Below are 56,608 nucleotides of genomic sequence, written 5' to 3'. Positions count from 1 at the left end.
TGCGTCCTCTCGACGAGGACGACGTGCCCGCCCTGGCCGAGATGATGAACGACGAGCAGGTCGCCGCCTGGACGGACGTCCCGCAGCCCTTCACCGAGGACGGCGCGCGCACCTGGATCACCGAACACGCGCCCACCGAACGGGAATCGGGCCGCGGCCTGGACCTCGCCGTCGCCGAGTTCCTCACCCAGCGCCTGGTCGGAGTCGTCCAACTCTCCAAGACCAACTGGCACATCCGCTCCACCGAGCTGTCCTACATCATCGCCCCCTGGGCCCGCGGCGAGGGCTACGCCTCCGAGGCCGCCCTCGCCACCGCCCAATGGCTCTTCGGCGACCAGAAGTTCGAGCGCATCGAACTGCGCACCGCGGCCGACAACACCGCCTCCCAGCAGGTCGCCCAGAAGATCGGCTGCATCAGCGAGGGCGTCCTGCGCAACGCCTGCATAGCGCACATCCGCACCGACGACGGCACCTGGGCCGACGTACGCACCGACTTCATCGTCTGGAGCCTGCTCCCGGAGGACCTGGAGGGCACCGCCGAGCAGCTCTCCGACTCGGGCGGCTTCCCCACCTATTCCCACTGGAACTGATCCCGGCCGGACGGGTTACCCTCGGGCTGCCCCGTCCACCTGCGCAAACCCCTGGAGACTGACGACAATGGCCGACCGGGTCACGGTGATCGGCTGGGACGGCTCGCCGCTGACCGACGCGGCACGCTCCGCGCTGGGTGCCGCCACTTTGGTGGCCGGTGCCGCCCACCACCTGGCGCTGCCCGAGGTGCCGCCCGCTGCCGAGCGCATCCGGCTCGGCAGCGTCGCCCTGGCCGCCCGCCGGATCGCCGGCCACCGCGGCACCGCCGTGGTGCTCGCCGACGGCGACCCCGGCTTCTTCGGCGTCGTACGGACCCTGCGCGCGCCCGAGTTCGGCCTGGAGGTCGAGGTCGTGCCCGCCGTCTCCTCGGTCGCCGCCGCCTTCGCCCGCGCCGGGATGCCCTGGGACGACGCACAGGTGGTCGTCGCACACCGGCGCACCCTGCGACGCGCGGTGAATGTGTGCCGTGCCCACACCAAGGTCGCCGTCCTCACCTCACCCGGCGCGGGCCCCGCCGAGCTCGGACTGCTCCTGGAGGGCGTCCACCGCACCTTCGTGATCTGCGAGGAGCTGGGCACCGAGCGCGAGCAGGTCACCGTCGTCACCTCCGACAAGGCCGCCGACCACAGCTGGCGCGACCCCAATGTGGTGATCGTCATCGGGGGCCCCGCCGGGGGCACCGAGGGCGGCGGCTGGATCGCGGGCCGCGACCCGGCGGCCGGCCCGCGCGGCTGGACCCTGCCCGCCCAGACCTACGGCGGCCTCATGGGCGAGGGCGAGCTGGAACCGCTGCGCGCCGCCCAACTCGCCCGGCTCGGACCGCGCGTCGGCGACCTGGTGTGGGACATCGGCTGCGGCAGCGGCGCCTTCGCCGCCGAGGCCGCCCGCGCCGGGGCCGCCGTCATCGCCGTGGACCGCGACCCGCGCGCCTGCGAACGCACCGAGGCCAACGCCCGCGCCCTCGGCGTCCAGCTCCAGACCGTCCAGGGCACCGCGCCGCACGTCCTGGAGAACCTCCCCGAACCGGACGTCGTCCGCGTCGGCGGCGGGGGAGCGGCCGTCGTCTCGGCGGTCGCCGACCGCCGTCCGCAGCGCATCGTCACCCACGCGGCCACCCGCGACGAGGCCGAACTCATCGGCCGCGATCTGACCGAGCACGGCTACCGCGTCCAGTGCGCCCTCCTCCAGTCCGTCGAACTCGACACGCGTGCCTGGACCGAACGCGAACGGAGCGTCGCGTTCCTGCTCAGCGGCCTGTTGCCGGACCGGACGGGCTGACGCGGAAACCGTCCCCGTGATCCTGTTGTCGTACCGCGCGCGGTAGGCTGGCCGATCGTTGCACCGCACGCGGATACCCGACGCTTCGTCGGTCAATGTCCGGAAAACCCGCCCGGTTTGGGGGGAGTGTGGTACGGCAGAACCGGAGGACGCGCAACGTGGCGCAGTCCACAGCGGGATCGTCGCGGATCATGCTGTCGTGACGGGGGAACGGCCGCGACAATGCCAGTAAATGGCTTTGTCGTCTTTGTGGACGGGTCGTTCGTGCCGCTGGGCACACACGCTCGTTCTTCACTACGGAGCGGGTCGGTGCGCCGCTCCGGGTGAGCAGGTCGCAGAAGCACTAAACCGATGGGCGAGGGGTACGCATGACCGACACCGGCCAGGTCCCGGGCGAGGGACTGCCGGAGAACGCAGGCATGGTGGAGCAGCCGGGCGTCGCCGCGCCCGGTGCGTACACCTACCTCTCCGAGACCACCGCCGAGGACGAAGACCTGTTGCTGCTGCCGGGCGCCCAGAGCGCCTGGGGCAACGAGGTCGCCCCGCCCGCGCCGGAACCGGTCGTGGAGGCCCTGCACGAACCCGGTGCGCACGAGATGTCCGGCCGCGACAGCGGCTCCGTCGACCTCAGCGCGGTCCGCACGCCGAACCCGGCGCCGGTACCGCCGGTCACCCCGCCGCGCCCGCTGCACCTCGGCCCGCCGATCCCGGACGCCTCCGCCAGCCCGGTCCGCTCCCTCGCGGACCGCGGCGCCGTGGGCACGCCGGTACGGCAGCCGGGGCCGCCGACCGCCGGCCCCGAGTACCTGGACGTCGCCCAGCCGCAGCCCGCGGCGCCCTGGGGCGCGCCCGCGCCCGCGCAGACTGCGGTGCCCGCGCCCGTCGGCGCGCCTGTCGCTCCCGCCACGCCCGTGGCGGCGCCCGCCCCGGCGCCGGTCGCTGCTGAGGTGTCGGCTGCCGAAACGGTTGTTCCGCAGCAGGCGGCGGCCCCCGAGCCCGTGGACCCGGCGCAGGCCGCCGTGGCCCGCCTCACCGGCGAGGCGGTCGCCGCGCCGGCGGAGCAGCCCGCGGAGGAGCCCTCCGCGCCGGGTGCCGCTGAGGCCGTCGCACCTGCCGGGGAGCCTGGCGCGCAGCCCGGTGCGGAGACCGGTGCGCCGGTAGCGGGGAAGCCCGTCGAGGAGCCCGCCGCCGTCGGGGAGCCCGTTCCGCAGCCCGCCGACGGACCCGAGGCCGGGGCCGCCCCCACCCAGGCGGAGCCGCGGGGTGACGAGCCCACGTCGGGGCCCGCTCCGCAGGAGACGTCCGCGCCGGGTCCGGTGGCCGAAGACGGACCGGGTGCCCAGCCCGGCCTCGCAGAGGAGCCGGCAGTCGACCCTGCCGCCGCGCCCGAGGCCGCCGCCGAGCCCGTTCCGGTGGCCGAACCCGCCCAGGACGCCGAGGCCGCCGCGCCGACCGAGGCCGGGGCGCAGGGCGGCGACACCGCTCCGGCGCCCGCCGAGGAGGCGACCCCGGAGGCCGCCGAGGTCGTGGAGGTCCCCAACCCCGAGACCGCTCCGATCCCCGAGGCCGCTCCGGCCGCCGAGGCGGTCGTACCCGAGGCCGCGAAGCCCGCTCAGCCTGCCGAGCAGGTGACCCAGGCCCCCGCCGAGGCCGGTGCCGAACCTGTCACCGCCGCCGAGCCCGCCGCTGAGCCCGCGGCCGAGCCTGCCCCCGAGCACGTCGCCGCCGACCCGGCGCGGACCGTGTCCGAGGAGCCGGACGCCGTGCAGGCCGCACCGGCGGAGCCGCACTCCGCGCCCGAGGCCCAGGACGCCCCGGGGGCCCCGGCCCCCGTTGCCGCCCAGGCCGACGCTCCCGCCGTAGCAGAGGAACCCGCCGTGGCCCCCGAGCACGCGGTCGCCGCGGAACAGCAGCCCGAGCCCCAGCCGTACGTCGCCGAGCCCGCCGGGCCGCAGATGCAGCCGTCGGACGGCGGCAGCGTCGGCGGGGGAGTCCCGCTCGCGCCCCACCCCGACCAGCCGCTCGGCCAGTTCGTGCCGGTGGAGGGCCAGGTGCCGACCACCCCGCACCTCGCGCCCACCCCGCCGCAGCCGATCGTGCTGCCCGCCGAGGAGGAGGCGCCCGCCGTGCCCGCCCCCCGCGCCGGTGAGCCCGAGGCCGCCGAGCCCGAGACCGCGCAGAACGCGGAGGACCTGGACACCCAGGCCGCCGCCGACCAGGACCAGGCCGAAGGCACGGCCCCGGCCGCGGAACCCCGCCGGCCCACCGGACCGGCCGCGCCCGGCTACGACGACGCCGAGCGCGAGGCCGTACTGAAGGTCATGCGCGAGCGCCGTGACATCCGCAACGGCTTCCGCAGCGACCCCATCCCGCACGAGGTGCTGCTGAGGGTCCTGGAGGCCGCCCACACGGCCCCGTCCGTCGGCCACTCGCAGCCCTGGGACTTCGTCGTCATCCGCTCCGCCGAGACCCGGCGCGCCATGCACGAGCTGGCGATGCGGCAGCGCGACGCCTACGCCAAGTCGCTGCCCAAGGGCCGGGCGAAGCAGTTCAAGGAACTGAAGATCGAGGCCATCCTCGACACCCCGGTCAACATCGTGGTCACCGCCGACCCGACCCGAGGCGGTCGCCACACCCTGGGCCGTCACACGCAGCCGCAGATGGCGCCGTACTCCTCCGCGCTCGCCGTGGAGAACCTCTGGCTCGCCGCCCGCGCCGAGGGCCTGGGCGTCGGCTGGGTCAGCTTCTTCGACGAGCGCGAGATGGTCCGCGCCCTCGGCCTGCCCGAGCACCTGGAGGTCGTGGCCTACCTGTGCGTCGGGTACGTCGACGAGTTCCCGGACGAGCCCGAGCTGCTGCAGGCCGGGTGGTCCAAGCGGCGCCCGCTGTCGTGGGTGGTCCACGAGGAGACGTACGGCCGACGCGCGCTGCCCGGCGAGGAGCCGCACGACCTGCTCGCCGAGACCGTCGCCCAGATCCGCCCGCTGGACGCCAAGGCGCTCGGCGAGGCCTGGGAGCGGCAGAAGCGCATGACCAAGCCGGCCGGCGCGCTGGGCATGCTGGAGATCATCTCCGCACAGCTGTCGGGTCTGTCCCGGCAGTGCCCGCCGCCGATCCCGGAGCCCGCGGCCGTCGCGATCTTCGCGGGCGACCACGGCGTGCACGCCCAGGGCGTCACCCCCTGGCCGCAGGAGGTGACGGCCCAGATGGTCGCCAACTTCCTCGGCGGGGGAGCGGTCTGCAACGCGTTCGCCGGTCAGGTGGGCGCGGAGGTGTGCGTGGTGGACGTCGGCGTCGCCGCCGACCTCCCGGCCACGCCGGGTCTGCTGCCCCGCAAGGTCCGCGCGGGCACGTCCGACATGACCACCGGGCCCGCGATGACCCGCGAGGAGTGCAAGCAGGCCATCGAGGTCGGCATCGAAACCGCCCGCGACCTGGTGGCGGCCGGCAACAAGGCGCTGCTGACGGGCGAGATGGGCATCGCCAACACCACCGCCTCGGCGGCCCTGATCTCCGTCTTCACCGGCGCCGACCCGGCCGAGGTGACGGGCCGCGGCACGGGCATCAACGACGAGACCCTGGCCCGCAAGACCGAGGTCGTACGCCGGGCCCTGGAAGTCCACCAGCCCGACCCGGCCGACCCGATCGGCGTGCTCGCGGCGATCGGCGGCTTCGAGCACGCGGCGATGGTCGGCCTGCTGCTCGGCGGCGCGTCCCTGCGTACGCCGGTCATCCTGGACGGCGTCAGCGCGGGCGCGGCGGCCCTGGTCGCCCGCGCCATCGCCCCCGAGGTCCTCGCGGCCTGCATCGCGGGCCACCGCAGCGCGGAACCGGGTCACGTCGCCGCCCTCAACAAGCTGGGCCTGCGCCCCCTGGTCGACCTCGACCTCCGCCTCGGCGAGGGCACCGGCGCCCTTCTGGCCCTCCCCCTGGTCCAGAGCACGGCCCGCGCCATGCACGAGGTAGCGACGTTCGACTCAGCGGGCGTCACCGAGAAGTAGCACGGGGCAACCCCGGCCAGGACTGCGCATCGGCAGCCCCGGCCGGGGTTCCCTGTGCGCAGAGGCAGGAAGAGGGCGGCGGGTCAGATGTCCCTCCGCAGGTGCCGGCTGCCGTAGGCCCCGTGGTCTGTGGGCAGTCGTTCCGCAGGGCGATGGGGGCACCTCCCGTTCGGGCGAAGCCGAGAACGGGGGAGGGTGGGCGCAGACCCACGCAGCCGCACCCGGCCGACCTGCCCAGCCACCGGACACCGACGCCGCCCCACCCCCACGCCCCGTAAAATCCGCACGTCAGGGCATCGCACCGCCGCCGCAGACAGGGAGCCGTACCCTCATGGCCGAACACCCCGCCTACCCCGTAGGCCTCCGCCTCACCGGCCGCAGGGTCGTCGTCCTCGGCGGCGGACACGTCGCCCAGCGCCGCCTCCCCGCCCTCATCGCGGCCGGCGCCGACATCCACCTGGTCTCCCCGACCGTGACCCCGTCCGTCCAGGCCATGGCGGAGGCGGGCGAATTCACCTGGCACCAGCGCCCGTACGAGGAAGGCGACCTGGCAGACGCCTGGTACGCCCTCATCGCCACCGGCGACACCGAGGCCAACACCCGCGCATCCGCCGAAGCGGAGCGCCACCGCGTCTGGTGCGTCCGCTCCGACGACGCCGACGCAGCCACCGCCTGGACCCCCGCCACCGGCACCAGCGAGGGCGTCACCGTAGCGATCCTCACCACCGACACCAAGTCCCGGGACCCCCGCCACACCGCCGCCGTCCGCGACGCGGTCGTCGAGGGCCTGCGCGACGGCACCCTCGTCGCCCCACACCACCGCACCCGCACCCCCGGCGTCGCCCTGGTCGGCGGCGGACCCGGCGACCCGGACCTGATCACCGTCCGCGGCCGCCGCCTCCTCGCCGAGGCCGACGTCGTCATCACCGACCACCTCGGCCCCCGCGACCTCCTCGCCGAGCTGCCCCCCAGCGTCGAGGTCATCGACGCCGCCAAGCTGCCGTACGGCCGTTTCATGGCGCAGGAGGCCATCAACAACGCCCTGATCGAGCACGCCAAGCAGGGCAAGTCCGTCGTCCGCCTCAAGGGCGGCGACCCCTACGTCTACGGCCGCGGAATGGAGGAGGTCCTGGCCCTCACCGAGGCCGGCATCCCCTGCACCGTCGTGCCCGGAATCTCCAGCTCCATCTCGGTGCCGGGCGCCGCGGGCATCCCGGTCACCCACCGCGGCGTCGCCCACGAGTTCACGGTCGTCAGCGGCCACGTCGCCCCCGACGACGAGCGTTCCCTGGTCGACTGGCCGTCGCTGGCCAAGCTGCGCGGCACCCTCGTGATCCTCATGGGCGTCGGCACCATCGGAAAGGTCGCCGAGACCCTGATCGCGCACGGCAAGTCCCCGGACACCCCGGTCGCCCTGGTCCAGGAGGGCACCACGGCCGCCCAGCGCCGCGTCGACGCCACCCTGGCCACCGTCGCCGAGACGGTCGTCGCCGAGGAGGTCAAGCCGCCCGCGGTGATCGTCATCGGCGAGGTCGTGAGGGTCGGCCCGACGACCACGGCGTAACCCGAGGTAACTCCCCGCTCCCGCACCGTTGGCACCGCACGCACGACAAGGCAGTATCACCCTGTGGCCGATCTCATCACCGTCGAGGATCCGGACGACCCCCGCCTGCGCGACTACACGGGCCTGACCGACGTGGAACTGCGCCGCAAGCGCGAACCCGCCGAGGGCCTGTTCATCGCCGAGGGCGAGAAAGTGATCCGCCGGGCGAAGGAGGCGGGCTTCGAGATGCGCTCCATGCTGCTGTCCGCCAAGTGGGTCGACGTCATGCGTGACGTCATCGACGAACTCCCCGCCCCCGTCTACGCGGTCAGCCCGGAGCTCGCCGAACGGGTCACCGGCTACCACGTGCACCGCGGCGCCCTCGCCTCCATGCAGCGCAAGCCCCTGCCCACCGCCGCCGAACTCCTCCAGACCGCCCGCCGCGTGGTGATCATGGAGGCGGTCAACGACCACACCAACATCGGCGCCATCTTCCGCTCGGCGGCGGCGCTCGGCATGGACGCGGTCCTGCTCTCCCCGGACTGTGCGGACCCGCTCTACCGCCGCAGCGTCAAGGTCTCCATGGGCGCGGTCTTCTCCGTCCCCTACGCCCGGCTCGACACCTGGCCCAAGGGCCTGGACTCGGTCCGCGAGGCCGGCTTCACCCTCCTCGCCCTGACCCCGGACGAGAAGGCCAAGACCCTTGACGAGGCCGCCCCGCACAAGATGGACCGCGTCGCCCTGATGCTCGGCGCCGAGGGCGACGGCCTCTCCCGCCAGGCCCTGGTCGCCGCCGACGAATGGGTGCGCATCCCCATGGCCCACGGCGTGGACTCCCTCAATGTGGGCGCGGCGGCGGCGGTCGCCTTCTACGCGGTGGCGACGGGCCGCCCGGAGGCGTAGCGCTACGCGCCCGCCGCGTGCCGCACGACGCCGGGCTCGCCACCGAGGCCGTTGCTCGGCCCCTGGCAGCCCTGGGCCGCGGCGATACCGAGCGCGACCAGCAGCGTCACGACCACGAACACGAACAACCGCTGCCGCAGCAACTGCGGATTGGCGGGCCGACGCCCCGTACCGGTGTTCCGCGGCGCCGGACGCCCCGTCCCGCTGCGCGGCCCCGGCCTGCCACCCGCACCCGTCCGCCCGGTGTTCCGCGACGCGGGCGTGGGCCGCGCCCCGGTCCGACCACCCGACGACGGGACCGCACCACCACGAGAGGCGCTGCCACCCCGCGACGGCACGGGCCGGGACGGTCCGCCACCGCGCGACGGCGTCCCCTGCGTGCCGCCCTGCGGACGGCGCTGCCGCTCCGGGTAGGTGTCGGCGAGCCGACCCGTCGGCCGGTCCGCCTCGCCGGTACGCGGCGCGGGCGGACGCAGCTCGGCCAGGCCCTGCGCCTCACGCGCGGCGATCTCCTTCAGCCGCAGCGACAACTGGAGCGTGGTCGGCCGTTCCTCGGGGTCCTTGGCGAGACAGGCCCGCACCAGCGGCGCCAACGCGTCGGGCACACCGTGCAGCTGCGGCTCCTCGTGCACCACGCGGTACAGCATCACCTCGGAACTGCCGTGCCCGAAGGGCGAGTCACCCATCGACGCGTACGCCAGGGTCGCGCCGAGCGAGAACACGTCCGTGGCCGGGGTGACCGCCGCGCCGCGCACCTGCTCCGGTGCGAGGAAGCCGGGCGAGCCCACCGCCGTGCCGACGTGGGTGAGCGTGGAGGCGCCGGTGGCCCAGGCGATGCCGAAGTCGATGATCCGCGGCCCCTTCGGGGACAGCAGGATGTTGGACGGCTTCAGGTCCCGGTGCACGACCCCGGCCTCGTGGACCGCGACCAGCCCCTCCGACAGCGCGGCTCCGATCGCGGCGACCTCGGCCGCGCCGAGGGCCCCCTCGTCGACGACCTTGTCGTGCAGGGAGGGGCCGGGTACGTACTGGGTGGCGAACCAGGGACGGTCGGCGTCGAGATCGGCGGCGACGAGCCGCGCGGTGCAGCCCCCTCGGATCCTGCGCGCGGCGGACACCTCGCGCTCGAACCGGGAACGGAACTCCTGGTCCTCGGCCAGATCCGGCCGGATGACCTTCAGCGCGACCCGCTGGCCCTTCTTGTCGGAGCCCAGGTAGACCACGCCCATTCCGCCCGCGCCCAGCCGCCTGTGAAGCCTGAACGAGCCGACGACGCGCGGGTCCTCGCGCCTCAGGCGCATCATCGCCATGTTCATCCCCGCTGCCCGGTCCCTGTGACGTGCCACAGCTTACGTTTCCCGGGCCGCCCGCGCGCAGAGGCCGCGCCCTCTCGGGGCGGCGGATTGTGCGGACGCCGCAAGGAGAACTTGAGGGTCGGTCAGCCCCCCGAAGAACAAACCGACTTGCCCCTACCCGTGCCCCCAACCACCTTCCGCGCAAGGCAGGTTGATCGCGACGGCCGCACACGCCGGACAACCGCCCCGAACCCCCGCCCGCTCACCGAACCCCATGGCCCCCAGAACGATCACGACCCCCAACCGCCCCGCAACGGAAGTGATCGAAGTCACCCCGGAGGCTTCCCGGGACGAGAGGGGCGCCGCGAAACCGGGACACAGTGGGCGCCCCCTCAGGGAAGACCCCGAGACCTAGGACTCCGTCTCCACCCAGGGGAGTACTCCCCTGGGTGCGGCTCATCCTCTCGGAGGCCAGGCAATCGGTACGAGGGCATGACGTGCGAAGACGGCCACGCCCGTAGATTTGAGGTCAAGCGGCGGGTGCAGCACTCGTCCCCCGAGGTCAGACACCCGCCGCTGCCAGGAGCAACACACAGACGGTCAGGAGAGGGACCATGGCCCAGACGGCACCGCGGACACTGCTCCGCACACAGACGCGCCGCCAGGGCCGTCGCCACCCACTGGTGGCGACGCTGATGGCCCTTCCCCTGGCGGCCCTGCTCCTCGTCGTCTTCGACGGCTGGGAGACGGTGGCCACACAGGCGTCGTCCGTGGGCGTGATGCTGGGGCGCTGAGCGGCGACCCCAGGCCCGGAAGAGCGGTCCGGGCGGGGACATCCACCCATGAAACCCCGTGGGGACGGGGGTGCGGCGGACGGCAACAATGCCGGCGCAGCTGGGGAGCTGCGCCGGCATTACCTTTCCCACCCGGCCGGTACGCCTGGCGCGCGGGCTGCCGTACAACTCCGCCCGCTGCGGCGCAGCCAAGCCGCGGGCATTCGTGCCGCCAAGGGCGGCACGGGTGGGCGCGGGCGGCACCCCGTCAGCGCGGGCGAGCGTTCCCACCCCCGCAGCAACTACGGCCGGGGCCACCGCAGTATCCACGGCCGGGGGCATCGCAGTATCCACGGCCGGGGGCACCGCAACAACGCCCCCCTGCGTACGCTCACCCCAGACAATCCCCCGCAGGAAGCGGAGCGCCCCGTGCCCCCCACCCTCGCCGCGCAGCTGACCCGCACCGCCGCGGAAGCCGCCCACGCCCACCGCCCCGCCGCCTGCCCCTGCCGCGACACCGGAACACTCGCCGACCGCCCGGACGCCACCGTCGTACGGCATGCCGACACCGTCGCCAAGGCCCACCCCCGAGGCACCGACCCCACCGAACTCACCCTCCGCCTGGCCACCGCCACCACCTGCCCCGACGTACTCCTGCCCCCGCTCCAGGAGACCCCCACCGTGGTGCACGAGCGCCTGGTCACCTTCTGGCCGTACGGCGAACCCGTGGACCCGCGCACCCCCGACACCGCCCCCTGGGCAGCCGCGGCCACCCTCCTCGCCCGTCTCCACCGCCACCCACCCCTCCCGCGCACACCCCCCATGCGCGGCCCCGCCAAGGCCGCACGAGCCGTCGAACGACTCAAAGCCACGGAACCCACCAGCACCGCCGCCACCCCCGTCCTCCAGGCCTGGCACACACTCCCCGCCTGGGCCAGGGGCGAGGCCGCACCCCCAGGAGACGGCACCCTCTGCCACGGCGACTTCCACCTCGGCCAACTCGTCCGACACCCCACCACCCACGACGGCTGGCGGCTCATCGACGTGGACGACCTCGGCACCGGCACCCCCACCTGGGACCTGGCCCGCCCGGCGGCCTGGTACGCCTGCGGACTCCTCCCCCCGGAGGACTGGACCCGATTCCTCACGGCGTACCGGGACGCGGGCGGCCCCGCTGTACCCCCGCACGGCGACCCCTGGCCCGCCCTGGACATCCCCGCCCGCGCCCTCACCGTCCAGACCGCGGCCACCGCGATCACCAAGGCGGCGCGCGCCGCACGCCCCCTCGACGAGGTCGAGCAGTCCTTGATCGACGCCTGCGCGCGCATGGCCGCGACCCCGCCCGAGTTGACGTGCGAATCCGCCCCGTAGGGTGCAACCGACCGCGGCCCGGACAGAGTCTGTCCAGGCGACAGCCGAAGCAGCACCGACCGGCAGGAGTTGAGCCGACATGCAGTGTCCGAAATGCCGTGCAGCGATGCACACCTACAACCGCAACGGCGTCCAGATCGAGCAGTGCAGCGGCTGCCGGGGGATATTCCTCGACTACGGCGAGCTGGAGGCCCTGACCCGCCTGGAGTCCCAGTGGTCCCAGCCGGCCCCGCCCCCGGCGGCTCCTCCCGCCCCGCAGGCCTACCCGGCGGCGCCCGCGGCCCCCGCCTGGGGCGCCCCGCACCCCGGCGGCCACTACGGCCACAAGCGTCACAAGAGCTTCGGCCACATGCTCTTCTCCAGCTGAACCGGATGAGCCGGAGCAACCGGCACACGACGAAGCCCCGGCCGCTAGCAGCGACCGGGGCTTCTCGGTGTGTGGACGATACTGGGATTGAACCAGTGACCTCTTCCGTGTCAGGGAAGCGCTCTCCCGCTGAGCTAATCGTCCTCGGGACCACGACCCGAGAGCCGTGGATCTTGCGTGCGCGATACTGGGATTGAACCAGTGACCTCTTCCGTGTCAGGGAAGCGCTCTCCCGCTGAGCTAATCGCGCGGGGTTCGGATCTTCGAGGAAGACCCAGGATCCGAAGATCCAGTGGACGATACTGGGATTGAACCAGTGACCTCTTCCGTGTCAGGGAAGCGCTCTCCCGCTGAGCTAATCGTCCTTGGAGGTGGAGACGGGATTTGAACCCGTGTAGACGGCTTTGCAGGCCGTTGCCTCGCCTCTCGGCCACTCCACCAGGAGTGCGGGGGTTCGGGATGATCCCCCTTGCTCTTTCGAGCGAACGACGAGGTTCGAACTCGCGACCTCAACCTTGGCAAGGTTGCGCTCTACCAACTGAGCTACGTTCGCCTGTCTTTCCGGTCCGCTTGCGCGTCCCGGCGACGTGTTGAACTCTAGCGGATTCCTGGGCCAGTACAAAAACGCGTTTGTGCAGCGTGCTGCCCCGCGCCCCCGCCCGGCCCGCCTCCGCACATGGTCAGAGCCCTCGGGGGGACAGGCCCGGGTCACCCGGACGGCACCGGTCATAGACTCGACAGCGTGCTCGACCTCCCTCCCCTGGCCCGCTTCGGCAACCGTCTCGCCACCGGCCTGCTCGACGTCACCCACGACCCCGAGGCCCTCGACTCCACCGGCTTCTGGGCCGTCGCCGCGGACTTCGAGGGCCGTCTGACCTGCGCCCGCTTCCAGGACGTACGGGAATCTCCCGTGCCCGACCCGGTGCCCGGGGCCTGGCGCGGCCCCGCCGCGAGCGACTGGACCTCCTCCCTCGACCACGCCGCCTACACCGCGGGAGTCCGCCGTATCCGCGAGCACATCGCGGCCGGCGAGGTCTACCAGGCCAACCTCTGCCGGGTGCTCTCCGCGCCCGTCGCGCCCGACGCCGACGTGGACGCCCTCACCTCGCTGCTGGCCCGCGGTAACCCGGCGCCGTATGCAGGAACGATCCGGCTGCCGGCGCACGGCGTGGAGATCGCCACCGCGTCGCCGGAGCTGTTCCTGCGCCGGGACGGCAGAATCGTGGAGTCCGGGCCGATCAAGGGCACCGGGCGCACCGAGGCGGACCTGCTGGAGAAGGACTTCGCCGAGAACGTGATGATCGTGGACCTGGTCCGCAACGACATCGGCCGCGTCTGCGCCACCGGCACGGTCGGCGTCCCCGACCTGTGCGCCGTGGAGAAGCACCCCGGCCTCGTCCACCTCGTCTCCACCGTCCGCGGCGAACTGCGCCCCGACGCCGGCTGGCCCGAGCTGCTCGACGCCGCCTTCCCGCCCGGCTCGGTCACCGGCGCCCCCAAGTCCAGCGCGCTGCGGATCATCGACGCGCTGGAGACGGCGCCCCGCGGCCCGTACTGCGGCGGCGTCGGCTGGGTCGACGCGGACCGGGGCACCGGAGAGCTGGCGGTCGGCATCCGCACGTTCTGGATCGACCGCGCCGAGGGCCTCCTGCGCTTCGGCACCGGCGCCGGGATCACCTGGGGCTCGGACCCCGAGGGGGAGTGGCGGGAGACCGAGCTGAAGGCGTCCCGGCTGCTCGCGGTAGCGTCGGGCGAGTACGAGGTCAGTGGAGAGGGGCTCTAGGAAGTGAAGATCTGGCTCGACGGCGGGCTGCAGGACATCGAGTCCGCCCGCGTCTCCGTCTTCGACCACGGTCTGACCGTGGGCGACGGCATCTTCGAGACGGTGAAGGTCACGGACGGCCGTGCCTTCGCGCTCACCCGCCACCTGGCCCGCCTGACCCGTTCGGCCCGGGGCCTCGGCCTGCCCGACCCCGACCTCGACGAGGTCCGCCGCGCCTGCGCCGCCGTGATCGAGGCCAACCCCATGCCGCTGGGCCGCCTGCGCATCACCTACACCGGCGGCCACGGCCCCCTGGGCTCCGACCGCGGCGAGCACGGCCCGACCCTCGTCGTCGCCCTCGGCGAGACCACTCGCCGCCCGGACTCCACGGCCGTGATCACGGTCCCCTGGACCCGCAACGAACGCGGCGCCCTCACCGGCCTGAAGACCACCTCCTACGCGGAGAACGTGGTCGCCCTGGCCCGCGCCCACCAACAGGGCGGCTCCGAGGCGCTGTTCGCCAACACCGTCGGACAGCTCTGCGAGGGCACCGGCTCCAACGTCTTCGTCGTCCTGGACGGCGAGATCCACACCCCGCCGCTCGCTTCCGGCTGCCTGGCCGGCATCACCCGTGAGCTGGTCGTGGAATGGACCGGCGCCAAGGAGACCGACCTGCCGCTGGACGTCCTCCAGCGGGCCGACGAGGTGTTCCTGACGTCCACGCTGCGCGACGTCCAGGCCGTCCACCGCGTCGACGAGCGGGAACTGCCCGGTACCCCCGGCCCGGTCACCGCCAAGGCCATGCGCGTCTTCGACGAGCGCTCCGGCCAGGACCAAGATCCGTGAGCTGTCGGAAAAGAGGCTGACGCAGGGCGCCTGCGCGGGTAGAACACCCCTGATGACCACGACCCTGCGGCCGACCGAGCCGCTCCAGCGAGCCGCCGACGGGATGCTGTCCCGCCACTTCCAGGTGTGCGTCAACAGCCGTCCCGTCGGGGCGATACGCGTGTCCACGGACCCGGTCTTCGGGCCCGAGGTCGCGCGCATCAGCGATCTGCGCATCGAGGAACCCGACCGCGGACGCGGGCGCGGCACCGTGGCCGCCCTCGCCGCGGAGGAAGTGGCCCGCGGCTGGGGCTGCCGCCGGATCGAGATCCGGGTGCCCGGCGCCGCCGGACCGGCGCTGCGCCTGGCCACCGCGCTCGGCTACGTCCACCGCAACCGCGGCCTGGAGAAGCAGCTCCCCGTCCTGGCGCCCGCCCTGCCCGCCGGCAGTCACGGCCGGCCCATGACGGAGGACGAGTACGGGCACTGGCTGGAGGCCGGCACCGCGCACTACGCGCAGAGCTGGATCGACCGCGGCGTCCCCGAGGAACAGGCGCGGACCAAGGCCCGCACCGACATGGCCACCCTGCTCCCGACGGGCCTCGCCACCGAGCACACGCTGATCAGCGTCCTGGAGCACGAGGGCACCCCCGTCGGCACCCTGTGGCTGTCGGTGGCGAAGGAGGCGGCGTTCGTCTACGACGTCGAGACCCACGAGGGGTTCCGCGGCCGGGGCCACGGCCGCACCCTGATGCTGCTGGCCGAGATCCAGTCACTGGCCGCCGGGAAGCGGGCCATCGGCCTCAATGTCTTCGCCGGGAACGAGGCTGCCGAGCGGCTGTACGAGTCGCTGGGCTATGTGCCGGTGGGCTGGTCGATGTACAAGAACCTGATCTGAGAGCCGGAGGGGCGCCGGGTCAGCCCTGCCCGGCCTCCGCCAGCAGCCGGTCCACGATCTCCTCGATGCGCTCACGCAGCCCTTCCTGGCTCTTGCCGCCGTCCAGACGTTCGCCGCCGATCACATACGTCGGGGTGCCGGTGACACCGATGGCCTTGCCCTCGGCGTGGTCGGCGTCGACGATCAGGATGTGCCGGCCGTCGATCAGCGCGGTGTCGAACTCCTCGGCGTCCATGCCGAGTTCCTTGGCCACCTCGACCAGGAAGGGTTCCCCCTTACGGTCCAGTTCCTCCACCCGGCCCAGCACCGCCTCGGCGTACGCCCAGCCCTGACCCTGCTCCAGCGCCTCCTCGGCGGCCTGCGCGGCGGCGAAGGCGTGCTTGTGCTTCTCCAGCGGGAAGTGCCGCAGCCGCAGTTCCAGCCGGTCGCCGTAGCGGGCCCGCAGGGCGCGCAGGTCGTCGAGGGCGGTACGGCAGTCCGGGCACTGGAGTTCGCACCAGACGTCCAGGACGGGGGCGGCGGGACGGACGGGGGAGGAGTCGCTCATGCGCACAGTCTCCCAGCCGACCGCCCGCCGGACCCAATCCGGTCGTCGTGACCGCCGTGGTCCGGTCGTCCTGATCGCCGTGGTCCGGTCGTCGTGACCGCCGTAGGGGAGGAGTCCGGACCGGCACCTTCGGACGAGCCGACCCGGAGATGTCCCTGATGTCCGCCGGGAGCATGGCCCGGCGGGGTGTCGTAGGTGCAGGATGGAAGGGACGAACCACCCGTGGGCCCGTGCCCGGACCGAATCCTGCTCTGGAGGACCGGATGATTGCCGAGACCGTCTGTTCCGCCGTAGCCGCGGCCGGCCTGGGCATCGCCGCGGTCACGGCGTACCGCAAGCGATTCCTCTCCGCCGCCCGGATCGCCGCCTACTCCCTGGTCCCGCTCGGACTGGTGATGACCGGCGTCGTCGAGTGGCTGGCGGACACCGCGTTCAGCCCGGTGGCGTGGGCGGGCTTCGGTGTGCTCGGCGCGGCCTGGCTGCTGTTCGCGAGCACCCGGGCCGTGGAGCGCCGCAGGGGTCTCGGCACCCGCAAGGAGCGCAAGGAGGCCAGGGCCGCCCAGCGCGGAGCGGTCGCCCCGGCCGCGTCGGCGCCGTCCCTCGGCAGCGGCGCCCGGCCGTCGGCGGCCAAGCCCGCCGCCGCGCCTCAGGAGGACTTCAGCGACATCGAGGCGATCCTCAAGAAGCACGGCATATGACGACCGCATGAGGGTTGAAACGACACAGTGGATCGCCGTCCGTCCCTAAGCGATCAAGACCTGGAACGGACATTGCGGAATATGGCGAACTCCCGCTTGTTCCGGGCGTGTTGATCGCGCGGGGTGGCCCGACTGCGTCATCATCGCCCGCGAGATGCTGGACACGACACAGAGCGAGACCGCGCCCCCTCAGGACGAGCCGCGCGGATGCCTCTTCGCCCTTTCCCAGCCACCGCTGATGATCTTCCTAGCGGTGATCGGGTGTCTGCTGCTCATGGCTGCGCTGCACGACCTGCTGCTGCTCTGAGCCGTACCCGCGGCCCCCCGGCGCCACCCGCCGGGGCCCGCGCGCACGCCGATGACAGTTCTGCCCGGGACCACCGGTTCTGGCGTGCACGCCGCTGACCAGGGGCCGTGGACCGCCGGGGTCGGCCGTGTACGCCGGCGACTGAGGTCGGCCCGGGACTGCCGGGTCTCGCGCGTACGCCGATGACCGAGGGCCGTGGACCGCCGGGGTCGGCCGTGACGCCGGCGACTGAGGTCGGCCCGGGTTCGCCGGGTCTCGCGGGCACCCGGACGACTGAGGGCGGTCCTTGATCGCCGAGCCGCGCGCACGCGGGCGACCGGCACAGGCCCCAACCCTTTGCTTCGGGAGGCAGGCCGGCGCACCACCGACCGAAGAGCCACCGGCACGGGCCGCGTCGGTGCGAGCGTCACGCGTCAGTGTGCGCTCCTGGATCTTTCGTCCGGATCAGCCCGCCCACGGTCGACGGCGCCTCGGCGGCACCTCGACGGCGACAACGCGGCCGAGGGTGCCCCCGCCGTTCCGGCAGGAGGCGAGTCACGGGCCGCGCACCACACCGCCCCGTGCCGGACCGGGGCCCTACCCCGCCGCTTCCTTGCGCCGTGCCCGGTACGCCGCCACGTGCAGGCGGTTGCCGCAGGTGCGGCTGTCGCAGTAGCGGCGGGAGCGGTTGCGGGAGAGGTCGACGAAGGCGCGCCGGCAGTCGGGGGCCTCGCAGCGCCGCAGCCGCTCCTGCTCCCCGGCGACCACGAAGAACGCCAGCGCCATGCCGCAGTCGGCCGCCAGGTGGTCGGCGACCGAGGCGCCGGGCGCGAAGTAGTGCACGTGCCAGTCGTAGCCGTCGTGGTCGGTGAGCCGGGGGGTGGTGCCGGCGGCGGCGATCAGTTCGTTGATCAGGCCCGCGGCGCCCCGGGCGTCCGGTGCCTCGAAGACACGCGTGAACTTCTCCCGGATCTTGCGCACCGCGGACAGATCGAGCTCCGAGAGCACACCGACATCGCTGATCTCGTGCTTGCGCACGAAATCGGCGAGCGCCGCGACGTCCGGCAGGGTGTCCTGCGCCGGATCGTCCTCCGGCGCGGTGTTCACCAGATCCACGACGGCGTCGAGGGCACACCGGGTGTCGTGGGTGATCAGCACATCTCGCTCCCTGGCCTGAGGGTCGGGCGCACCGCGCCCGCCGATGCTGGCCGATGGTAATAGCTTCGCCGACGCCGGGACGGATGCACCAGGGGGCCGGTGGCCGAGGGCTACCGAAAGCGGCCCGGCCGAGGGGCGTGATCCGGCCGTGGGGGAGCGGGGTCCACGCATGCCGACGCCGTCCCCGCGAGTGACTCACGGTGACGGCGTCGGCGCATACCGTATGCGATTGTTTGTCCTGGCCCGAGCCGTCACCCCGAGTCGACGGCGCCGGGCTGCTTCGTGGCGGCCCTCCTCAGCTCTCCGCCAGGATGTGCGACAGCTCCTGATCGAGATCGAAGTGCCGGTGTTCCGTGCCGGGCGGCACGGCGGCGTCCGTTCGCTTCAGGAAGGACTCCAGGGCGCGGGCGGGGGCCTCAAGAAGGGCCTCGCCCTCCGGGGAGCTCAGGGCGATGCACACGACGCCCTGGCCGTGACTGCGCGACGGCCAGACTCGGACGTCGCCGGTACCGGTGGGCCGGTGCAGGCCCTCTGCCAGGAGGTCGCGGGCGAACACCCACTCGACGGTCTCCTCGGCTCCGGTGTGGAAGGTGGCGTGCACGGCGTAGGGGTCGGCCGTGTCGTACCGCAGGCCCGCGGGGACGGGCAGGGAGGACTCGCTCGACACAACGAGGCGCAGGTGCAGCTCGCAGCTGACCGTGGTGTTCATAAGCGCCAGGGCCTTTCGCTCAGTGTGCGCTCGGGGATTCGCACGTCGGCGAAATCGACATGCCACCTACGGTGCCGTTGTAAACCCCTCTGAGTGTTTTGCGTGTCTTTACGTAACTCTTCCGGCCGATGAACCGTTCGCGCGGTACGACCATTTCGGTGACCGGTTTCGCTCCGGTAGGGTTTGGCCGTATGAATACGGGGAGTAGCGAGCCTGGCGAGGTGGCCATGGCTTCCGACAGGACCGAAGTGGATGGTGCGAAGGGCGAGCGGGCGCTCGGCTCAAGAGCTCCGGAGTTCATCAAGGCGCGCCGCCTGCTCCACCTGAGCTGGCAGGTCGGCGTCTTCATCATCGGCCTGGCGGTCGTGGTGGTCGGCATCATCATGCTGCCGCTGCCGGGACCCGGCTGGGTGGTGATCTTCGGCGGTATGGCGATCTGGGCGACCGAGTTCGTCTGGGCCCAACTGGTACTGCGCTGGACCAAGCGCAAGGTCACGGAGGCCGCGCAGCGCGCCCTCGACCCCAAGGTGCGCCGCCGCAACATCATCCTGACCTCGATCGGGCTGGTGATCATCGGTGTGCTGGCCGGCATCTACCTGTGGAAGTTCGGGCTCGTGATGCCCTGGAAGATCAAGGACCAGTGATCCGCCGAGGGGGTGCCGGTGCCGGGCGGACGGCGTTCGCGCTGGTCACAAGCACCCCCTGACATGGGGTAATGTTCTTCCTGCGCCCGGGCGATTAGCTCAGTGGGAGAGCGCTTCGTTCACACCGAAGAGGTCACTGGTTCGAACCCAGTATCGCCCACCCGGAACCGCGGCCCGTCTGCCTCGCAGCAGACGGGCCGCGGTCGTTTCCGGGGACTCGCGCCCCGGACGAGTTTCGGCCGCGGCCAGTCCGGGTCCGGGCCCCGCATTCTGTCCGACGGGTCGACCCCGCCGTACGCCACCTGCGGGAACGCGCCACGGTGAGCCGACGCGATCCGCCGGGCCCGGCCGTCGCGCCCGCGCACCCCGCAAGAAAATCCTGTCCGAATCATTGACGCACCCGAAGCCCCTCCGTAACTTGTGCCAGCAAGCGCTTACTTGAAACGATTCATGCAGGCGGCGATGACGCTGCGGGGAGGTGGCCCAACCATGGGAACCAGCAGGAATGTTGAGAGGCGAACGATCCTGAAGGTGGCCGGCGCTTCGGCGGCCGCGCTCGGGCTGGGGGCGACCACCGCGTGCGGCGGTGACAGTGGATCGGGCGACGGAACGGTCACGCTCCGTTACGCCTGGTGGGGTGGCGAGCCGCGGACCATCGCCATCAAGAAGACGATCGATCTCTTCGAGAAGAAGTACCCGAAGATCAGGATCAAGCCGGAATTCACGGACTACGAGGCGTTCTGGGAGAAGTTCCAGACCCAGGCCTCCGGTGGAAATCCGCCGGACGTTTTCCAGAATGCCGTCGGCTTCCTGCGCAAGTACGACAAGCGCGGTGTTCTGATGGACCTCAAGCCCCAGGCGGACGCCGGGAATTTGAGCCTGGACAACTTCCGCAACGGCGTTCTGGCGAACGGTCAGGTCGACGGCAAGCAGATCGCCGTCCCCGTCGGCGCCAACACCATGGCCCTCGTCATCGACCTCAAGGCCTTCAAAAAGGCGGGCGTGGCACCGGAGTTCGGCTGGACCTGGGACGAGTACTTCGGGGCGCTGCAGACCATCCAGGACAAGCTGAAGATCGCCGGTGACACCGGCTACTTCGCCATCATGTACCTCTACGACCTGTACCTGCGTCAGAACGGCAAGGCGTTCTTCACGGACTCCGATCTCGGCTTCACCGAGGACGACCTGACGCAGTGGTGGGAGGACGGCTACAAGCGCGTGCGCTCCGGACTGGTCGCCGACCCGAAGAAGGTCGAGCAGGTCAAGCCCAAGTCCGCGCTCTCCGCGGGCCTTGCCGCCTCCGAGTTCACCTGGGACAACTTCTCCATCCGCTACGAGGGCGAGGGCGAGTCCGACTACGGACTCGCGCCGATCCCCACCACCGACGGCAAGGCCACCGGCCAGTACCTGGGCTCCCTGATGCTCAGCGCCTTCTCCGGCACCAAGCACCCCAAGGAGGTCGCGCAGTTCATCGACTTCATGGTCCACGACCCCGAGGTCGGCACGATCATGGGCTACGACCGCGGCATCCTCGCCACCAGCGAGCAGTACGACGCCTTCACCCCCACCGACGACAACAACAAGGGCGTGAAGGCGTACGAGGAGGAGGTCGCCGAGGCCGGCGTGCTGGGCAAGATCACCCCGCACCCGTCCGGCGCCGATGTCGTCGAGTCGGCCTTCCTGCGGCTCGGCGGTGAGGTCGCCCAGGGCAAGACCAAGCCGGCCGACGCCGCCAAGGCGCTGTTCAGCGAGGCCAAGGCCGCGTTCGCGGGCTGAGGGGACGTACCACCATGACGCTCGTCAAGGAAGCGCCCGCGCGCCCGGCCCGGAAGCGGCCCGCCGCTCCCGCCGCCGGGCGGCGCGGGCGGCGCCGCGAGAACCTCGCCGGCTATCTCTTCATGTCGCCGTGGATCGCGGGGTTCCTGCTGCTCACGGCGGGGCCGATGATCGCGTCGCTGTACTACGCGTTCACCAGCTACAACCTGTTCACGCCGCCGAAGTGGGTGGGCCTGGACAACTTCACCACGATGCTCCAGGACCCCCGCTGGCAGAAGTCGGTCGAGGTCACCCTGAAGTACGTCGTCGTGGCCACACCGCTGAAGCTGCTGCTCGCCCTCGGCGTCGCGCTGCTGCTTGCGCAGAGCAGGCGCGGACAGGGCCTGTACCGGGCCGCGTTCTACATGCCTTCGCTCATCGGCGCCAGCGTCTCGGTGGGCTTCGTCTGGCGGGCGCTGTTCTCCGACGACGCGGTCGTGGACCGTACCCAGAAGGTCTTCGGCATCGACGTGGGCGGCTGGATCGGCAACCCGGACTACATCCTCTACGCCCTGGTCGCCCTCAGCATCTGGCAGTTCGGCGCGCCCATGGTGATCTTCCTCGCCGGGCTCAAGCAGGTCCCGCGGGAGCTGTACGAGGCCGCCGAGGTGGACGGCGCCGGACCCTTCCGGCGGTTCTGGAACATCACCCTGCCGATGATTTCCCCCGTCCTGTTCTTCAACGTGCTGCTGGAGTCCATCCACGCGTTCCAGGTGTTCGGCTCCGCCTACGTCGTCTCCGACACCCGGTGCGGTCCCGCCGACGCCACCCTCGTCTACACCTGCTACCTCTACCAGAAGGGCTTCAAGGAGGCCCAGATGGGCTTCGCCTCCGCGATGGCCTGGACCCTGGTGGTCGCGGTGGGCCTGGTCACGGCGGTGCTGTTCTGGTCGCAGAAGAAGTGGGTGCACTACGAGGAGGCCGCCAAGTGACCAGCGCAACCACTCCCGCCGTGCGCACCGCCAAGGAGCGCAGGCGCCTGGGCTCCCTCGCCTGGCACGCGGGCGCCCTCGCCGTCCTCGCGGTCGTGCTCTACCCCGTCCTCTGGGTGATCGGCGCCTCCTTCAAGCCCAGCAAGGACATCATCGCCAGCCTCGACCTGCTGCCCACCGAGCCGGTCTGGTCCAACTTCTCCGGACTCGCGGACGGCATCTCCGGCATCTCCATCGGCAGCTTCTTCTGGAACTCGCTGATGTACGCCGTGCTCGCCGTGGTCGGCGTCGTGGTCTCCAGCTCGCTCACCGCGTACGCCTTCGCCAAGATCGGCTTCGCCGGGCGGAACCTGCTGTTCACCCTGATGATCGGCACCCTGCTGCTGCCGTACCACGTGCTGCTCATCCCGCAGTACGTGCTCTTCCGGAACCTGGAGCTCACCGACACCCTGGTGCCGCTGGTCGCGGGCAAGTTCCTGGCCACGGAGGCGTTCTTCGTCTTCCTGATGGTGCAGTTCATGCGCGGGCTGCCGCGCGAGCTGGACGAGGCCGCCAAGCTCGACGGCTGCGGACACCTGCGCACCTACTGGTCGATCGTGCTGCCGCTGAGCCGGCCCGCGATCATCACCAGCGCCATCTTCACCTTCATCAACGCCTGGAACGACTTCATGGGGCCGCTGATCTACCTCAACACCCCCGAGAAGTACACCGTCTCGCTCGGCCTGATGATGTTCCGCGACCAGGAGGGCGTCTCCAACTACGGAAGCATGATCGCGATGTCGCTGGTGGCGCTGGTGCCGGTCATCGCCTTCTTCATGGCCTTCCAGCGCTATCTCATCGACGGCATGGCGACCTCCGGACTGAAGGGATGACCATGGCCGAGGCCCGCACCAAGGCCCGCAGGGAGTCCCTGTTCGGCGAGCGGTTCGGGGTCTTCGCCGAGTGCCTGCTCACCGGGGTGTGGATCGCCCTGGCCTCGCTCGGGGTCGTCACCTACCCGGCCGCCTTCGCGGCCGGGGCCCGGCACCTGCGCCGTCGTACCGCTCACGAGGGCGGCGGTTGGCGGGAGTTCACGGCGGACTTCCGCGCGGCCGTGCGCGGGGGCGGGTGGGTGGTCGGGCTCGCGGGGTGGGCCACGGCCCTCGCCGTCTGGGTGGACGTCCAGGCCGCCCGGTCCGGGCTGCCCGGCGGGCCCTTCGCCGGGGCCGTCGGACTGTGCGCGCTCATCGCGCTCGCCGTGGCCCTGCTGCGGGCCGCGGCCGTCTGGGCGCCCGGGGCCTCCTGGCGGGCGCTGCTCGCCGCCGCCGTACGCCGGACCCTGCGCGACCCCGCCGGGTCCTTCCTGATCGTCGCCGGTCTTGCCGTCGTGGCCCTGTCCGCCGGATTCGTCGCGCCGCTGGCGGTTCCCGTGCTGGGAGCCGTCGCGGCGGCGGCCGTCGCCGTGGAGGAGCGCTACCGGCACCGCTGACCGCGGCGGTGCCGTCGCACCAGGTAGGCGCCCTCGGCGCCGTACCTCTCTCTGTCATGCCCCTGCCCATGTCACCCGCACGGAAGGAATGGTCATGTCCCCCATCCCCCGCAGGTCCCTGCTCAAGGCGGCCGCCGTCGCCGGAGTCGCCGCGCAGTTCAGCTGGGCCCTGGGCGCCAAGGACGCGCAGGCCGCGCCGAGAGCCGCCGCGGGTGACCGCGACCCGGTGACCCTGGACTGGCTGGAGGACGGCGGCCTCGGCGCCGCACCCGGCTCCACCCTCGGCGTGCCCTGGCCCAAGGGCGCCTTCCAGGAGGACCAGACGTTCGCGCTCACGGACGCGGACGGAAAGTCGGTGCCCGTCCAGACCTGGCCGATCGCCTACTGGCCCGACGGCTCCCTCAAGTGGACCGCGCACGCCGTGAGTTCGGGCGGCAAGGGCAAGCTCACCCTCGCCCCGGGCGAGGCAGCCGCCCCCGCGAAGAAGGTCACCGTCGACAAGCGCGGCGGCACCGTCGATGTCTCCACCGGCGTCATCACCGCGCGGATCGGCAAGAACGGCGCCACCCTCATCAAGTCCGTCACCCGCGGCGGCACCGAGATCGCCAAGAACGGGCGGCTCGTGCTGATCCGCCAGCCCGAGATCGAGGACGAGGACCAGGGCACGGTCAGGACCGAGCGCTTCGACGGCGCCATCTCCAAGGTCGAGGTCGAACAGGAAGGCCCGGTCCGCGCCGTCGTCCGTATCGACGGCAAGCACCGCAAGGGCAACCGCAGTTGGCTCCCCTTCTCCATCCGCCTCTACTTCTACGCCGGCGCCGACTCCTTCCGCATGGTGCACACCATCACCTACGACGGCACCCAGGACCCCGGCAAGGCCGGCGGCGACTTCATCCGCGGCCTCGGCGTCCGCTTCACCGTCCCGATGCGCGACGAGTCCTACGACCGGCACATCCGCATCGGCGGCGAGGGCACCGGCATGCTCCGCGAGGCCGTCAAGGGCATCACCGGACTGCGCCGCGACCCCGGAATCGCCGTGCAGGAAGCGCAGTTCGCGGGCGAGAAGCTCCCCGACCCGGCCACCTGGGACCAGCGCGTCACCACCCGCCTGCAGTACATCCCCGAATGGGGCGACTACACCCTCTCCCAGCTCTCCGCCGACGGCTTCACCCTGCGCAAGCGCACCAAGAAGGGCCACGGCTGGATCGGCGCGGGCGGCGGAAGCCGCGCCAACGGCTTCGGCTACGTCGGCGGCGTCAGCGGCGGACTCTCCTTCGGACTGCGCGACTTCTGGGAGAAGTTCCCCGCCCAGCTCGACATCCGCGACGCCCACACCGACGCCGCCGAAGTCACCCTCTGGCTCTGGTCGCCCGAAGCCCAGCCCATGGACCTGCGCTTCTACCACGACGGCATGGGCCAGGACACCTTCCCCGAACAGCTCGAAGGCCTCAACATCACCTACGAGGACTACGAACCCGGCTTCGGCACCCCCTACGGCATCGCCCGCACCTCCGAACTCCTCTTCTGGGCCAACGAGTCCACCCCCTCCGCCGACCAACTGGCCCGGCAGATCGAGGCCGTACGCGTCCTGCCGCAGCTCGCCGCCCCGCCCCAGCAGCTCATCAAGGCCGGCGTCTTCGGCCCCGGTCTCTACTCCGAGCCCGACCGCTCCACCCCCGCCAAGGCCAAGATCGAGGACCACCTCGACTTCCTCTTCACCTACTACAAGGACCAGGTGGAGATGCGCCGTTGGTACGGCTTCTGGGACTACGGCGACATCATGCACACCTACGACACCGTCCGGCACCAGTGGCGCTACGACGTCGGCGGCTACGCCTGGGACAACTCCGAACTCTCGCCCGACCTCTGGCTCTGGTACGCCTACCTGCGCTCCGGCCGCGCCGACATCTTCCGCTTCGCCGAGGCCATGACCCGGCACACCGGCGAGGTCGACGTCTACCACCTCGGCAAGTGGGCGGGCCTCGGCACCCGGCACGGTGTCCAGCACTACGCCGACAGCGCCAAGCAGCAGCGCATCGCCAACACCACCTACCGCCGCTACTACTACTTCCTCACCGCCGACGAGCGGGTCGGCGACCTCATGCACGCCAACGTCGACTCCGACGAGACCTTCCTCGTCCTCGACCCCATTCGCAAGATCCGCACCGAGCCCTACACCCCCGACCGGCACGCCCTGTCCATCGGCTTCGGCACCGACTGGTCCGGCCTGGTCTCCGCCTGGCTCACCGAGTGGGAACGCAAGGGCCCCAAGTGGGAGAAGGCCAAGGCCCGCGTCCTGTCGACCATGGAGACCATCGCCGCCCAGCCCAACGGCTTCGTCCAGGGCAGCGGCCTCTACGACCTCGACACCGGCAAGTTCGCCGTCGCCGACGAACCCGTGGTCGGCGTCTCCCACCTGTCCGCCGTCTTCGGCCTCAACGAACTGTGCGCCGAACTCATCGACCTCGTCGCCATGCCCGCCTTCAACGAGGCCTACTTCGACTACTGCCGCTACTTCAACGCCACCAAGACCGAACAGGCCGCCCGCTACGGCTCCAACTTCGGCACCCTGCTGCTCTTCCAGGGCCACTCCCGCCTGGACGCGTACGCCGCCGTCAAGACCGGTGACGAGAAACTCGCCAAGCGGGCCTGGGAGAAGTTCTACAACTCCGACGGCTACAAGGAGTCCGCGCCCTGGAAGACCGAGAAGCTGAGCGGCCCGCTCGCCCTGGTTCCCGGCAGCGAGGCCGCCTGGGTGTCCACCAACGACACCGCCCTGTACGGCCTCGCCGCCATTGAGAACCTGGCCCTGCTCGGGGACCGGATGCCCTAGCTCATCCTCCCCAGCGCGTCCCGCACTCGCCGTACGTCCCTGATCCGCTGCTCGTACGTCGCGCCCAGCGCGAGCAGCAGCAGGCCGGCGAGTGCGGGCAGCGCCCAGCGGGGGAGGGCGTCGGTCACCTGGACGATGTACGGCGCCAGTTCGTGCAGCGCGTCCAGCGCCAGCACCGCGCCGCCCAGCAGCAGCGGCGCCTGGAGCTGGTGGCCACCGCCCAGCAGGGTGATCGACAGGGCCGCCAGGCCCAGCAGCAGGGGGCGTGTCCAGTGCGGGTCGACCCAGGCCGCGACCAGGCTCGGCAGCAGGGTCGCGGCCAGGCCGGGACCGTACGCGACCCAGGACGAGGTCTCCGGCACGCGCCGCCTGCGCAGGGCGCCCACCAGCAGCGCTGGAATGGACACCGGGAGCGTGTACGCCTCCGGCATGTCGACCTCCCAGGCCGCCAGGCGCACCCAGGTGGCCAGGACGAAGAGCACCGCGGACGCGTAGCCCACCGCACGCCGGTCCGGCCGGATCGCGGTACCCGCGGTGATCACCCCGCACAGGGCGAGGACCAGGGCCAGCATCGGCGGGTTCAGCACCGTCAGGCCGATCGCGAGCAGGGCCGCCGCCGCGCCGGTCGCCTCGATCGGCAGCGCCGCCCGGGGGAGACGCGCCGCGAGCAGGGCCGCGGCCACCGGGACCGTCAGGACCAACAGCGCCGTGTACTGCGGCTCCCAGTCGGCCGCGGCGCCGATCGCGCAGGTCAGCGCGGTGGCGTAGGCCAGGGCCGCGGGCGCCGCGAGGTGCGCGGCGCGCACGGCCGCCGCCGCGAACAGCAGCGTCAGCGCCGTGAGTACGGCGAGCGTGGCGGTCCGCGTGGCCAGGGCGAGGAGCGCGGTGTGGAGGGAGGTCAGTCCGGCCAGGGCGGCGAGGACGAACGGGGTCGGGACAGGCGGAACGGTTCCCTTCAAGAAGCTGGGCTCCTCGGCCGTACCGGGTTCCTCGGCCATACGGGATTCCGGCGTAGCCGTACCGGACTCCTCGGCCGTACCGGGCACGACCAGCGCCCCCAGCACCGCCAGAACCGTCACCCCGAGTCCCGTCAACAGGCCAACCGCATACGGCAGTTCCAGCACCGGCGGAACCATCAGCGCCGCGACCCAGCCCAGCACCAGCGCCGCCGGCCTCGCCCAGGGGTGCACGGCGAAGGCCAGTACCGCGGCCACCGCCGCCAGGACCAGCGGGGCCGTCTCCATGTGCGTCACCCACGGCAGCTCGCCCGTCACCGCCGCCCGCATGTCCGACGGCGCCCCCGACCACGGCGACGCGACCCAGGCCAGCGGACCCGGCAGCACGACCGCGAGGAGCTGCGCCGCCCACACCACGGCCACCGCCTGCACCACACCGGAGGCCACCACGAAGCCCTTGCGCACGCCCTCCGGCACACTCGGCACCCGCCACACCGCGAGCAGCGCCAGCCCGCAGGCCAGGTACACCGGCACCGTCCACACCGTCGGCAGCAGCACGCGCGGCACACTGCCCAGCGCCGCCACCAGCAGCAGACCCGCGACAGGCACCGTCACGGCCGGGGTGCGCCGAGCCGCCGCCAGCGCGATCGCCGCGGCCAGGACAAGGAGCGCCGCCGCACGGGCGGCGGCGCTCGGACCGGTGGCCGCCATGGACAGCGCACCGGCCGTCAGCACGCCCCCGGCGCCCATGCCGCACGCGCCGATCACGGCGGTGAGCCGCACGGGGCGGCCGGAGACCCGGAGCGCCACAGCGGTGTTGAACCCGGCCGTGGCCAGCAGCGCTGCCGCGAACCCGAACGCGTCCGCGTCGGCCGCCAACGCCCACAGCGGAAGCGGCAGTTGGGCCGACGCCAGCGCGGACGGCAGCGGCAGCCGCAGCTCGGCGGTGCGCGGCAGCAGCCCGTACGCCGTCCACACGGCCGCCAGTACCGCCGCTCCGGCCGCCGAGTAGCCGAGACCGTCGACCCCGCTCAGCGCCACCTCGTGCAGCGCGTACGCGTCCAGCACCGTCAGCGCCAGACCGATCCCCGCCACCGCCTCCGCCGTCGAGCGCAGCCCCCGCGCCGTCAGCACCAGCGGAACCGCCAACGCCGCCACCGTGATCAGACCCAGCACCGCGGACCGGCCGACGATGCCCAGGTGGCCCCAGCCGACCAGGGTGAACGCCAGCGCGGCGATCGTCAGCAGGGTGCCGCCGAGGATCAGCAGCACGTTCTGCACCCGGGGCGGCGTGGCCTCGGGACCGGGCGAAGGAGCGGCCGCCGTCTGCGCCTGCGCCCTCGGGCGGGCGGCTTCCACCGTGGCGATCAGCCACCCGCGGCGGGCGAGCAACTGGGACCGCCGGGCGTCCAGTTGCCGCAGCTCCGCGTCGAGCAGCCGCAACTCCTCGGCAGGGGAGGGGATGTGCGTCATGCCATGGAGTGTGGTCCGCGTCACGACCCACGACATGAGTGTGCGTACTCAGAACGTACTCAGATCCACTGCCACACTCGGACCATGGACTGGTCCCATTACCGCTTCCGCAGCCTGTGGGCCCTGCCCGCGCCGCCCGCCACCGTCTACGCCGCCCTGGAGCGCGCCGAGGACTACCCCCGCTGGTGGCCCCAGGTGCGCGAGGTCGACCGCCTCGACGACACCAGCGGCCGGATCCGCATCCGCTCCACCCTGCCGTACGACCTGGTCTTCACCGCGCGCGAGGTGCGGCGCGACCCGGACGCCGGGGTGCTGGAGATCGCCATGACCGGTGACCTGGAGGGCTGGGCGCGCTGGACCCTCACCCCGGCCGGCACCGGCACCCTCGCCCGCTACGACCAGGTCGTCGACGTCCGCAAACCCCTCATGCGCCGCCTCGCCGTCCCCGGACGCCCCGTCTTCCGCGTCAACCACTGGCTGATGATGCGCGCCGGACGACGCGGACTGCGCGCACACCTGGAAGCGGTTTGAAGGAACGCCGCGAAGACCTGTATTGTTCACTGCGTTCCCGGGCGATTAGCTCAGTGGGAGAGCGCTTCGTTCACACCGAAGAGGTCACTGGTTCGAACCCAGTATCGCCCACCGGGAAAGGCCGGTCCGCACCACGCGGACCGGCCTTCTTGCTGTCACGCCACGCTCACGCCGCCACTTCCGGACCCGCCGGAAGATCCGGCCGCAGCGGCCACGCCGGGTCCACCGCCTCCTCCGAACCACTGCGCGCGAACCACGCCTGCAGACCACGCGCCTGCGCCGCGTGCCAGACCGCCTGCAACGTGTGCAGCTCGGCCGGCGACAGACGCTCCAGCCGCGCCGCGAACCGCCGCCCCACCGCCCGTACGACCTCCAGCGCCGCCAGCGCGTCCGCGCCCGCGTCGTGCGCGCCGTCCAGCGTGACGCCGTAGTGCTCGCACAGGTCCGTCAGCGTGCGGCGGCCCTTGCGGTAGCGGTCCAGATGCTTGTCCAGCACCCGCGGGTCCAGCACCAGCAGCGGCGCCGACTCGAACCAGCGGTCCAGCGACGACGCCCGATGGCGGCGCAGCTCACGGTCGAAGAGAGTCAGGTCGAACGGCGCGTTCATCACCACCAGCGGGCGCCCCGCGACCGCCTGTTCGGCCAACACCTCGGCTATCTCGTGCATCACCGGCGCGGGCCAGCGGCCATTGCGCTGCAGATGCTCATCCGTCAGTCCGTGCACCGCCGTCGCCGCCTCCGGCACCGGCACGCCCGGATTCACCAGCCACCGGGTCACCCTCGGCCGGGTGCCCGGAGCGTCCTGAATCACCACCGCCGCCGAGACGATCCGGTCGTTCTCGACGTCGACACCCGTCGTCTCCGTGTCGAATGCCGCCAGCGGGCCCTCATACCAGCACGCCATATCCGCCCAACCCCTCGCTCACCCAAGGCAGCTGACGCCCCGTCTTCTGCCTGTTTGGTGATACCCGGGCTGTTTGCGCCGTACGCCGGAAGGACACAACAGGAATACGGGTCCTTGCAGTTCAGCGGCCCGTCACGGGGATTCACTCGGCTGGGAAGGCTGTTGGCCATGGCGATAGCGCAGCCCGAGCGGGGCGGGCTGCTGCCCGAACGTGCGAGCCCCCACCGCGGCACGCTCGCCACCACCGCCTGCATGGAGACGCTGCAAGTCGGATACCTGCACGCCGTAGCGGCGGCCGCGGGCTGCTCACTGTCCCAGCCCTTCCCGGACAACGGCATCGACTGGCACGTCAGCCACAGCGCGCCCGGCCACACCGTCGACGACGAAGTCACCATCAAGGTGCAGCTCAAGGCCACCTACCAGGTCGCGCCCAACCCGCCGGGACGCACCTTCTCCTTCACACTCGACAACGACCACCTGCGCAAGCTCGCCCGCACCCCGGTCTCCGTGCACAAGATCCTCGTCGTCATGCTCGTCCCGCGGTCCCAGGACGACTGGCTGCGCGCCAGCCACGACCGGCTCGACCTGAGGCACTGCTGCTACTGGGTCAACCTCGCCGGACACCCCATCACCGGCCGCACCCGGACCACCGTGCGCATCCCCACCTCACGCATCTTCGACGACCGCGCGCTGTGCGAGATCATGACGCGGGTCGGGACCGGAGGCAGACCATGACGCACCGCCCCGTCGGCGAGCCACTGCGCCCCGTCCGCCCGCACCCCGCCGACACCGGCGGCTGGCACCGGCCCCCCGAGCCCGACCAGGTCGACCCCGCCGTCCTGTCCGCCCTGCTGCACCGGCACGGCTGGCAGCGCCGCGGCGGCGCCACCGGACGCTACGGCCGCTGGACCCCGCCCGGCCCCGGCGGCGGCGGAACCAGCCTGCTGGTACCCGAGAGCCGCGCCTTCCCCGACAGCGACGACCTGCTCGGCGAGGCCCTCCTCGCCCTCGCCCGCAGCGGCACCCCCTCCGCCCGCGAGGTCCTCATCTGCCTGGCCGTACCCAGCGACGAGATCCGCTGGTGGCGCGACGTCCCCACCGGCCCCGCCGGAACCACCGGCTGGACCGCCGACGAGCACCTGCGCTCCGCCGCCCGCCAGACCCTCCTCGCCGCCGCCCTCGCCACCCGCGCCCGCGCCGGCTACTACGGCGCCCGCCACAGCCGCCCCGCCACCGCCCTCCTGGACACCGTCCAGGTCGGCTCCCCGGTCGCCGGCCGACGCCTCACCGCCTTCGTGCCCGTACGCACCGGCCGTCCCCTCGCCGTCCGCCTCCACCAAGCCCTCTACGCCGCCCGCGAGGCCATCGACTACCGGCGCGCCACCGGCGCCATGGACGCCTTCGACGGCGCCGTCGAGGCGGGCGTCAGCCGAGAACTCACCGAGGCCCTGATCGCCCTCGTCCGCGGCACCGAGGGCGCCCGCGTCGCCGTCGCCTGGGCACCCGCCGCCGGGGTCCCCGAGGGCTGCGCGGCCACCGCCGAGGCCGTCGAGTTCTCCCCCGGCGACCTCCCCGCGCTGCGCGAGGCGGGCGCCCGCTATCTGCGCGCGGAGCCCTCCGTCCCGGTCCGGATCACCGGTGCCGTGGTCCGTATGCGCCGCTCCGGCCCGCGCGGGGAGGGCACGGTACGGCTGCGGGTGCTGGCCGGGGCCGAGATCCCGCACATCCGGCTCACCCTGGACGAGGAGTCCTACCGCATCGCGGGCCACGCCCACCTGGTCGGACTGCCGGTCCGGGTGGACGGACGGCTGGAGAGCCGGGGCGGCTTCCGCAGGCTCACCGAGGTCTCCGGCGTCGCACCCGTCCAGGTCGACGAGGCCGAACGGGACCGCCTGATGAAGTCGATCCAGGAGACCGCAGAGACGATGGCCTTCTTCGAGGAGGCCTGCGGAGGGGAATGATTTCGCCCTCGGTGGGTGCGGGTCGGTACGATCGCGTAATGCGCGCGCTGCCGGAATGGCGCCGCACCCCACCTTCAGTCAGGAGAGACCGGTGTCAGACGTCCGTGTGATCATCCAACGCGATTCCGAGCGGGAAGAGCGCGTGGTGACGACGGGCACTACGGCCGCCGACCTCTTCGCCGGCGAGCGCTCGATCATCGCCGCGCGCGTGGACGGCGAGCTGAAGGACCTCACCTACGCCCCGGCCGACGGCGAGACCGTCGAGGGCGTCGAGATCTCCTCCGAGGACGGCCTGAACATCCTGCGCCACTCCACCGCGCACGTCATGGCGCAGGCCGTGCAGGAACTCTTCCCCGAGGCCAAGCTGGGCATCGGCCCGCCGGTCAAGGACGGCTTCTACTACGACTTCGACGTCGAGAAGCCGTTCACCCCCGAGGATCTCAAGGCCATCGAGAAGAAGATGCAGGAGATCCAGAAGCGCGGCCAGAAGTTCGCCCGCCGCGTGGTCACCGACGAGGCCGCCCGCGAGGAGCTGGCCGACGAGCCGTACAAGCTGGAGCTGATCGGCCTCAAGGGCTCCGCCTCCAGCGACGACGGCGCGGACGTCGAGGTCGGCGCCGGTGAGCTGACCATCTACGACAACCTGGACGCCAAGACCGGCGAGCTGTGCTGGAAGGACCTCTGCCGCGGTCCCCACCTGCCGTCCACCCGGCTGATCCCGGCGTTCAAGCTGATGCGCAACGCCGCCGCGTACTGGCGCGGCAGCGAGAAGAACCCGATGCTCCAGCGCATCTACGGCACCGCCTGGCCGTCCAAGGACGAGCTGAAGGCGTACCTGGACTTCCTCGCCGAGGCCGAGAAGCGCGACCACCGCAAGCTGGGCAACGAGCTCGACCTGTTCTCCATCCCCGAGCAGATCGGCTCCGGCCTCGCCGTCTTCCACCCCAAGGGCGGCATCGTCCGCCGCGTGATGGAGGACTACTCGCGCCGCCGCCACGAGGAGGAGGGCTACGAGTTCGTCTACACCCCGCACGCGACGAAGGGGAAGCTTTTCGAGACGTCCGGGCACCTCGACTGGTACGCCGAGGGCATGTACCCGCCCATGCAGCTCGACGAGGGCGTGGACTACTACCTCAAGCCCATGAACTGCCCGATGCACAACCTGATCTTCGACGCGCGCGGCCGGTCCTACCGTGAGCTGCCGCTGCGCCTGTTCGAGTTCGGGACGGTGTACCGCTACGAGAAGTCGGGCGTGGTGCACGGCCTGACCCGCGCGCGGGGCTTCACGCAGGACGACGCGCACATCTACTGCACCCGTGAGCAGATGTCGGACGAGCTCGACAAGACGCTCACCTTCGTGCTGGGGCTGCTGCGGGACTACGGCCTGGAGGACTTCTACCTGGAGCTGTCCACCAAGGACCCGGAGAAGTTCGTCGGCTCCGACGAGGTCTGGGAGGAGGCGACCGAGACCCTGCGTCAGGTCGCCGAGAAGCAGGGCCTCCCGCTGGTCCCGGACCCGGGTGGCGCGGCCTTCTATGGTCCGAAGATCTCCGTGCAGGCCCGCGACGCCATCGGCCGGACCTGGCAGATGTCGACCATCCAGCTCGACTTCAACCTGCCCGAGCGCTTCGACCTGGAGTACACCGCGGCGGACGGCTCCAAGCAGCGTCCGGTCATGATCCACCGCGCGCTGTTCGGCTCCATCGAGCGGTTCTTCGCCGTGCTGCTGGAGCACTACGCGGGCGCCTTCCCGGCATGGCTGGCGCCGGTGCAGGCGATCGGTATCCCGATCGGGGACGCGCACGTGGAGTACCTGCACAAGTTCGCCGCCGCGGGCAGGAAGAAGGGTCTGCGCATCGAGGTGGACTCGTCCTCGGACCGCATGCAGAAGAAGATCAGGAACGCGCAGAAGCAGAAGACCCCGTTCATGATCATCGCGGGCGACGAGGACATGGCCAACAACGCCGTCTCCTTCCGCTACCGCGACGGCTCGCAGGAGAACGGCATCCCCTTCGACGAGGCCATCGCGAAGATCGCGCAGGTCGTCGAGGAGCGGACGCAGGTCTGACCCGGCTGTCAGAGGCCCCCGGGGAGTTCACCTCCCTGGGGGCCTCTCGTCGTCCTCGCGGGAGAAGACCTGGATCAGCCAGGACGAGAAGGAGCCCGTCACCGCGCCGAGCAGGGCCAGGCCGCAGGCCATGACGCCGACCGCGATGGTGCGGCCCATCGCCGTCACGGGCGTGATGTCGCCGTAGCCGACGGTGGCGAGCGTGGAGCAGGTCCACCACACGGCGTCGCCGAAGGTCCGCATGTTCGCGCCCGGGGCGTCGTACTCGAAGGAGTAGACGGCAAGGGCGCCGGTGAAGCCGAGCAGGACGGTGGAGAGACCGGAGTAGACGATCACCCGGCCGTACAGGGGGAGCCGGGGTTCGCCGTGGTGGCGCTGTCTGGTCTCGTACGCGTTGACGATGCGCAACGGCCGCAGCAGGGGCAGCAGCAGGACCAGGGTGTCGAGCAGGTGCGTACGGACGAAGCGCGGCAGGCGCAGGCCGGTCAGCCGCCAGCGCACCGCGTAGTCGGCGGCGAACACCGCCCACGCGGCGAGCGTCACGACGAGGCAGAACACCCGCCAGCCCTCGCTCAGGCCGTGAGCGAGGATCCGGACCGCGTACGAGCCGAGGTAGGCGGCGGACGCCAGGGCGAGGGGTACCTCGGACTGGCGTTCCCAGCGGGCCTTGCGGCTGTCGTCCTCCACTCGCCCAGCTTGTCCCGGGGCGGCCCGAGCCGCGCCCCGGCGGCACCCCGTGGAGGGACGACGCCATATGCTGCACGCATGACGAGTGAGCCGGAGCAGCAGTGGGGAGTGGGGATCCAGGACGCGTTCCAGCGCCTGTGGACGCCCCATCGGATGGCGTACATCCAGGGTGAGAACAAGCCGACCGGTCCCGGAGCCGACGACGGCTGTCCCTTCTGCTCGATCCCGGCCAAGTCCGACGAGGACGGGCTGGTCGTCAAGCGCGGCGAGCAGGTGTACGCGGTGCTGAACCTGTACCCCTACAACGGCGGCCACCTCATGGTGGTGCCCTACCGGCATGTCGCCGACTACACGGACTTGACCGAGCCGGAGACGGTGGAGCTGGCGGCGCTGACGAAGCAGGCGATGACGGCGCTGCGCGCGGCGTCGGGGGCGCACGGGTTCAACATCGGCATGAACCAGGGCACGGTCGCCGGTGCGGGCATCGCGGCCCATCTGCACCAGCACATCGTTCCGCGGTGGGGCGGCGACACGAACTTCATGCCGGTGGTCGGGCACACGCGGGTGCTGCCGCAGTTGCTGGCGGACACCCGCAAGATGCTGGCGGAGGTCTGGCCGTCGGCCTGAGCAGGTGAAAGCCGCGGCCCGTGCCCCCAGGGGGGTACGGGCCGCGGCTGTTTGCCCCGCGGGCCTACGCGTCGTACACGTCAGCCTTCTTCGGTGCCGGGTCCTGGACGGCTCCGCTGAGGAAGGCGGAGCGGGCGCCGAACTTCTCGGTGTCCACGCCGTTCTCCTCCAGCACCTTGATGGCGGCGGCGTGCACCACGCGCAGGACCGGGGTGGCGGCGCGCAGGGCGTCGTCGGCCATGAAGCGGTGCCGCCAGGGCTTGTCGGCCCAGGCGTGCCGGAGTCCGAAGGGCTCGGGCAGGGTGAGGGAGCCGCCGAGCCAGTTGAGCAGCGGCGGGTACCAGCTGATGGGGGCGCGGGCGGCGAGCCGGACGACCTCGTCGGCGGTGACCAGCGGCAGTTTGATCGTCCGGGTCTCCCAGGGCTTGAGGGACTTCTGGACGGACTTGGTGGGCGCCTCGGACTTGGTGGTGAACAGGGAGTGCACGGGGCCGAGCGCGTGTCCGGTGACCTCGATGCGCAGGGTCTCGTGGAGCACGGTGACGGTGATCAGCATGGTGATGACGAGCTGGCCGTCCCACAGGGTCCACTGCACGCCCAGGTAGTGCCGGTCTCCGGCGCCGAACTGCTGCTTGTTGCAGATCTCCTGTATGGCGTGCGGCTTGACCTGGTAGGCCTCCACGTCGGTGCCGCCCGGTCGGGAGACCGAGCCGGCGTTCTCGCCGATCGGGGTGACGATCCAGTGGCGGATGGACGGGGTGGGGAAGCCGCCGGTGTTCAGCGGGCCGCGGGTGAGCATCTTCAGCTGGTCGTGGATGGACCTGATGACGTCCCAGCTGCGGAAGGGATGGATCTCGCGGCTCGGGTCGGCCGGGGCGAGGTCCTCGGCGAGCTGCCAGGCGCCCCAGCGGGTGCCCATGCCGAGGATGCCCTTGGGCCCGGCGTAGAAGACCGAGTTGGACTGCTGCTCGGCGCTGAGCTTGGCGAGGGACTGGCGCAGCTGCTCGGCGGCGGTCTCGTTGGGGCTGCTGGGCACGGCCTCGGGGACCTTGGCGCCGACGCTGCTGCCGGACAGCAGGCTGTCCCAGCGTGCGCGCAGGTCCTTGGCGGTGCGTTCGCAGATCTGCTTGGCGAGGTACCAGCCGGCGACGGGCATGACGACGGCGGCGCGCGCGTACCAGGCCCAGAAGCCGGTGAACGGCATCCGGACGAGGAAGATCACGGCGAGGGCGCCGACCGCGACGAGCAGGGCGGTGGCGAGGGCGCCGGCGCGTTTGTCGTCGCGCTTGGCCATGGTGCTGCGCAGTTGGAAGACGAGCAGCCAGATGAGCAGGCCGGGCAGGAAGAGGACACCGCACAGGACCATGACGAGGGTCAGGCGGTTGTCGCGTTCCCGGCGGATGTTGTTGGCGGCGAGGCAGTGCTCGACGACGACGGAGGGTTCGGCGCCGAAGGACTGGATGAGGGCGGCGCGGCCGGGGCCGATCATGCGGTTGATGATCGCGCGGGAGTACGCCTCGCCCAGGTTCGGTTTGAAGAGCTTGAGCTTGCCCTCGTTGACCTTCGACTGGTGCCATTCGCTGTTGGCGTCGAGGATCTTCTCGACGTCGCTGTCCCGGTAGGCGGCCGACGCCAGTGCGAACGTCGCCGTGAGTCCTTCGTCCCCTGTGCGCGGCACCTGGGGACCGAAGATGTCCCCGTAACCGCTGTCAACGGTCATTCCCGCCCCCCTCGCCGCTCACTGTCGTTCTGCGGCCTTCCCGACTTCCTTGCCCGGCACACCTGTTGATCAGGTCATCAGCGTATCCGCAGCCACCGACATTCGTCGGCGGACGGCCGAAGCCGCCCGCCGACGCGGAGGGGAGCGTTCCACAAAAGCCTTTCGGGTGGGGCGCGTTCGGTCCCACCCAGGGTGTGCCCGGTGCCAACTACGCGGAATCCCGCGTCTCTTCACGGATCCGGTCGGCGACCTGCTGCGGCATCGGCTCGTGCCGCGCGTAGGCGCGGCTGAAGCGGGCGGTGCCGTGCGACAGGGAGCGCAGGTCGACCGCGTACCGGCCGATCTCGATCTCCGGTACCTCGGCGCGGATCAACGTGCGCCCGCCGGGGGTCTGTTCGGTGCCGAGCACCCGGCCCCGGCGTCCGGACAGGTCGCTCATCACGGCGCCCACGTACTCGTCGCCGACCAGCACGGTCACCTCGGACACCGGTTCCAGCAGATGGATCTTCGCGTCGGCGGCGGCCTCCCGCAGGGCCAGGGCGCCCGCGGTCTGGAAGGCGGCGTCGGAGGAGTCCACCGAGTGCGCCTTGCCGTCGAGGAGGGTGATCCGGACGTCGATGAGCGGATGTCCGGCGGCGACGCCCTTGGCCGCCTGGGCGCGTACGCCCTTCTCCACCGACGGGATGAACTGGCGGGGCACCGCGCCGCCGACCACCTTGTCCACGAACTCGATGCCGGAACCTCCGGGCAGCGGCTCGACCTCGATCTCGCAGATGGCGTACTGCCCGTGCCCGCCGGACTGCTTCACATGCCGTCCGCGCCCGGCGGACCTGTCGGCGAAGGTCTCGCGCAGGGCGACCCGGTGCGGTACGACGTCGACCTGGACTCCGTAGCGGCTGCGCAGCCGTTCCAGGGCGACGTCGGCGTGGGCCTCGCCCAGGCACCACAGGACGACCTGGTGGGTGTCCTGGTTCTGCTCCAGGCGCATGGTGGGGTCCTCGGCGACCAGCCGGGACAGGCCCTGGGAGAGCTTGTCCTCGTCAGCCTTGCTGTGCGCCTGGATGGCGAGCGGCAGCAGCGGGTCGGGCATCTCCCACGGTTCCATCAGCAGCGGGTTGTCCTTCGCGGAGAGCGTGTCGCCGGTCTCGGCGCGGCCGAGCTTGGCCACGCAGGCCATGTCCCCGGCGATGCAGTGGCTCAGGGAGCGCTGCTGCTTGCCGAAGGGCCGGGACAGTGCGCCGATCCGTTCGTCGACGTCGTGGTCCTCGTGGCCGCGGTCGGCGAGGCCGTGTCCGGAGACGTGGACGGTCTCGTCGGGGCGCAGGGTGCCGGAGAAGACGCGCACCAGGGAGATCCGGCCGACGTAGGGGTCGGAGGCGGTCTTGACGACCTCGGCGACCAGCGGTCCGTCGGGGTCGCAGGTCTTCAGTTCGCGGGGTTTGCCGTCGATCGTGGTGACCCGGGGCGCCTCGCGCTCCAGCGGGGTCGGGAAGCCGCCGGTGATCAGCTCCAGGAGTTCGACGGTGCCGAGGCCCTGCCGGGCGCCCTCGGCCGCGGGGGCGGCGGCGAGGACGGGGAAGAAGACGCCGCGTGCGACGGCGCGCTCCAGGTCCTCGATCAGCGTCTTGATGTCGATCTGCTCACCGCCGAGGTAGCGGTCCATGAGGGTCTCGTCCTCGCTCTCGGAGATGATCCCCTCGATGAGCCGGTTGCGGGCCTCCTCGATCTGCGGCAGCTGGTCCTCGCCGGGTTCGGACTCCTTGCGCTCGCCGGAGGAGTAGTCGAACAGCTTCTGGGTCAGCAGGCCGATCAGCCCGGTCACGGGGGCGTGCCCGTCCGGTGCCTGCGGCCCGTGCAGGGGCAGGTAGAGCGGGAGGACGGCGTCGGGGTCGTCGGCGCCGAAGGCCTCGGCGCAGATCCGGGTCATCTCCTCGTAGTCCGCGCGCGCGGACTCCAGGTGGGTGATCACGATGGCGCGCGGCATGCCGACGGCCGCGCACTCCTCCCACACCATGCGGGTCGAGCCGTCCACGCCGTCGGAGGCGGAGACAACGAAAAGGGCCGCGTCCGCCGCTCGCAGACCGGCCCTGAGTTCCCCGACGAAGTCGGCGTATCCGGGGGTGTCCAGAAGATTGATCTTGATGCCGTCCCATTCGACGGGCACCAGGGAGAGCTGTACCGAGCGTTGCTGCCGGTGTTCGATGTCGTCGTAGTCGGAGACGGTGGTGCCGTCCTCCACGCGGCCCGCCCGGTTCACCGCCTGCGCGGTGAGGGCGAGAGCCTCCACCAATGTCGTCTTGCCCGATCCGGAGTGGCCGACCAGCACCACATTCCGTACGGACGCGGGGTGGTCGGCCGCCGTAGCCCTGCCGGCGGCTCCGGGGTGTGCGTTCGCCTTGTCGCCCATGGTCCTGCCTCCCGTGCACGGTGAGGTCGCTGTGGGCGCGGACATGCGGATCCGCGTGCGGTGGCGGCTCCGGTGACGCCCGCGGTTCTTCGAGCTTTCCACTCCGGTCGGGGCGCGTCCATACGACGGACGTGATCGCGCCCGCCGCCCGCGCGGATGGCGTGATCCGGCGCCCGTACGCCGCCCGCGCGCGGGCGTGGCTACGATGGGCCAGCCGGTGGCCAGCAGGGGCCGCGCGGCCACACCGAACCTCGGGAAGGCCATGCTGAACAAGTACGCGCGTGCATTCTTCACGCGTGTCCTCACACCGTTCGCCGCGTTTCTGATCCGGCGGGGGGTCAGCCCCGACACGGTGACGCTGATCGGCACCGCCGGTGTGGTGGCGGGCGCGCTGGTGTTCTATCCGCAGGGCGAGTTCTTCTGGGGCACGGTCGTGATCACGCTGTTCGTGTTCTCCGACCTCGTCGACGGCAACATGGCCCGCCAGCTGGGCCGCTCCAGCCGTTGGGGCGCGTTCCTGGACTCCACGCTCGACCGGGTCGCCGACGGCGCGATCTTCGGCGGCTTCGCCCTCTGGTACGCCGGGGGCGGCGACGACATCGTGCTGTGCGCGGTGTCGATCTTCTGTCTGGCGAGCGGCCAGGTGGTGTCGTACACCAAGGCCCGGGGCGAGTCGATCGGTCTGCCGGTCGCCGTGAACGGGCTGGTGGAGCGAGCCGAGCGGCTGGTGATCTCCCTGGTGGCGGCCGGTTTCGCGGGCCTGCACAAGTTCGGGGTGCCCGGCATCCAGTACCTGCTGCCGGTCGCGCTGTGGATCGTGGCCGTGGGCAGCCTGGTCACGCTGATCCAGCGGGTCGTCACGGTGCGCCGGGAGGCCGCCGAGGCGGACGCGGCCACGGCGGAGGAGAACTCCCCGCAAGGGAGCGAGGCGGCGAAATGAGCGCCCAGGAGCGGCTGACGGACACGCTGTACGGCCTGGGCTGGAGCACCGTCAAGAAGCTCCCCGAGCCGGTCGCGGTACGGCTCGGCCGGACCATCGCGGACGCCGTCTGGAAGCGGCGCGGCAAGGGCGTGCTGCGGCTGGAGAGCAACTACGCGCGCGTGGTGCCCGACGCCGGCCCGGAGCGGCTGAAGGAGCTGTCCCGCGCGGGGATGCGCTCGTACCTGCGCTACTGGATGGAGTCCTTCCGGCTGCCCGCGTGGAGTGCCGAGCGGGTGAGGACCGGTTTCGCGCCCAAGGACGTGCACTACCTCACCGACGGCCTCGCGTCCGACAAGGGCGTCATTCTCGCCCTGCCGCACCTGGGCAACTGGGACCTGGCGGGCGCCTGGGTGACCACCAAGCTGGAGACGCCGTTCACGACGGTCGCCGAGCGGCTGAGGCCGGAGAGCCTCTACGACCGCTTCGTCGCCTACCGCGAGGGGCTCGGCATGGAGGTGCTGCCGCACAGCGGCGGCTCCGCCTTCGGCACGCTGGCCCGGCGGCTGCGCGACGGCGGCCTGGTCTGCCTGGTCGCCGACCGCGACCTGTCCGCCTCGGGCGTCGAGGTGAAGTTCTTCGGCGAGACCGCCCGGATGCCGGCCGGACCGGCGCTGCTCGCCCAGCAGACGGGCGCGCTGCTGCTGCCGGTGACGCTCTGGTACGACGACTCGCCGGTGATGCAGGGACGCGTGCACCCGCCGGTCGAGGTGCCCGAGACAGGTACCCGGGCCGAGAAGACGTCTGTCATGACACAGGCGCTGGCCGACGCCTTCGCCACGGGGATCGCCGAGCATCCGGAGGACTGGCACATGCTGCAGCGTTTGTGGGTGGCCGACCTGGAGCCGCAGAAGGGCACGCCGTGAGGATCGGCATCGTCTGCCCGTACTCCTGGGACGTGCCGGGCGGCGTCCAGTTCCACATCCGGGACCTGGCCGAGTACTTCATCCGCCTGGGCCACGAGGTGTCCGTGCTGGCCCCGGCCGACGACGACACCCCGCTGCCGCCGTACGTCGTCTCGGCCGGGCGCGCGGTGCCGGTGCCGTACAACGGCTCGGTGGCCCGGCTGAACTTCGGGTTCCTGTCGGCCGCGCGGGTACGGCGCTGGCTGCACGACGGCAAGTTCGACGTGGTGCACATCCACGAGCCGTCCTCGCCGTCCCTGGGCCTGCTGACCTGCTGGGCGGCGCAGGGGCCGCTGGTGGCGACCTTCCACACCTCCAACCCGCGTTCCAAGGCGATGATCGCCGCCTACTCGATCCTCCAGGCGGCGCTGGAGAAGATCAGCGCGCGGATCGCGGTGAGCGAGTACGCCCGGCGCACGCTGGTGGAGCACCTGGGCGGGGACGCCGTCGTCATCCCCAACGGGGTCGACGTGGACTTCTTCGCCAAGGCCGAGCCCAAGGCGGAGTGGCAGGGCGACACCATCGGCTTCATCGGCCGGATCGACGAGCCCCGCAAGGGCCTGCCGGTGCTGATGAAGGCGCTGCCGAAGATCCTCGCGGCCCGCCCGCAGACCCGGCTGCTGGTCGCCGGACGCGGTGACGCCGAGGAGGCCGTGGAGGACCTGCCCGAGGAGCTGCGCTCACGGGTGGAGTTCCTCGGCATGGTCAGCGACGAGGACAAGGCCCGCCTGCTGCGCAGCGTCGACCTGTACGTCGCCCCCAACACCGGCGGGGAGAGCTTCGGGATCATCCTGGTCGAGGCGATGTCCGCCGGGGCGCCGGTGCTCGCCTCCGACCTGGACGCCTTCGCCCAGGTCCTCGACCAGGGCGCGGCCGGCGAGCTGTTCGCCAACGAGGACGCCGACGCCCTCGCCGAGGCGGCGGTACGGCTCCTGGAGGACCCCCGGCGGCGCGCGGAACTGCGCGAGCGGGGCAGTGTCCACGTGCGCCGCTTCGACTGGTCGACGGTCGGCGCGGACATCCTGTCGGTGTACGAGACGGTCACCGCGGGAGCGGCGGCCGTGGCGGCGGCCGACGACGAGCGCCCGGGACTGCGGGCGCGGCTGGGGCTGGCCAGGGACTGAGCGGTTCTGAGCGGGCCACGGGTCGGTAACCTTGCCGCCCGTGACCGCAACCCTGATCTGGATCCTCGTCGCGCTCGTCGCGATCGGTGTCTATCTGAGCTGGACGGCCGGGCGGCTGGACCGCCTGCACGCCCGCATCGACGCCACCCGCGCCGCCCTCGACGCGCAGTTGCTCCGCAGGGCCTCCGTGACCCAGGAACTGGCCACCTCCGGTGTGCTGGACCCCGCCGCCTCGATCGTCCTGTACGAGGCCGCGCACGCCGCCCGGCAGGCCGAGGAGGAGCACCGGGAGGTTGCCGAGAGCGAGTTGAGCCAGGCCCTGCGCGCGGTCTTCGCCGAGCAGGCCCAGGTCGAGGTGGTCCGGGAGGCGCCCGGGGGAGAGGAAGCCGCGCGGGAGCTGACCGAGGCGGTGCGCCGGGTTCCGATGGCCCGCCGCTTCCACAACGACGCCGTGGGCGCCGCCCGGCGCCTGCGCGAGCACCGCAAGGTCCGCTGGTTCCGGCTGGCCGGTCACGCCCCCTTCCCTATGGCCTTCGAGATGGACGACGAGCCGCCCGCGGCACTCACGGACCGGGCGGCCTGACCGGGGCCCGAAGCCCTGGGGCGGGTCCGCAGAGTCCCACGAGTCCCACGAGTTCCGCCCGCCGCCCGGACCGCTCTCTCCGGCGCTTCGCGCCGGGGCCGGCCCACTCGCCTCACCGGTCGGCCGCGCGTGCTGGCCGCGCGTACTGCTTGTACGCGGGCGGCCGACACGACTTCGCGGACCCGCCCCGGCCGTCCCCGTACAGAGCCGCGTGCGCCGCCCGCCTGCCCCGCGGCGCGCCCTCCCGGCGCCGCGGACCTCCACCCGCGCGCTGCGAGAGCCGGAACGTGACGATGCCCGGTACGCCCTTGGGGGAGGAGGAAGCGACACCGCCCGGTAGGCCCTTGGCGGACGACGCGGCACCGCCCCGGCGCGGCGGCGGCCGGGAAAACGATCCACCGGCTCACTATTGGCCCTTGCTGTGGCCTGGTCCCTTCACGTTTCCTCAGTGCTGCAGCAACCCTCTTTTCACGTTGTGAGGTCAAACCCGTGTCCATCACCGAGAACCAGGCTCCCGCCACCGGCACCGCCCGCGTCAAGCGCGGTATGGCCGAGCAGCTCAAGGGTGGCGTCATCATGGACGTCGTCACGCCGGAGCAGGCGAAGATCGCCGAGGACGCGGGCGCCGTCGCCGTCATGGCCCTGGAGCGGGTCCCGGCCGACATCCGCAAGGACGGCGGCGTGGCCCGGATGTCCGACCCGGACATGATCGAGGGCATCATCAACGCCGTCTCCATCCCGGTGATGGCCAAGTCCCGCATCGGCCACTTCGTCGAGGCCCAGGTCCTGCAGTCCCTCGGTGTGGACTACATCGACGAGTCCGAGGTCCTCACCCCGGCCGACGAGGTCAACCACTCCGACAAGTGGGCCTTCACCACCCCCTTCGTCTGCGGCGCCACCAACCTCGGTGAGGCCCTGCGCCGGATCGCCGAGGGCGCGGCCATGATCCGCTCCAAGGGCGAGGCCGGCACCGGCAACGTCGTCGAGGCCGTCCGCCACCTGCGCCAGATCAAGAACGAGATCGCCAAGCTGCGCGGCTTCGACAACAACGAGCTGTACGCCGCCGCCAAGGAGCTGCGCGCCCCGTACGAGCTGGTCAAGGAGGTCGCCGAGCTGGGCAAGCTGCCCGTCGTGCTGTTCTCCGCCGGTGGTGTGGCCACCCCGGCCGACGCCGCGCTCATGCGCCAGCTCGGCGCCGAGGGCGTCTTCGTCGGCTCCGGCATCTTCAAGTCCGGCGACCCGGCCAAGCGTGCCGCCGCCATCGTGAAGGCCACCACCTTCTACGACGACCCCAAGATCATCGCGGACGCCTCCCGCAACCTCGGCGAGGCCATGGTCGGCATCAACTGCGACACGCTCCCCGAGGCCGAGCGTTACGCGAACCGGGGCTGGTAATGGCCTCTCCCGTGATCGGAGTGCTCGCACTCCAGGGTGACGTACGGGAGCACCTCATCGCCCTGGCCGCGGCCGACGCCGTGGCCAGGCCGGTGCGCCGCCCCGAGGAGCTCGCCGAAGTGGACGGGCTGGTCATCCCCGGCGGGGAGTCCACCACCATCTCCAAGCTCGCCGTCCTGTTCGGCCTGATGGAACCGCTGCGCACGCGCGTGCGGGCCGGAATGCCCGTCTACGGCACCTGCGCCGGCATGATCATGCTCGCCGACAAGATCCTCGACCCGCGCTCCGGGCAGGAGACCTTCGGCGGCATCGACATGATCGTGCGCCGCAACGCCTTCGGACGCCAGAACGAGTCCTTCGAGGCGGCGCTCGACGTGCGTGGCATCGAGGGCGAGCCCGTGGAGGGCGTCTTCATCCGCGCCCCGTGGGTGGAGTCCGTCGGCGCCCAGGCCGAGGTGCTCGCCGAGCACGACGGCCACATCGTCGCCGTCCGCCAGGGCAACGCGCTCGCCACCTCGTTCCACCCGGAACTGACCGGCGACCACCGGGTGCACGGGCTGTTCGTCGACATGGTGCGCGCCAACCGGGCGGGCGAGTCCTTGTAGGATCTCTGGCGTTCGTACATGGATGGGTAACGCGAAGGAGACACGCAGATGTCCGGCCACTCTAAATGGGCCACGACGAAGCACAAGAAGGCCGTGATCGACGCCAAGCGCGGCAAGCTCTTCGCGAAGCTCATCAAGAACATCGAGGTCGCGGCCCGACTCGGCGGTGCCGACCCGGAGGGCAACCCGACGCTGTACGACGCCATCCAGAAGGCGAAGAAGCAGTCGGTCCCGAACAAGAACATCGACTCCGCGGTCAAGCGCGGCGCGGGCCTTGAGGCCGGCGGCGCCGACTACGAGACGATCATGTACGAGGGCTACGGCCCCAACGGTGTCGCGGTGCTCATCGAGTGCCTCACCGACAACCGCAACCGCGCCGCCTCCGACGTCCGGGTCGCCATGACCCGCAACGGCGGCTCCATGGCCGACCCGGGCTCGGTGGCGTACATGTTCAGCCGCAAGGGCGTCGTCATCGTCCCCAAGGGCGACAAGACCGAGGACGACATCCTGGAGGTCGTCCTGGACGCCGGTGCCGAGGAGGTCAACGACCTCGGTGAGTCCTTCGAGGTCATCAGCGAGGCCACCGACCTGGTCGCGGTCCGCACCGCCCTGCAGGAGGCCGGCGTCGACTACGACTCCGCCGAGTCCAGCTTCGTGCCGTCCGTCCAGGTCGAACTGGACGAGGAGGGCGCGCGCAAGATCTTCAAGCTGATCGACGCGCTGGAGGACAGCGACGACGTGCAGAACGTCTTCGCCAACTTCGACGTCAGCGACGAGATCATGGAGAAGGTCGACGCGTAACGCGCGCGCTGAACGAACGGATGACGGCGGGCCGGTGGGACACACCCCACCGGCCCGCCGCCGTTGTCAGTGGCACCAGATAGCCTGCACAAACAGGCGATCGACAGGGACCGGGACGTAAGGGGGGCGCGGTGCGCGTACTGGGGGTGGACCCCGGACTGACACGGTGCGGTGTCGGTGTCGTCGAAGGCGTCGCCGGGCGCCCGCTGACGATGCTCGGCGTCGGAGTCGTCCGTACGCCCGTGGACGCCGAACTGGGTCAGCGCCTGGTCGCCGTCGAACAGGGCATCGAGCAGTGGCTGGACGAGCACCGGCCCGAGTACGTCGCCGTGGAGCGCGTGTTCAGCCAGTACAACGTCCGCACCGTCATGGGCACCGCCCAGGCCAGCGCCGTCGCCATGCTGTGCGCCGCCCGCCGCGGCATCCCCGTCGCCCTGCACACCCCCAGCGAGGTCAAGGCCGCCGTCACCGGCAGCGGCCGCGCCGACAAGGCCCAGGTCGGCGCCATGGTCACCCGGCTGCTGAGGCTCGACGCGCCGCCCAAGCCGGCCGACGCCGCCGACGCCCTCGCCCTCGCCATCTGCCACATCTGGCGCGCCCCCGCGCAGAACCGACTCCAGCAGGCCGTGGCCCTGCACGCATCGAAAGGCCGTACGGCATGATCGCCTTCGTCAGCGGCCCGGTCGCCGCCCTCGCCCCCGATTCCGCGGTGGTCGAGGTGGGCGGGATCGGCATCGCGGTCCAGTGCACGCCGAACACGCTCTCCGGGCTGCGCACGGGCCAGCAGACCAAGCTCGCCACCTCCCTCGTCGTGCGCGAGGACTCGCTGACCCTGTACGGCTTCGCCGACGACGACGAGCGCCAGGTGTTCGAACTGCTCCAGACCGCGAGCGGCGTCGGACCGCGCCTGGCCCAGGCGATGCTCGCCGTGCACTCCCCGGACGCCCTGCGCAGGGCCGTCGCGACCGGTGACGAGAAGGCCCTCACCGCGGTCCCCGGCATCGGCAAGAAGGGCGCTCAGAAGCTGCTGCTGGAGCTGAAGGACCGCCTCGGCGAGCCCATCGGCGCCCCCGCGGTCGGCGCCCCCGTCTCCCAGGGCTGGCGCGACCAGCTGCACGCCGCCCTGATCGGCCTCGGCTACGCCACCCGCGAGGCCGACGAGGCCGTGAGCGCCGTCGCCCCGCAGGCCGAGGCCGCCGGGGGCACGCCCCAGGTCGGCCAGCTGCTCAAGGCGGCCCTGCAGACCCTCAACCGCGCCCGCTGACCGCCCACCACCGCTGAGGCACACCACCTATGAACTGGGACGACACCACCGACACCGGCGCCGCCGACGAGGAGCGGCTGGTGGGCTCCGTCGCCGACCGTGAGGACCAGGCCGTCGAGGCCGCGCTGCGCCCGAAGGACCTGGACGAGTTCATCGGCCAGGAGAAGGTCCGCGAACAGCTCGACCTGGTCCTGCGCGCCGCCCGCGCGCGCGGCGCCACCGCCGACCACGTCCTGCTCTCCGGCGCCCCCGGCCTCGGCAAGACCACCCTGTCGATGATCATCGCCGCCGAGATGGGCGCCCCCATCCGCATCACCTCCGGCCCCGCCATCCAGCACGCCGGAGACCTCGCGGCGATCCTGTCCTCCCTGCAGGAGGGCGAGGTCCTCTTCCTCGACGAGATCCACCGCATGTCCCGGCCCGCCGAGGAGATGCTGTACATGGCGATGGAGGACTTCCGCGTCGACGTCATCGTCGGCAAGGGCCCCGGCGCCACCGCCATCCCCCTGGAGCTGCCGCCCTTCACCCTGGTCGGCGCCACCACCCGCGCGGGCCTGCTGCCGCCCCCGCTGCGCGACCGCTTCGGCTTCACCGCGCACATGGAGTTCTACGAGCCCGCCGAACTGGAGCGCGTCGTCCACCGCTCCGCGAACCTCCTGGACGTCGAGATCGACCCCGCCGGAGCCGCCGAGATCGCCGGCCGCTCCCGCGGCACGCCCCGTATCGCCAACCGTCTGCTGCGCCGCGTCCGCGACTACGCCCAGGTCAAGGCGGACGGACTGATCACCCGGGAGATCGCGGCGGCGGCCCTCGCCGTCTACGAGGTCGACGCCCGCGGCCTGGACCGGCTGGACCGGGCCGTCCTGGAAGCCCTGCTCAAGCTGTTCGGCGGCGGCCCCGTCGGCCTGTCCACGCTCGCCGTGGCGGTGGGGGAGGAGCGCGAGACCGTCGAGGAGGTCGCCGAGCCCTTCCTGGTCAGGGAGGGACTGCTGGCCCGTACCCCCCGCGGCCGGGTGGCCACGCCCGCCGCATGGGCGCATCTCGGCCTCACTCCGCCGCGCTCCCAGAGGGCCGGAACCGGACAACAGGACCTGTTCGGGACGTGAGGACACCGTGACCGCGCCATGACGGCGCGGTATTGGCCGGGTCAGGAACCTGGGTGCCATGCTGAGCGTTGTTCCTTGCGCGCGGACTCGCTTAGACTCCGCCGATGCCGCCCTTGTCGGCGGCGCACGACACCCCCAACCATCAGGCCGCTCCCCAACGCGGTCGCGTGAAGGAAGTTCCCACCCGTGAGTCTCGTGACCCTCCTCCCGTTCATCGTGCTCATCGGGGCCATGTTCCTGATGACCCGGTCGGCCAAGAAGAAGCAGCAGCAGGCCGCCGACATGCGGAACCAGATGCAGCCCGGTTCCGGCGTCCGCACCATCGGGGGCATGTATGCCACCGTCAAGGAGGTCAGCGACGACACCGTCCTCCTCGACGCGGGCCCGGGCGTGGAACTGCTCTTCGCCAAGAACGCCATCGGTGCCGTCCTGTCCGACGACGAGTACAACCGCATCGTCCACGGCATCGAGCACGACCTGAAGACCGACGCCGACGTCGTCCCGGACGACGCCTCCTCCCTCACCGAGACCGACGACGCTGCCGCCGCCTCCGACGAGAAGTCCGTCGACCTCGGTAAGAAGGACGCGGACACCGACGAGGAGCCCGCTGACGACGTCGCGGCCGCCGAGACGAAGGCCGACAGCGAGCCGAAGAAGTCCGACGGCGACACCGACGCGAAGTAGCCGCTGACCCAGGGCGCGCCGTCCCCGTTCGCGCGCCCCGGGACACACGCGGCTCCCGCAGGGGGTCCCGACCACTGTCATGGCCGCCGCCGCCCACCCGGCGCACGGCGGCCCGAGAGGGAGTACGAGAAGGTGGCAGCACCTAAGAAGGGCCGGAGCGCGGGCGCCCAGAGCAGGCCAGGGCGCTCGCTGGTCCTCATTCTGATCGCCATGGTGGCGCTCACCGGAGGGATGTTCCTCTCCGGGCACACCACCCCGCGTCTCGGTATCGACCTGGCTGGCGGTACCAGCATCACACTGCGCGCGGAGGCGGAGCCGGGCCAGGAATCCGCGATCAACAAGACCAATATGAACACCGCCGTCGACATCATGGAGCGGCGCGTCAACGGTCTTGGTGTCTCGGAGGCCGAGGTCCAGACCCAGGGCGACCGGAACATCATCGTCAACATCCCCAAGGGCACCAACTCCAAGGAGGCCCGGGACCAGGTCGGCACCACCGCCAAGCTCTACTTCCGCCCGGTCATCGCGACCGAGGTGTCCGGCGTCGCCCCGCCGGCCAGCCCGTCCCCGAGCGCCACGGGCAGCTCCAAGGACAAGGCCGGCGACAAGGACAAGGAGAAGGACGCCGACAAGGAAGAGGCCACTTCCTCCTCGTCCCCCTCGGTGACCTCCACCCCGTCGGCGACCTCGACGACCCAGGGCCGGGCCGCCTCCGACGCCCTGAAGGCCGACCCGACCCCGTCGGACAGCGCGAGCTCCACCGCCTCCCCGTCGGCCAGCCCCTCCGGCGCCGCCGACAGCGGCAAGGTCGAGGAGCAGTACGCCAAGCTCGACTGTACCGACGAGAAGGCCCGCTCCAAGGCCGGCGAGGGCTCCAAGCCCGAGGACTCCACCGTCGCCTGCGGCCAGAACGCGCAGGGCCAGTGGCAGAAGTACATCCTCGGCCCGGCCGCCGTCGACGGCACCGACGTGGACGAGGCCGACGCGGTCTTCAATACCCAGACCGCCGCCGGCTGGACCGTCACCATGAAGTTCACCGGCGAGGGCCGCAAGAAGTTCGGCGACATCACCGGCGAGCTCGCCCAGAAGCAGTCCCCGCAGAACCAGTTCGCGATCGTCCTGGACAACGAGGTCGTCTCCGACCCGTTCGTCCGTGAGGCCCTCACGGGCGGCACCGCCGAGATCTCCGGCAACTTCGACCAGGAGTCCGCGCAGAGCCTCGCCAACATGCTGTCGTACGGCGCCCTGCCGCTGTCCTTCAGCGAGGACAGCGTCACCACCGTCACCGCCGCGCTCGGCGGCGAGCAGCTGCGGGCCGGTCTGATCGCCGGCGCCATCGGCCTCGCCCTGGTCGTGATCTACCTGGTGGTCTACTACCGCGGCCTGTCGCTCATCGCGGTGGCCTCGCTGCTGGTCTCCGCCGCCCTCACCTACGTGATCATGTCGCTGCTCGGCCCGGCCATCGGCTTCGCGCTGAACCTGCCGGCCGTCTGCGGTGCCATCGTCGCCATCGGTATCACCGCCGACTCGTTCATCGTCTACTTCGAACGCGTCCGCGACGAGATCCGCGAGGGTCGCACCCTGCGCCCCGCCGTGGAGCGGGCCTGGCCGCGCGCCCGGCGCACCATCCTGGTCTCCGACTTCGTGTCGTTCCTGGCCGCGGCGGTGCTGTTCGTCGTCACCGTCGGCAAGGTCCAGGGCTTCGCGTTCACGCTCGGTCTGACCACCCTGCTCGACGTGGTCGTCGTGTTCCTGTTCACCAAGCCGCTGCTGACGCTCCTGGCGCGCCGGAAGTTCTTCGCCAGCGGCCATCCCTGGTCCGGCCTCGACCCCAAGCGCCTCGGCGCCCAGCCGCCGCTGCGCCGCACCCGCCGTCCCGCAGGCCCCGTCGACCCGAAGGAGGCCTGAGATGTCGAAGCTCGGCACCCTCGGCGCCCGACTGCACCGTGGCGAAATCGGCTACGACTTCATCGCCAACCGCAAGATCTGGTACGGCCTGTCCATCCTGATCACCATCACGGCGATCGTGGGCCTCGCGGTGCGCGGCCTGAACATGGGCATCGAGTTCCAGGGCGGCGCGGTCTTCACCACCCCGAAGACCGAGGTCTCCGTCTCCCAAGCGCAGGAGTGGGCGGAAGAGGCCTCCGGCCACGACGCCATCGTCCAGAAGCTCGGCGACGGCAAGCTGCGCATCCAGGTCTCGGGCATCGAGACCAAGGAGGCCGACCGGGTCTCCGCGGAGCTGGCCAAGGACCTCAAGGTCGACGAGAACGACGTCACCGGCGAGCTGGTCGGCCCCAGCTGGGGTGAGCAGATCGCCCAGAAGGCCTGGCAGGGCCTCGGGATCTTCCTGGTCCTCGTGGTGATCTACCTGGCGATCGCGTTCGAGTGGCGCATGGCGCTCGCCGCGTTCGTCGCCCTGATCCACGACATCACCATCACCGTCGGCATCTACGCCCTGGTGGGCTTCGAGGTCACCCCGGGTACGGTGATCGGTCTGCTGACCATCCTCGGTTACTCGCTCTACGACACGGTCGTCGTCTTCGACAGCCTCAAGGAGCAGACGAAGGACATCACCAAGCAGACCCGCTGGACCTACAGCGACGTCGCCAACCGCTCCATCAACAGCACTCTGGTCCGCTCCATCAACACCACGGTGGTCGCGCTGCTGCCGGTGGCGGGCCTGCTGTTCATCGGCGGCGGCTTCCTCGGCGCGGGCATGCTGAACGACATCTCGCTGTCGCTGTTCGTCGGCCTCGCGGCCGGTGCGTACTCGTCGATCTTCATCGCCACGCCGCTCGTCGCCGACCTCAAGGAGCGCGAGCCGCAGATGAAGGCGCTGCGCAAGCGTGTCATGGCCAAGCGGGCGCAGGCCGCGTCCGCTCCGGCGGGCGCCGTCGACGAGCCCCTGACCGACGAGGTGGACGACGACGCCGCGGCCGCGGTCGTCGGCCCCCGTACCCAGCCCGCGTCCCGCAACCGTGGCCGTGGCCGTCCCTCGGGGAAGCGCCGATGACCGACGTGCAGGAGCTGCTGCTGAGCCGTATCCGCGATGTGGCCGACTACCCGGAGCCGGGCGTGATGTTCAAGGACATCACCCCGCTCCTGGCGGACCCGGCGGCGTTCACCGTGCTCACCGACAGCCTCGCGCAGGTCGCCGAGCGCACCGGCGCCACCAAGGTCGTCGGTCTGGAGGCCCGTGGGTTCATCCTCGGCGCCCCCGTCGCCGTCCGCGCCGGACTCGGCTTCATCCCGGTCCGCAAGGCGGGCAAGCTCCCCGGAGCCACCCTCAGCCAGGCCTACGACCTGGAGTACGGCTCCGCGGAGATCGAGGTGCACGCCGAGGACCTCGGCGCCGAGGACCGGGTCCTGGTCGTCGACGACGTCCTGGCCACCGGCGGCACCGCCGAGGCGTCGATCCAGCTCATCCGCAGGGCGGGCGCCGAGGTCGCGGGCCTCGCCGTGCTGATGGAACTGGGCTTCCTCGGCGGCCGCGACCGCCTGGCACCGGCCCTCGGCGGAGCCCCGCTGGAGGCGCTGCTCACCATCTGAGGCCCGACCCGCACCACGCGCACCGCACCGAACGCCCCGCGCCCCTCAGGGACGCGGGGCGTCGTGCTGGGGCGTGGGCTGAGCAGCCGGGCGCGGTGGGCGATCCCCGCGGCCGGTGTTCGGCAGTTCCGGGCCGGCGCTGCACCCGAGCAACGGCACCTCGTTGACCCGAAACCGCCGAACACCTCCACCCGGCCCCAGCCCCGACCCCGGCCTTGGCCTCTGCCCCGGGCCAGCCGGCTTCCGGCCCCCGGCTCCGGTCCTTGACCTACGGCCCCGGCTCCCGGCCTCGCCCTTGGCCTCCGCCCCGGGCTCCTCGGCCTCGGCCTCCGCCCCCGGCCCGCGACCTCCGGCCCCCGGCTCCCGGCCTCGGCCTTGGCTTCCGCCTCCCGGCCTGCGGCTTCCGGCCCCCGGCTTCGGCCCTTGACCTACGGCCCCGGCTCCCGGCCCCGGCCCCGGCCTTGGCCTCCGAGTCCGGCTCCGGCCCTTGACCTACGGCCCCTGCTCCCGGCCTTGGCCTTGGCCTCCGCCTCTGGCTCCGGCCCTTGACCTACGGCCCCTGCTCCCGGCCTTGGCCTCCGCCCCCCGGCCCGCGGCTTCGGGCCCCCGCCTCTGGCCCTTGACCAGCGGCCCCGGCTCCCGACCACGGCCTCGGCCTCCGCCCCTGGCCCGCGGCTCCCGAACTCGGCCCCGGCTTCCGGCCTCGACCTTGGCCTCCGCCCCCGGCCCGCGGCTTCCGGCCCCCGACCCCGGCGGTGTCCTGGGAGTCCTGGGAATCGGACGTCAGTCCCACGCGTTTCCCCGGTCTACAGGTCTCACCAAACGGCCTGAAGGCGATCCTCGGGCGCAGGATCGCTACCATGGGGTCTCCGGAGCCTGACCGGGGGACCCGGATCGCGCACGAGGAGCCCTCTTGCCAGACGAGGCCCAGCACCTGACCGCCGCCAAGCCCGACGCCTCGGGCCCCGCGGCCAAGCCCGCGCCGGACACGTCGACCGCGAAGAACACCGGCAGCGACGTCCACGGGCCGGTCGAGCACGGCCAGTCCGCGCCCGCCCGCAAGTCGGCCGAGCAGTCGCGCCCCAAGCCGGCCCCGCCCGAGCGCCCCGCCACGCCCGCCGTGCGCCCGAACACCGGCCAGCCGCCCCGCTCCGGCTCCTCCAACCGCGTCCGCGCCCGCCTGGCCCGCCTCGGCGTCCAGCGCTCCAACCCGTACAACCCGGTGCTGGAGCCGCTGCTGCGGATCGTGCGCAGCAACGACCCGAAGATCGAGAGCGCGACCCTGCGCCAGATCGAGAAGGCCTACCAGGTCGCCGAGCGCTGGCACCGCGGCCAGAAGCGCAAGAGCGGCGACCCGTACATCACGCACCCCCTCGCGGTGACCACCATCCTCGCCGAGCTCGGCATGGACCCGGCCACGCTGATGGCGGGCCTGCTGCACGACACCGTCGAGGACACCGAGTACGGCCTGGACCAGCTGCGCCGTGACTTCGGCGACTCCGTCGCGCTGCTCGTCGACGGCGTCACCAAGCTGGACAAGGTCAAGTTCGGCGAGGCCGCGCAGGCCGAGACCGTGCGCAAGATGGTCGTCGCCATGGCCAAGGACCCCCGCGTCCTGGTCATCAAGCTCGCCGACCGCCTGCACAACATGCGCACCATGCGCTACCTCAAGCGCGAGAAGCAGGAGAAGAAGGCGCGCGAGACCCTGGAGATCTACGCGCCGCTCGCCCACCGCCTGGGCATGAACACCATCAAGTGGGAGCTGGAGGACCTCGCCTTCGCGATCCTCTACCCCAAGATGTACGACGAGATCGTGCGGCTGGTGGCCGAGCGCGCCCCCAAGCGGGACGAGTACCTGGCCATAGTGACCGACGAGGTCCAACAAGACCTGCGCGCCGCCCGCATCAAGGCCACCGTCACGGGCCGCCCGAAGCACTACTACAGCGTCTACCAGAAGATGATCGTCCGCGGCCGTGACTTCGCGGAGATCTACGACCTGGTGGGCATCCGCGTCCTGGTGGACACCGTCCGCGACTGCTACGCGGCCCTGGGCACCGTCCACGCCCGCTGGAACCCGGTTCCGGGGCGGTTCAAGGACTACATCGCGATGCCCAAGTTCAACATGTACCAGTCGCTGCACACGACGGTCATCGGCCCCAACGGCAAGCCGGTCGAGCTGCAGATCCGCACCTTCGACATGCACCGCCGCGCCGAGTACGGCATCGCCGCGCACTGGAAGTACAAGCAGGAGGCCGTCGCCGGCGCCTCCAAGGTGCGCACCGACGTGCCGAAGGCGGGCAAGGGCAAGGACGACCACCTCAACGACATGGCGTGGCTGCGCCAGCTGCTGGACTGGCAGAAGGAGACCGAGGACCCGGGCGAGTTCCTGGAGTCCCTGCGCTTCGACCTGTCCCGCAACGAGGTCTTCGTCTTCACCCCCAAGGGTGATGTCATAGCGCTCCCGGCCGGTGCCACCCCGGTGGACTTCGCCTACGCCGTGCACACCGAGGTCGGCCACCGCACGATAGGTGCCCGGGTCAACGGGCGGCTGGTACCGCTCGAATCGACCCTGGACAACGGTGACCTGGTGGAGGTCTTCACTTCCAAGGCGGCCGGCGCGGGGCCCTCCCGGGACTGGCTCGGCTTCGTGAAGTCGCCGCGCGCCCGCAACAAGATCCGCGCCTGGTTCTCCAAGGAACGCCGCGACGAGGCCATCGAGCAGGGCAAGGACGCCATCGCGCGGGCGATGCGCAAGCAGAACCTGCCGATCCAGCGCATCCTCACCGGCGACTCCCTGGTCACGCTGGCGCACGAGATGCGCTACCCGGACATCTCCTCGCTGTACGCGGCGATCGGCGAGGGCCATGTGGCCGCGCAGAACGTCGTGCAGAAGCTGGTGCAGGCGCTCGGCGGCGAGGAGGCGGCCACCGAGGAGATCGACGAGGCGGTCCCGCCCGCCCGCGCCCGCAGCCGCAAGCGGCGCAGCAGCCAGGACCCCGGAGTCGTGGTCAAGGGCGTCGACGACGTCTGGGTCAAGCTCGCGCGCTGCTGTACACCCGTTCCGGGCGACCCGATCATCGGCTTTGTCACTCGTGGTAGTGGCGTATCGGTTCACCGCAGTGACTGCGTCAACGTGGAGTCACTGTCCCGTGAGCCCGAGCGCATCCTGGACGTGGAGTGGGCGCCCACCCAGTCCTCGGTGTTCCTGGTCGCCATCCAGGTCGAGGCGCTGGACCGCTCCCGGCTGCTGTCGGACGTCACCCGCGTTCTGTCCGACCAGCACGTCAACATCCTCTCCGCCGCCGTGCAGACCTCCCGCGACCGCGTCGCCACCTCGCGGTTCACCTTCGAGATGGGCGACCCCAAGCACCTGGGGCACGTCCTGAAGGCGGTCCGGGGCGTGGAGGGCGTGTACGACGTGTACCGCGTGACCTCGGCCCGCAGCCGCTCGTAGGAATACGGAAAAGGGCCCCGCACCCGAAGGGACGCTGTTGGTTTATTCGGGCCCTTGATCACTTCGCCCCGTTGAGCGTCAGCTCGGCGGGGCGAAGTGCTGCGAAGTGGCTGGTGCGGGTGCGG

The 56,608-nt window shown here is 71.7% G+C and carries 48 protein-coding genes and 7 tRNA genes (1 of these 55 cut by a window edge); 41 read left to right on the top strand and 14 right to left on the bottom strand.

Annotated elements, in window-relative coordinates; translation table 11 throughout:
• The 5 genes from ACZ7L7_RS21195 to ACZ7L7_RS21175 all read left to right on the top strand — a co-directional run.
• A protein-coding gene (locus ACZ7L7_RS21195; protein ID WP_285511449.1) for a GNAT family N-acetyltransferase crosses the window boundary here: on the top strand, positions 1 to 590 show its 3' portion. Its footprint begins 49 nt before the window's first position; 590 of the gene's 639 nt are visible here — the last part of the coding sequence; its start codon lies off the left edge, out of view; its stop codon occupies positions 588 to 590.
• A 67-nt stretch (positions 591 to 657) separates the two neighbouring features.
• Positions 658 to 1,869 (top strand): precorrin-6y C5,15-methyltransferase (decarboxylating) subunit CbiE, encoded by a 1,212-nt coding sequence (gene cbiE, locus ACZ7L7_RS21190; protein WP_285511448.1) that lies wholly within the window; start codon positions 658 to 660, stop codon positions 1,867 to 1,869.
• Positions 1,870 to 2,237: 368 nt separating this feature from the next.
• Entirely contained in the window at positions 2,238 to 5,870 is a 3,633-nt protein-coding gene (gene cobT / locus ACZ7L7_RS21185) for a nicotinate-nucleotide--dimethylbenzimidazole phosphoribosyltransferase (RefSeq protein WP_472076795.1), read from the top strand.
• Between the two features lie 331 nt (positions 5,871 to 6,201).
• Positions 6,202 to 7,434, top strand: a complete 1,233-nt coding sequence (gene cobA, locus ACZ7L7_RS21180; RefSeq protein WP_471429867.1) for a uroporphyrinogen-III C-methyltransferase — start codon at positions 6,202 to 6,204, stop codon at positions 7,432 to 7,434.
• A 63-nt stretch (positions 7,435 to 7,497) separates the two neighbouring features.
• Entirely contained in the window at positions 7,498 to 8,316 is an 819-nt protein-coding gene (locus tag ACZ7L7_RS21175) for a TrmH family RNA methyltransferase (RefSeq protein WP_453603987.1), read from the top strand.
• Between the two features lie 2 nt (positions 8,317 to 8,318).
• Here the strand turns inward: ACZ7L7_RS21175 and ACZ7L7_RS21170 are convergent, their stop codons facing one another.
• On the bottom strand, positions 8,319 to 9,632 hold the full coding sequence (locus tag ACZ7L7_RS21170) for a serine/threonine-protein kinase (RefSeq protein ID WP_472076877.1): 1,314 nt from the start codon (positions 9,630 to 9,632) through the stop codon (positions 8,319 to 8,321).
• 593 nt (positions 9,633 to 10,225) lie between these two features.
• Here ACZ7L7_RS21170 and ACZ7L7_RS21165 point away from each other — a divergent pair.
• From ACZ7L7_RS21165 to ACZ7L7_RS21155, 3 genes are all read left to right on the top strand, one after another.
• Positions 10,226 to 10,405 carry a hypothetical protein gene (locus tag ACZ7L7_RS21165; RefSeq protein WP_285511443.1) on the top strand — a complete coding sequence of 60 codons (180 nt, stop codon included), beginning with the start codon at positions 10,226 to 10,228 and terminating at the stop codon, positions 10,403 to 10,405.
• Between the two features lie 408 nt (positions 10,406 to 10,813).
• Positions 10,814 to 11,755 carry a phosphotransferase family protein gene (locus tag ACZ7L7_RS21160; RefSeq protein ID WP_453603990.1) on the top strand — a complete coding sequence of 314 codons (942 nt, stop codon included), beginning with the start codon at positions 10,814 to 10,816 and terminating at the stop codon, positions 11,753 to 11,755.
• Positions 11,756 to 11,834: 79 nt separating this feature from the next.
• Complete coding sequence (locus ACZ7L7_RS21155; RefSeq protein ID WP_285511441.1) at positions 11,835 to 12,122, top strand: TFIIB-type zinc ribbon-containing protein; 288 nt, start codon at positions 11,835 to 11,837, stop codon at positions 12,120 to 12,122.
• 72 nt (positions 12,123 to 12,194) lie between these two features.
• Here ACZ7L7_RS21155 and ACZ7L7_RS21150 read toward each other — a convergent pair.
• The 5 genes from ACZ7L7_RS21150 to ACZ7L7_RS21130 form a co-directional block, all read right to left on the bottom strand.
• Positions 12,195 to 12,266: transfer RNA gene (locus tag ACZ7L7_RS21150), tRNA-Val, on the bottom strand.
• A gap of 34 nt (positions 12,267 to 12,300) precedes the next feature.
• Positions 12,301 to 12,372 (bottom strand) — tRNA-Val (locus ACZ7L7_RS21145).
• 43 nt (positions 12,373 to 12,415) lie between these two features.
• A tRNA-Val gene (locus ACZ7L7_RS21140) sits at positions 12,416 to 12,487 on the bottom strand.
• 1 nt (position 12,488) lies between these two features.
• Positions 12,489 to 12,562, bottom strand: a tRNA-Cys gene (locus ACZ7L7_RS21135).
• A gap of 40 nt (positions 12,563 to 12,602) precedes the next feature.
• Positions 12,603 to 12,675 (bottom strand) — tRNA-Gly (locus ACZ7L7_RS21130).
• A gap of 189 nt (positions 12,676 to 12,864) precedes the next feature.
• Between ACZ7L7_RS21130 and ACZ7L7_RS21125 the strand changes: the two genes are divergently transcribed.
• From ACZ7L7_RS21125 to ACZ7L7_RS21115, 3 genes are read left to right on the top strand one after another with little or no spacing between them, the layout of a single operon-like run.
• Positions 12,865 to 13,905: a chorismate-binding protein gene (locus tag ACZ7L7_RS21125; RefSeq protein ID WP_285511440.1), complete on the top strand. Its 1,041-nt coding sequence runs from the start codon at positions 12,865 to 12,867 to the stop codon at positions 13,903 to 13,905.
• A 3-nt stretch (positions 13,906 to 13,908) separates the two neighbouring features.
• Entirely contained in the window at positions 13,909 to 14,730 is an 822-nt protein-coding gene (locus tag ACZ7L7_RS21120) for an aminotransferase class IV (RefSeq protein ID WP_285511439.1), read from the top strand.
• 52 nt (positions 14,731 to 14,782) lie between these two features.
• Positions 14,783 to 15,607: a GNAT family N-acetyltransferase gene (locus ACZ7L7_RS21115; protein WP_471429873.1), complete on the top strand. Its 825-nt coding sequence runs from the start codon at positions 14,783 to 14,785 to the stop codon at positions 15,605 to 15,607.
• Positions 15,608 to 15,626: 19 nt separating this feature from the next.
• On the opposite strand, the gene ACZ7L7_RS21110 is transcribed toward ACZ7L7_RS21115, so the two are convergent.
• The gene (locus tag ACZ7L7_RS21110) at positions 15,627 to 16,154 is read right to left on the bottom strand and encodes a DsbA family protein (RefSeq protein ID WP_285511437.1); all 528 of its coding nucleotides are present in this window, start codon (positions 16,152 to 16,154) and stop codon (positions 15,627 to 15,629) included.
• Positions 16,155 to 16,417: 263 nt separating this feature from the next.
• Here ACZ7L7_RS21110 and ACZ7L7_RS21105 point away from each other — a divergent pair, with 263 nt between their 5' ends.
• Positions 16,418 to 16,852 (top strand): hypothetical protein, encoded by a 435-nt coding sequence (locus tag ACZ7L7_RS21105; RefSeq protein ID WP_285511436.1) that lies wholly within the window; start codon positions 16,418 to 16,420, stop codon positions 16,850 to 16,852.
• A gap of 154 nt (positions 16,853 to 17,006) precedes the next feature.
• Positions 17,007 to 17,159, top strand: coding sequence for a hypothetical protein (locus ACZ7L7_RS21100; RefSeq protein ID WP_176711650.1), 153 nt, complete (start codon positions 17,007 to 17,009; stop codon positions 17,157 to 17,159).
• Positions 17,160 to 17,735: 576 nt separating this feature from the next.
• Here ACZ7L7_RS21100 and ACZ7L7_RS21095 read toward each other — a convergent pair.
• Together ACZ7L7_RS21095 and ACZ7L7_RS21090 are read right to left on the bottom strand one after the other, a co-directional pair.
• Entirely contained in the window at positions 17,736 to 18,296 is a 561-nt protein-coding gene (locus ACZ7L7_RS21095; RefSeq protein ID WP_285511435.1) for a CGNR zinc finger domain-containing protein, read from the bottom strand.
• A gap of 295 nt (positions 18,297 to 18,591) precedes the next feature.
• The gene (locus ACZ7L7_RS21090) at positions 18,592 to 19,005 is read right to left on the bottom strand and encodes an SsgA family sporulation/cell division regulator (protein ID WP_004002642.1); all 414 of its coding nucleotides are present in this window, start codon (positions 19,003 to 19,005) and stop codon (positions 18,592 to 18,594) included.
• A gap of 191 nt (positions 19,006 to 19,196) precedes the next feature.
• On the opposite strand from ACZ7L7_RS21090, the gene ACZ7L7_RS21085 reads away from it, so the two are divergent.
• The 7 genes from ACZ7L7_RS21085 (at position 19,197) to ACZ7L7_RS21055 (ending at position 26,697) form a co-directional block, all read left to right on the top strand.
• The gene (locus ACZ7L7_RS21085; RefSeq protein WP_285511434.1) at positions 19,197 to 19,649 is read left to right on the top strand and encodes a TIGR02611 family protein; all 453 of its coding nucleotides are present in this window, start codon (positions 19,197 to 19,199) and stop codon (positions 19,647 to 19,649) included.
• An 88-nt stretch (positions 19,650 to 19,737) separates the two neighbouring features.
• Positions 19,738 to 19,809: transfer RNA gene (locus ACZ7L7_RS21080), tRNA-Val, on the top strand.
• A 329-nt stretch (positions 19,810 to 20,138) separates the two neighbouring features.
• A complete protein-coding gene (locus ACZ7L7_RS21075) occupies positions 20,139 to 21,425 on the top strand; it encodes an ABC transporter substrate-binding protein (RefSeq protein ID WP_285511433.1) in 1,287 nt (428 codons plus the stop codon).
• A gap of 14 nt (positions 21,426 to 21,439) precedes the next feature.
• Complete coding sequence (locus tag ACZ7L7_RS21070) at positions 21,440 to 22,396, top strand: carbohydrate ABC transporter permease (RefSeq protein WP_471591717.1); 957 nt, start codon at positions 21,440 to 21,442, stop codon at positions 22,394 to 22,396.
• Entirely contained in the window at positions 22,393 to 23,268 is an 876-nt protein-coding gene (locus tag ACZ7L7_RS21065) for a carbohydrate ABC transporter permease (protein WP_453608581.1), read from the top strand. The genes ACZ7L7_RS21070 and ACZ7L7_RS21065 overlap by 4 nt, the downstream gene beginning before the upstream one ends.
• Positions 23,269 to 23,270: 2 nt before the next feature.
• Positions 23,271 to 23,864: a hypothetical protein gene (locus ACZ7L7_RS21060; RefSeq protein WP_472076791.1), complete on the top strand. Its 594-nt coding sequence runs from the start codon at positions 23,271 to 23,273 to the stop codon at positions 23,862 to 23,864.
• 94 nt (positions 23,865 to 23,958) lie between these two features.
• A complete protein-coding gene (locus ACZ7L7_RS21055; protein ID WP_472076789.1) occupies positions 23,959 to 26,697 on the top strand; it encodes an exo-rhamnogalacturonan lyase family protein in 2,739 nt (912 codons plus the stop codon).
• Here ACZ7L7_RS21055 and ACZ7L7_RS21050 read toward each other — a convergent pair.
• On the bottom strand, positions 26,694 to 29,126 hold the full coding sequence (locus ACZ7L7_RS21050) for an SCO7613 C-terminal domain-containing membrane protein (protein WP_472076787.1): 2,433 nt from the start codon (positions 29,124 to 29,126) through the stop codon (positions 26,694 to 26,696). The genes ACZ7L7_RS21055 and ACZ7L7_RS21050 overlap by 4 nt on opposite strands.
• A gap of 84 nt (positions 29,127 to 29,210) precedes the next feature.
• Between ACZ7L7_RS21050 and ACZ7L7_RS21045 the strand changes: the two genes are divergently transcribed.
• Together ACZ7L7_RS21045 and ACZ7L7_RS21040 are read left to right on the top strand one after the other, a co-directional pair.
• Entirely contained in the window at positions 29,211 to 29,657 is a 447-nt protein-coding gene (locus ACZ7L7_RS21045; RefSeq protein WP_285511427.1) for an SRPBCC family protein, read from the top strand.
• Between the two features lie 39 nt (positions 29,658 to 29,696).
• Positions 29,697 to 29,768, top strand: a tRNA-Val gene (locus tag ACZ7L7_RS21040).
• Between the two features lie 55 nt (positions 29,769 to 29,823).
• Here ACZ7L7_RS21040 and ACZ7L7_RS21035 read toward each other — a convergent pair.
• Entirely contained in the window at positions 29,824 to 30,561 is a 738-nt protein-coding gene (locus ACZ7L7_RS21035; protein ID WP_285511426.1) for a 3'-5' exonuclease, read from the bottom strand.
• Between the two features lie 168 nt (positions 30,562 to 30,729).
• Here ACZ7L7_RS21035 and ACZ7L7_RS21030 point away from each other — a divergent pair, with 168 nt between their 5' ends.
• The 3 genes from ACZ7L7_RS21030 to thrS all read left to right on the top strand — a co-directional run bounded on the left by ACZ7L7_RS21030 (position 30,730) and on the right by thrS (position 34,590).
• On the top strand, positions 30,730 to 31,296 hold the full coding sequence (locus ACZ7L7_RS21030) for a DUF4365 domain-containing protein (RefSeq protein WP_471591722.1): 567 nt from the start codon (positions 30,730 to 30,732) through the stop codon (positions 31,294 to 31,296).
• Positions 31,293 to 32,522 carry a hypothetical protein gene (locus ACZ7L7_RS21025; protein ID WP_285511424.1) on the top strand — a complete coding sequence of 410 codons (1,230 nt, stop codon included), beginning with the start codon at positions 31,293 to 31,295 and terminating at the stop codon, positions 32,520 to 32,522. Before ACZ7L7_RS21030 ends, ACZ7L7_RS21025 begins: the two co-directional genes overlap by 4 nt.
• Before the next feature lie 91 nt (positions 32,523 to 32,613).
• Positions 32,614 to 34,590 carry a threonine--tRNA ligase gene (thrS, locus tag ACZ7L7_RS21020; RefSeq protein ID WP_285511423.1) on the top strand — a complete coding sequence of 659 codons (1,977 nt, stop codon included), beginning with the start codon at positions 32,614 to 32,616 and terminating at the stop codon, positions 34,588 to 34,590.
• 27 nt (positions 34,591 to 34,617) lie between these two features.
• Here the strand turns inward: thrS and ACZ7L7_RS21015 are convergent, their stop codons facing one another.
• Complete coding sequence (locus tag ACZ7L7_RS21015) at positions 34,618 to 35,277, bottom strand: potassium channel family protein (RefSeq protein WP_471591725.1); 660 nt, start codon at positions 35,275 to 35,277, stop codon at positions 34,618 to 34,620.
• Between the two features lie 78 nt (positions 35,278 to 35,355).
• Here ACZ7L7_RS21015 and ACZ7L7_RS21010 point away from each other — a divergent pair, with 78 nt between their 5' ends.
• On the top strand, positions 35,356 to 35,904 hold the full coding sequence (locus ACZ7L7_RS21010; RefSeq protein ID WP_285511421.1) for an HIT family protein: 549 nt from the start codon (positions 35,356 to 35,358) through the stop codon (positions 35,902 to 35,904).
• Positions 35,905 to 35,968: 64 nt separating this feature from the next.
• Here ACZ7L7_RS21010 and ACZ7L7_RS21005 read toward each other — a convergent pair whose 3' ends face one another.
• Positions 35,969 to 37,624: a hypothetical protein gene (locus ACZ7L7_RS21005; protein WP_285511420.1), complete on the bottom strand. Its 1,656-nt coding sequence runs from the start codon at positions 37,622 to 37,624 to the stop codon at positions 35,969 to 35,971.
• 208 nt (positions 37,625 to 37,832) lie between these two features.
• Positions 37,833 to 40,031, bottom strand: coding sequence for an elongation factor G-like protein EF-G2 (locus tag ACZ7L7_RS21000; protein WP_285511419.1), 2,199 nt, complete (start codon positions 40,029 to 40,031; stop codon positions 37,833 to 37,835).
• Between the two features lie 205 nt (positions 40,032 to 40,236).
• Here ACZ7L7_RS21000 and pgsA point away from each other — a divergent pair, with 205 nt between their 5' ends.
• From pgsA to ACZ7L7_RS20925, 15 genes are all read left to right on the top strand, one after another.
• Entirely contained in the window at positions 40,237 to 40,971 is a 735-nt protein-coding gene (pgsA, locus tag ACZ7L7_RS20995; RefSeq protein WP_285511418.1) for a phosphatidylinositol phosphate synthase, read from the top strand.
• Positions 40,968 to 41,876 carry a phosphatidylinositol mannoside acyltransferase gene (locus ACZ7L7_RS20990; protein ID WP_471429885.1) on the top strand — a complete coding sequence of 303 codons (909 nt, stop codon included), beginning with the start codon at positions 40,968 to 40,970 and terminating at the stop codon, positions 41,874 to 41,876. The genes pgsA and ACZ7L7_RS20990 overlap by 4 nt, the downstream gene beginning before the upstream one ends.
• A complete protein-coding gene (locus tag ACZ7L7_RS20985) occupies positions 41,873 to 43,039 on the top strand; it encodes a glycosyltransferase family 4 protein (RefSeq protein ID WP_471429887.1) in 1,167 nt (388 codons plus the stop codon). The genes ACZ7L7_RS20990 and ACZ7L7_RS20985 overlap by 4 nt, the downstream gene beginning before the upstream one ends.
• 40 nt (positions 43,040 to 43,079) lie before the next feature.
• Positions 43,080 to 43,622 (top strand): hypothetical protein, encoded by a 543-nt coding sequence (locus ACZ7L7_RS20980; protein WP_285511415.1) that lies wholly within the window; start codon positions 43,080 to 43,082, stop codon positions 43,620 to 43,622.
• A gap of 489 nt (positions 43,623 to 44,111) precedes the next feature.
• Positions 44,112 to 45,017, top strand: coding sequence for a pyridoxal 5'-phosphate synthase lyase subunit PdxS (pdxS, locus tag ACZ7L7_RS20975; RefSeq protein WP_285511413.1), 906 nt, complete (start codon positions 44,112 to 44,114; stop codon positions 45,015 to 45,017).
• On the top strand, positions 45,017 to 45,622 hold the full coding sequence (pdxT, locus tag ACZ7L7_RS20970; protein WP_471591728.1) for a pyridoxal 5'-phosphate synthase glutaminase subunit PdxT: 606 nt from the start codon (positions 45,017 to 45,019) through the stop codon (positions 45,620 to 45,622). The genes pdxS and pdxT overlap by 1 nt, the downstream gene beginning before the upstream one ends.
• Before the next feature lie 48 nt (positions 45,623 to 45,670).
• On the top strand, positions 45,671 to 46,423 hold the full coding sequence (locus ACZ7L7_RS20965) for a YebC/PmpR family DNA-binding transcriptional regulator (RefSeq protein ID WP_285511411.1): 753 nt from the start codon (positions 45,671 to 45,673) through the stop codon (positions 46,421 to 46,423).
• Between the two features lie 131 nt (positions 46,424 to 46,554).
• A complete protein-coding gene (gene ruvC, locus ACZ7L7_RS20960; protein ID WP_285511410.1) occupies positions 46,555 to 47,085 on the top strand; it encodes a crossover junction endodeoxyribonuclease RuvC in 531 nt (176 codons plus the stop codon).
• A complete protein-coding gene (ruvA, locus tag ACZ7L7_RS20955) occupies positions 47,082 to 47,687 on the top strand; it encodes a Holliday junction branch migration protein RuvA (protein ID WP_285511409.1) in 606 nt (201 codons plus the stop codon). The genes ruvC and ruvA overlap by 4 nt, the downstream gene beginning before the upstream one ends.
• A 29-nt stretch (positions 47,688 to 47,716) precedes the next feature.
• A complete protein-coding gene (gene ruvB / locus ACZ7L7_RS20950; protein ID WP_471429893.1) occupies positions 47,717 to 48,793 on the top strand; it encodes a Holliday junction branch migration DNA helicase RuvB in 1,077 nt (358 codons plus the stop codon).
• A gap of 186 nt (positions 48,794 to 48,979) precedes the next feature.
• Positions 48,980 to 49,477, top strand: a complete 498-nt coding sequence (gene yajC / locus ACZ7L7_RS20945; protein ID WP_093718972.1) for a preprotein translocase subunit YajC — start codon at positions 48,980 to 48,982, stop codon at positions 49,475 to 49,477.
• A 132-nt stretch (positions 49,478 to 49,609) separates the two neighbouring features.
• A complete protein-coding gene (gene secD / locus ACZ7L7_RS20940) occupies positions 49,610 to 51,385 on the top strand; it encodes a protein translocase subunit SecD (RefSeq protein ID WP_285511407.1) in 1,776 nt (591 codons plus the stop codon).
• Position 51,386: 1 nt separating this feature from the next.
• Positions 51,387 to 52,493: a protein translocase subunit SecF gene (secF, locus tag ACZ7L7_RS20935; RefSeq protein WP_472076783.1), complete on the top strand. Its 1,107-nt coding sequence runs from the start codon at positions 51,387 to 51,389 to the stop codon at positions 52,491 to 52,493.
• Positions 52,490 to 53,029, top strand: coding sequence for an adenine phosphoribosyltransferase (locus ACZ7L7_RS20930; RefSeq protein WP_285511405.1), 540 nt, complete (start codon positions 52,490 to 52,492; stop codon positions 53,027 to 53,029). The genes secF and ACZ7L7_RS20930 overlap by 4 nt, the downstream gene beginning before the upstream one ends.
• Positions 53,030 to 53,942: 913 nt before the next feature.
• Complete coding sequence (locus ACZ7L7_RS20925) at positions 53,943 to 56,483, top strand: RelA/SpoT family protein (RefSeq protein ID WP_285511404.1); 2,541 nt, start codon at positions 53,943 to 53,945, stop codon at positions 56,481 to 56,483.
• The last annotated feature ends 125 nt before the right edge of the window (positions 56,484 to 56,608 follow it).

The sequence above is a fragment of the Streptomyces sp. NPDC110618 genome (assembly GCF_055657065.1).
The sequence above is the reverse complement of the archived record's forward strand: the minus strand, read 5'-3'. Positions and strand labels throughout refer to the sequence as shown.

Bases quoted from the DNA above. Each gene is read 5' to 3' on its own strand.
- ACZ7L7_RS21100 (WP_176711650.1), top strand. From the start codon at position 17,007: ATGCTGGACACGACACAGAGCGAGACCGCGCCCCCTCAGGACGAGCCG.
- ACZ7L7_RS21115 (WP_471429873.1), top strand. From the start codon at position 14,783: ATGACCACGACCCTGCGGCCGACCGAGCCGCTCCAGCGAGCCGCCGAC.
- ruvB (WP_471429893.1), top strand. From the start codon at position 47,717: ATGAACTGGGACGACACCACCGACACCGGCGCCGCCGACGAGGAGCGG.
- ACZ7L7_RS21155 (WP_285511441.1), top strand. From the start codon at position 11,835: ATGCAGTGTCCGAAATGCCGTGCAGCGATGCACACCTACAACCGCAAC.
- ACZ7L7_RS21035 (WP_285511426.1), bottom strand. From the start codon at position 30,561: ATGGCGTGCTGGTATGAGGGCCCGCTGGCGGCATTCGACACGGAGACG.
- ACZ7L7_RS20965 (WP_285511411.1), top strand. From the start codon at position 45,671: ATGTCCGGCCACTCTAAATGGGCCACGACGAAGCACAAGAAGGCCGTG.
- ruvA (WP_285511409.1), top strand. From the start codon at position 47,082: ATGATCGCCTTCGTCAGCGGCCCGGTCGCCGCCCTCGCCCCCGATTCC.
- ACZ7L7_RS21070 (WP_471591717.1), top strand. From the start codon at position 21,440: ATGACGCTCGTCAAGGAAGCGCCCGCGCGCCCGGCCCGGAAGCGGCCC.
- ACZ7L7_RS21165 (WP_285511443.1), top strand. From the start codon at position 10,226: ATGGCCCAGACGGCACCGCGGACACTGCTCCGCACACAGACGCGCCGC.
- cbiE (WP_285511448.1), top strand. From the start codon at position 658: ATGGCCGACCGGGTCACGGTGATCGGCTGGGACGGCTCGCCGCTGACC.
- ACZ7L7_RS21030 (WP_471591722.1), top strand. From the start codon at position 30,730: ATGGCGATAGCGCAGCCCGAGCGGGGCGGGCTGCTGCCCGAACGTGCG.
- cobT (WP_472076795.1), top strand. From the start codon at position 2,238: ATGACCGACACCGGCCAGGTCCCGGGCGAGGGACTGCCGGAGAACGCA.
- ACZ7L7_RS21060 (WP_472076791.1), top strand. From the start codon at position 23,271: ATGGCCGAGGCCCGCACCAAGGCCCGCAGGGAGTCCCTGTTCGGCGAG.
- secF (WP_472076783.1), top strand. From the start codon at position 51,387: ATGTCGAAGCTCGGCACCCTCGGCGCCCGACTGCACCGTGGCGAAATC.
- ACZ7L7_RS21090 (WP_004002642.1), bottom strand. From the start codon at position 19,005: ATGAACACCACGGTCAGCTGCGAGCTGCACCTGCGCCTCGTTGTGTCG.
- ACZ7L7_RS21170 (WP_472076877.1), bottom strand. From the start codon at position 9,632: ATGAACATGGCGATGATGCGCCTGAGGCGCGAGGACCCGCGCGTCGTC.
- ACZ7L7_RS21050 (WP_472076787.1), bottom strand. From the start codon at position 29,126: ATGACGCACATCCCCTCCCCTGCCGAGGAGTTGCGGCTGCTCGACGCG.
- ACZ7L7_RS21105 (WP_285511436.1), top strand. From the start codon at position 16,418: ATGATTGCCGAGACCGTCTGTTCCGCCGTAGCCGCGGCCGGCCTGGGC.
- ACZ7L7_RS20990 (WP_471429885.1), top strand. From the start codon at position 40,968: ATGAGCGCCCAGGAGCGGCTGACGGACACGCTGTACGGCCTGGGCTGG.
- ACZ7L7_RS20930 (WP_285511405.1), top strand. From the start codon at position 52,490: ATGACCGACGTGCAGGAGCTGCTGCTGAGCCGTATCCGCGATGTGGCC.
- pdxT (WP_471591728.1), top strand. From the start codon at position 45,017: ATGGCCTCTCCCGTGATCGGAGTGCTCGCACTCCAGGGTGACGTACGG.
- ACZ7L7_RS21055 (WP_472076789.1), top strand. From the start codon at position 23,959: ATGTCCCCCATCCCCCGCAGGTCCCTGCTCAAGGCGGCCGCCGTCGCC.
- ACZ7L7_RS21045 (WP_285511427.1), top strand. From the start codon at position 29,211: ATGGACTGGTCCCATTACCGCTTCCGCAGCCTGTGGGCCCTGCCCGCG.
- ACZ7L7_RS21025 (WP_285511424.1), top strand. From the start codon at position 31,293: ATGACGCACCGCCCCGTCGGCGAGCCACTGCGCCCCGTCCGCCCGCAC.
- ACZ7L7_RS21110 (WP_285511437.1), bottom strand. From the start codon at position 16,154: ATGAGCGACTCCTCCCCCGTCCGTCCCGCCGCCCCCGTCCTGGACGTC.
- ACZ7L7_RS21010 (WP_285511421.1), top strand. From the start codon at position 35,356: ATGACGAGTGAGCCGGAGCAGCAGTGGGGAGTGGGGATCCAGGACGCG.
- cobA (WP_471429867.1), top strand. From the start codon at position 6,202: ATGGCCGAACACCCCGCCTACCCCGTAGGCCTCCGCCTCACCGGCCGC.
- ACZ7L7_RS21000 (WP_285511419.1), bottom strand. From the start codon at position 40,031: ATGGGCGACAAGGCGAACGCACACCCCGGAGCCGCCGGCAGGGCTACG.
- ACZ7L7_RS21085 (WP_285511434.1), top strand. From the start codon at position 19,197: ATGAATACGGGGAGTAGCGAGCCTGGCGAGGTGGCCATGGCTTCCGAC.
- pgsA (WP_285511418.1), top strand. From the start codon at position 40,237: ATGGGCCAGCCGGTGGCCAGCAGGGGCCGCGCGGCCACACCGAACCTC.
- ACZ7L7_RS21005 (WP_285511420.1), bottom strand. From the start codon at position 37,624: ATGACCGTTGACAGCGGTTACGGGGACATCTTCGGTCCCCAGGTGCCG.
- ACZ7L7_RS21075 (WP_285511433.1), top strand. From the start codon at position 20,139: ATGGGAACCAGCAGGAATGTTGAGAGGCGAACGATCCTGAAGGTGGCC.